Origin of the sequence: Bacteroides sp. BFG-606, assembly GCF_024788145.1 — a bacterium.
Classification (GTDB): Bacteria; Bacteroidota; Bacteroidia; order Bacteroidales; family Bacteroidaceae; genus Bacteroides; species Bacteroides vicugnae.
The window spans coordinates 5,537,416-5,595,086 of the sequence record NZ_JANUIL010000001.1 but is presented as its reverse complement, the minus strand read 5'-3'; the positions used below and the strand labels follow the sequence as shown (position 1 = coordinate 5,595,086).

Here is a 57,671-nt window from a genome sequence, read left to right as displayed (position 1 = left end):
GAGCATATGCTTGGTATCATGGCACCAAATTGTTTTTTAAGATGTTCGAAGATGCAGATGCCCGTAAATGGTGGAACTTTGCGGATTATAAATATGTGACGACGGATGGTAAAGTTAAAAAAGTGATGTTGTCAGACAGTGATAAAGCCAGTTATGTAGATGGTGATCCCGGAAAATGGAGAGCTGAATATGATCCGGTTCGTCCGTGGTCTTTGAATAGTTCCTCTATCAACTTTCCTGTAATGCGCTACTCGGATGTGTTATTGATGATTGCCGAGTGTGCTAATGAGGTGGCTGGTTCGCCGACAAAAGAAGCTGTGGATGCGATAAACGAAGTACGTAAAAGAGCGGGAATATCGGAGATCGGATTGACAGACTGTACTCAAAGTTCTTTCCGCGATTCCATCAAAGTAGAACGTACAAGGGAGCTATGCTTTGAAGTGCCTCGTCATATGGAGCTTCGCCGTTGGGGAAAACAATATTTCTTTGACCGTATCAATTTGTTGAAGGATCAGTCTATGGATAGTCAGAATAAAAAAATCGGATATGATCTGACCACTGTGAAAGCATTGCCTGCTATTAACCTGGCAGAAAAACATATCTATTATCCTATACCCCAGGCAGAACTGAATACTAATCCGACCTGTGGACAAAATGTGAATTGGTGATCTTAACTTTTAATGTAACGAAATTATGAAAAAGATATATTTTTATTCTTTCCTGATAATGACAGGCGTATGGCTTTCTTCTTGTGATGCTGACGAAGTGGATTGTGTTGATTTTGGCGTGACTTTATCCAATGATATACAGGAAATATTTGCAGGTGAGCCTGTTACCTTTGATTTTAGTGGAAATCCGGATTATATTGTTTTTTATTCCGGTGAGGATGGGAGTAAATATGCAAATAAAGACCGTTTGCGGGTGGAGATAGAATCGGCTGAATTGTCATATGAAATATTGCAGCAGTATACACGGGTACCTTATCGTAATAAAGAGACAATGTCTATTTTCATCTCAGAGAGTTTTAATGGAGATTATTCCACAATAAAAGAGGAGGACTGGCAATGTTTATCCGGAGCAAACGGACAGCTGCATCTGAAAGTTCCGCTTTGTGCAGATGCCAGTGGCAGGGAAACGGTTGCTGACGGAATGGATCTTACTGCTTATAAAGATAAGAAATTTTATCTGGCTTTCCATTATAATGCTGTTGCTGCGTCAGATGCGGATACATATCCTCGTGTGGATATCACCTCTTTAGTTGTGTCGAAGAAACTGAAAGATGGTTCTATCTCAACAATGAATGATCCGAAATCGCAATTCGGTTTTAATTATGCTTTTGAAGCAATTACGAAAAAGACTAATTTTAGTGCTAGCAATACTACGTTGTTGTTTCAGCCTACAACAGACAATTTGAAGTCGGATGTCGATGTCTGGGCGATTAGTCAGGCTATAGATCTGACTGCGGTATCACCGGATATGGGAACTCCTATCAAGTCTTTAAATATGAAAACACAGTCTTATACCTATACGTATAACGAACCGGGTGAATATACTGCTACATTCGTAGGCTCTAATTCGAATGCTTGGAACTCAAAGAGCATGGTAAAGGAGATTAAGATATTAGTGAAAGAAAATCCCGTGAATTGATCAGTAAATAGAGGATTAGTTATGAAAAAGAATTGTATATATGCGATTGTCCTTCTTTGGATAGGAGCTCTGGCTGTTCAGGCTCAGAATGAGGAGCGCCGGTTATCGTTTGATAATTTGTATCGGTATTCCAAGGATGCGCAACAAGTGAAAGATGATAAAAAAGAAAAGGCAATCAAGACATTTCGGAATCAGTATGCTACAGTTCCTTATCGTGCATATGATTTAACAAAGATAAAAATATCAGTACCTGAAATTCTTGCATTCCTGAACGATGATGGTACATTTACAGATTGGACAGGCAGGGAAAAAAAGGTGATTGAAGGGAAAGATGCACAAGAGATGGGATTGTTTATTACAGATGCAATGAATCGTCTATGGAAACTTTCGGAAGAGTTCCGCAACGACCGGATGGGAGTTTCATTGGATAAAGATGTGTTTCGTAAACTTCAGAAGTCTATACTTTATTATGGTAATCTTGAGGTGAGTCGCAGTAATAAGGTGAACCGCTTTCATGCTTCCTGTTTTGCTATTCCTACAGCTGCGGTGAATATATACTATTGTTTCCTGAAACAGATGGATGCGGTGGAAAACGGGAAAACAAAAGATCAACAGTTGGTTGATATGTGTGAAATGCTGAAAGCACTGGCACTTCAGTCGTGGACACAGCCCCTGCGGAATGACGAGACGGATAAAAATGTAGTACAGATAGAACGTTTTCGTAACCATGTATGGTGGGTAGGCGGTAATGCGCTGGCATATCGTCCGTTATTGCCGGTAGCTATGATGTATAGATCTATCCCGATGGTCGATCTGCTGGTTCAGGTAGCCCAGGGAGGGATAAGTTATACTTCACAGAATACATATAATACCGCTTTCTGGACAGAAGGTTGTACGGCGGATGGCGCAGGTTGGGGACACGGGATGCAGTGTCTTGTCTGGGGATATCCTATTGATGGAGGAATTAATGCGTTAAATATTTTGGGTGCGTTAAAGAACTCCCCGTGGGATAAGAAGTTGACCGATGAGAATATAGAAACCTTGCTTAATTTTATCCGGGGAAGTAACTGGTATTACTACAAAGGAAATATAACTCCTTATATTGACCGATTTACGGCCCGTTACACTCCGGCTAAAGTTGATATTCGTACACTGGCCATTGTTGATAAGTTGCTTAAAGATTGGTCGGATTCTTTCACGCCAGTGCAGAAAAATGAACTTCGTTGTTTTCTGCATGATGCCCGCAAACGGTTAATCAGTATGAATGGCTATTCCGACGGGATGTATAATGGTACGCGTTGGTTTTTCAATAATGATGACCTGATAAAGAAGAATGATCGTTATCATATGATTGTCAATATGGCATCTGTTCGTTGTGACGGACTGGAAAGCGCAGTGGCGGCCGCTGATGAGTATAATTTTTACCCTGCGGATGGCATGACTTTATTTCAGAAAAGTGGAAATGAATATCGTAAAGCTATTGGAGCGTGGGATATAACTATGACTCCGGGAGTAACCGCCCGTGAGGGAGCGGAAAAATTAATTCCGGTTACTAACTGGAGAGGATATTGCAGTAAACATAATTATGCGGCTGCTTCGACAAATGGCGGAGAGAATGCTGTTGCCGGATATATCTTTGAGAAGATGGATGCCACGGATAAGATTGAATCTGAAAGAAAGAAAAATATTCCGCTTAAGAATGAGATACTTTATGGAGTGAAAGCATACAAGTCTTATTTTATGTTGAAGGACTATATGGTAGCCTTGGGTGCCGGAATAACGAATCTGACTCCTCAGATGCAGGGAACTATCCGGACTACCATTGACCAGCCTGAAAAGGAATCGGAAGTTGTTGTTTGGAGCAATGGTAAAATATTGCCGGTGGGTGCCGGCATGCAAAGTTTTCCTAAAGACGGTACATCTTTCTGGGTGGTGCAGAAAGGTAAGTTTGCATATAGCATATTGCCTCAGTATACCAAGAATGCATCTTTTATATGCGAGACTCTGAAAACGGACTGGGTAAAACGTAATTCAGCCAATAAAAGCATAAAAGATCTTCCATCGCAAGTTGACATACTTCGTTTATGGATTGACCATACACAAAATCCGGTGAATGATACTTATGGGTATGTTGTATATGCGGGTGATGGAATGCCGGAAGCGGAATTACCCTTTGAAGTATTGCGTAATGATACATTAGTGCAGGCTGTAAAGTCTAAAGACGGCAAAGTGATCGAAGCTGTCTTCTATCAATCGGGGGAGGTATTAGATAAGGGTGATGTAAGATTGGAAGTTTCAGCCCCTTGTACGGTACTGATTGAGGATATTAACGGGAAAATTACCATTTCCGTGACAGATGCTGCCATGAATGCAGGGCTGAAAGAGATTGTGCTTCAGTGGAACGGCAGACATATTCCGGTGGCAATGCCGCAGGGTGCATTCTGTGGTAAGCCTGCAAATATTACGTTATGAGAAGATTTATAATGATTAATAATAAAATAAGATACAATATGAAAAACAATCTGTTTTATTCGATTCTAGTGATATTGTCGGCTGGCATCTTTTCGGGGTGTAGCGATGATGAGAAAGTGGAAGCGATCATAACTCCCGCAGTCATACAGGGCACAGTGTATACATTTGATGTGGATGAGTCGGGTGTACAATGGGAAAATAATCAGATGATCGGTGTTTCTATGCTGAAAGCCAATTCAACGGAGATCATCATGCCCTATCATAATATAAAGCATAAAGCCACTGTTTATCCTGTTGGATATTTTTCTCCTGTTTCCACAGATGAAGTACTGTATTATCCTGAAGATGGAAGTAAAGTCGATATAGTGGCTTACTACCCGTATAAAGATAATCTAAAGGATGACTTATACCCTTTGAATATTGCGGATCAGACAGTAGCGGATAATTTCAGCTTTGTGTATGCCAATAATAGTAAAGGATTGAATAGGGATAATAAGAAAACAATGATGGAACTTCGTCCGGTAGTTGCAGAGTTGAATGTAGAGTTGGAAGCCGGAGATGGAGTAAAGGATGAGTATTTGGTAAATGCTACCATTAAGTTGACGGGGCTGCCTACCAAAGCAAATTTTAATCTGTTGACAGGAAGTATTCAGGATATAACAAATGTGCAGGACATCCTGCTTCCTGCGTATGAGGAAAGTGAGGGAAATGGAGCGTCCGGACGTATCTTACCGTCGACAGCCACTAATGGATATTACGTCGAAATTGTTCTTCCCGGAATGGGGGGACGAACAGAAAAGATCAGTTTGGCGAGCTGGTTATCGGAGATTAAGAGTGGAATTCGTTATAGTGGAGTGGTTAAAGTCAGCTTGGATAAGATTGAATTTATCAGTATGGATGAAGAGCCTATTAAGGACTGGGAAGAAGATGATAATGTGATTCAAGGAAATGGCTCTAGTTTTTTGGTGAGACCTATCTCCAGTCTGTTATTGGGTGATTTGAAAGCCTCTGCTGGGAATAATCCGTTTGCTGCTAATAGTGGCATTCCTATGGATAGTTGGTTCAAAACGGTAAATGCTACATCTGTATGGTGGAATTCGACGATACAATTAGATGAGCAATTGAATCATAATGTGTTATATCTGTCTCACACCGGAGGTACAGCCGGATGGTATCAGTCTTTTGTTGGGTATCGAATGAGTAAGGCAGAGCTAGGCGAATATATTCTGAAGTTCAGAGTAAAGGGAACCGGAAAAATTAATTGCTTTGTGAGAACGTCAACAAGCAAATGTCCATTATTGACTGCACTTGTAGGCGGTAAATATCCGACTTACAAGGAAGTAACTGCAACATCAGAGTACGTGGAATATTCCGTCACTTATAATTTTGCGAGAATGGGAGTAAGCGGAAGAGCTTCTTATGCGGATGCTGACGCCACGGATGCTTCTGTAGCCGATTATGATGATTTCTACATTGGTTTCTATCCAACGGCTACCAATTCGAATTTCTATTTGGATCATGTATCTTTGACAAAGGTAAAAGAGAATTAAACAGTGAATAATATGAAAAGATTTAATATACTATTGGTAATGTCTGCATTTATAGGGAGTTTTACTTCTTGTAGTCAGGATGCAGAGAATGAATTGGTTCCATCTGCTAAGGTAGTCAACTTCGATGTGAATATATCAAAGACGCGAACCGTTACAGAGGGAAAAGTCACTTCTTTCGTTGAGGATGACCAGATAGGAGTTTTTGGTGTAAAACGCGGAGCATCAGAGGTGTTGAACCAGAATGTGATGTATGCTTACACTGGCAACGGAAAGTGGCTCGCGGATAAATCAATCACTTATCCATTGGATAATTCGCCTATCAATTTTTATGCTTATTATCCTTATGGGGATCATTCGACCACAAATTTTGATTTTACAGTTTTGTCTGATCAGTCAAAGGATAATGGTTACGCACAGAGTGATTTGTTAGTAGCTAAGAATGAAAAGGCTCTTCCGGGAGAGGGAGCTGTCAGTTTACAGTTTGGGCATATGATGGCGCGGATTGAAGTAAAACCGGCTTTGCCGGATGGTGTTACGTTGACTTCGGTTGCTCTGCTTAATGTGCTAACTGGTTCATCTGTAGATTTAATCAACCAGACTGCAACAACTAAAACCGACGCATCCGCTTCATTATCTACTATCACATTAATGAAAGCGGGAGATGTATATAGGGGAGTTCTTCCTAAACAGACTTTGGCTGGTAGAATCTTTGAATTTGTGGGAATAAATGAGGCCGGACAAAAGGTGATGTTTGATTATACATTGGAGAATGCTACTGCTCTGACTGCAAATAAGATAACTCTATTTGAAATTAACTTGCAATATTAGTTTTCGGAGTAGATAAAAGATAATACGGAATGAATCCTAAAAGCTGATTGTCCAGCTTTTAGGATTCATTTTTATCAGTATGTCAGCAGGATGATACATTTATTTTTGTTGAACGATATTATCAATGATATTCCCAAGCTTTATTTTCGCATCCTTATCTACTTTATCTAATAAATAAGAATAGAAAACTTTAGATTGGATCATTGTGTTGACATATTCAATATTAATCTCGGAGAGCTCTGACTCATCATTGGGACTTTCAACGAATGATTTCAACTGATTGATAGTTTCCGGTACAGTAACTTCTGACAGTATTTTCCAATCACACATACTCATCGTTTGTTTTATATCTTTTTCGAGAGCATTAACTGTCTTTTTGAGTTGCTTGATATTTTCTTCATCGCGGTTTATAGGTCGATTAAATTCTGCAATGAGTGCATTGATTTGATCGGTTAAAGGAATGTCGTATTGGTCTTTAAATTCTTTCACAAAGAAAATAGCATTATACAATGAATTGACTTTTTCTTTTAATGAAACATCGTCCATTACGCGGTATAATATATACTTATAAATATCATGGTCTATTTGTTTTATTTTCTCGAATAAGGAAAGTATATATGTCCGGTGCTTATCCATGGGAAGTTTGTCAATGGAGCATTTTTCTCCGAGATAAGAAATACTCTCTATTTCCAATTCTTTGTTGTAGACACTGCATAGTGTATTCCAATCGTCTGTGGCTATTGAGTATTCTTTTATTATCTCACTATTGGATAGAGAAAATGGATTTTCTGTTTCTTCGATGGTAACCAGACTTCTGTCAAATGTAGCTATATCCCTTTGCAGAAAGGTCTGATATTCTTCGGGGATTGTGTTTTTGCGATAATACTCCTTATACCATTGCGTAAAGTCTTCGTTGGAGATAATTTTCATTTCATCTTCCGGGGTTTGTGTGTTTTCTGCAATTTGTGCTTCTATGATTTGGGATATTTCTTCTTTATACTTGTCAGGTAATAAAGTCCAGGAAGATGATAAGTCATTTTCGGATATTTCTCCGCTCTGTATCGGTAAATGTGATATTCTGCTGCTTAATGATGGGTGGGTATCCCATACATTTTCAACAACAATCCTCGATTCCGGATATTGTGATGGAATATCTTTGTTCATTAAGCTTTGAGAGCGGAGGGGTATTTGATTTTTATAAGTAATGAAATCTGTGATAATCTGGTGCGATTCAAAAATGTTGCTGACTTTCTTTTTCTCTTCGGAAAGGTCAGTCAGTCCGTTTCGGGTGATTTCAAAAGTAGTTCCCAAAACCTCGATTTTTCGTAATGCGGATGCAAAAACCTGGTTGCCTACATAGCTGCATGCGATGGCATCTGCGTCATATTCCATCTGCCGGGACAAACGGAAATAGGAACGGTTGACCACTTTGTACATATTCTGTAGAATCTTTCTCACCAGATTAGTGAACCGTCTGGTTAACATTCCGAAAACGGCAAGAAGCTGAACCGGTAGCATACACCATTTATCTACCCATTGATCCCACTTGTCTTCTTGAAAAGCAAGATTGTATAAAACAGTATTCGTAATATAAACGCTGGAACCTATTTTCATACTTTTCTGTGAGAAATGTCCGAATTCATGAGCCAGAATGCCTTTCAGTTCCGAAGTATTGGTGGAAGTGAATAATCCCAAGCCAATTTCCAGATTCTTTTTTACAGGGAAAAAGATACTCCAGAAACTTGTGTCATAAAAGACACATGCATTGACGTCCGGTGATAAATACACCTTTTTAGGCATCGGACATTGGGTTGCAGAAGCCACCTCACGAATAGCATTGAACAATGCAGGGCACTCTGCTTCGGTAACGAGTCTTCTATTTGCATTGATATTCTGGGTTTTGGAGAATATGAACTTAACCAGATAAATACCGAACATGACAGAAAAACCGATTCCGCCTATCATTGCTCCTATCAATATCAAAATCAGCCTGAAACTGGAGATGGCTGTAAAATGCAGAAATCCCCAGACGGCAAACCGGTATGCTATCCATAACAGGAACACTCCCAATGCAATGAGTCCGATGTATACTAAGATAAATAAAGCTATTCTGAAAAGAACACTAATAGAATGTTTGCGGATGACGTCTTCAGATTCCATGATATTAGATATGAGATTGTTTTGATATACAAAAGTATCATTTAGTTTTCATATCTTCTATTATAAATGGTGGTTTTATTTGGTAAATTTTATTTTGTATGGATATACCTGTATAAAAAGCACTTTCTTAATAAGCGGATGAATTGTTTTGCTTATCAGTAAAGTGCCTTCTTTGAGAAATTAATAGAGAGTGCTATTCTGTCCGCTTACAAGCATTCGCCTGGAAAAACTCATTCAACGTATCTTCATAATTTCCATGAACCATAATATGATGATTTCCCAACGGATTTCTCAGGAAATACTCTGTTGGAGTATTCATGCGGATGCGTATTTGTGTACGGCACATATTAATATAATTGGTATTTTCAGTTAATGTTCCTGTAGATAAGTAATATTCATCCAGACATTCACCGCCGCATTTTATGATCGTTACATCCCCCGTCGGAAGTAACCCTTGTATGGCAATTCCTTTTTCTGTTTCAAAATGATTTCGGATAATATATCTCTCCGTTTGTTTGAGACCTACGGTGCAATGTGCCAATATCAGTTCATTAGTACGGGTATTGATCATGGAAGGATTTGCCATAAATCCGTCTTTACCCGTAAGTGCTTTAACTGCTAATAGCGTAAAAACAGACTGGAGATCTCCTTCACAACCTGCTATTATCCCGTCATCATTCAATAAAGATAATGCCACGCATCCGGTAGTGTCGATTTGTTCAATCAGTTTAAAACAGCTTAATGTCAGTGCTTCCAGATTTTCTTCCTGACATACCTTTTTTATCGCCCGGTATAGTCGCATTGATTTGATTAAATCTTCGGGAGTCCCTTCGCGACAGGCAAGAGCTTGAGATGCTACAGCCGCGCATGACGCTCCTACCTGGTCATCTGTGATTTGTTGAAAATGATCATAAATCCGTTCCAATGGAATATCTACATATTCAATTCCCCAACGGCGCTTAGCCAGCAAGTAGTCCACGTTACTGGCCACTAACCAGGAAGAAGGACTTCCGATGACTCCGATACGTTTGCCGAATAAGGAACGTTGTGCCCGGAAATTATTATAAAGTGTATGGATACGCAGGATAATGGCTGGTAGTTCACCGTGTAGAATCTCACTTTTCATTCCGCGTCCCCGCAGCCAGGTAGAGATTTCCAATGCAGCTGCAAGGGAGTTCTGCATGCCGTCCGCCAGTAAAATGGCAGGGCGGGGAAGGTTTTCGAAATGCTGTATGACCAGTCTTTCCACCCCGCCGGTAGCGATGAAAATGATTCTGAAATCATCACTATTAAGCTTGTCCATATCTTGATAGTCGACCAGCTTTACAGTATAATATTTTTCAATCTCGCTTAAAATAGCTTCGTGCGAGCCTCTTAGCGAGGATTGTTTGTGAAGGATTGAGGCGAATGAGATAAGGTGTATGGTCATTATGATATTGTTTTAAGTTTTCTGTATGACAAATGTATAGCTTTCTTTTCAAATTACCATAACGATTTTAACCTTGCTAAGGTTTTTAAAGTTTTTATGTCTCTGTATTCAAATTATTGCGTACATTTGCAGCTCCAAGTTAAATAGTAAATAGTAAATTGTAAAATAGTCAATAAAATTATGCCAACCATATCCATTCGCGGAAACGAGATGCCTGCATCTCCTATCAGAAAGCTGGCTCCTTTGGCAGATGCTGCCAAGCAACGCGGAGTCCATGTGTTTCACCTGAACATCGGACAGCCTGATCTGCCCACTCCTCAGGCCGCGATTGACGCGATACGCAATATTGATCGTAAAGTACTGGAATATAGTCCCAGTGCCGGTTATCGTAGTTATCGCGAGAAATTAGTGGGATATTATGCAAAGTTTAATATCAATCTGACTGCAGACGATATAATCATTACATCGGGAGGTTCGGAAGCCGTACTTTTTTCCTTTCTTTCTTGTCTGAATCCGGGAGATGAAATTATCGTTCCGGAACCTGCATACGCTAACTATATGGCATTTGCCATCTCTGCCGGAGCAAAGATTCGCACTATTGCTACGACCATTGAAGAAGGCTTTTCCCTTCCGAAAGTAGAGAAGTTTGAAGAACTGATTAATGAACGTACCAAAGCAATCCTGATTTGTAATCCGAATAATCCGACCGGTTATTTGTATACTCGTCGTGAAATGAATCAGATTCGTGACTTGGTGAAGAAGTATGATTTGTTTCTTTTCTCCGATGAAGTATATCGTGAGTTTATATATACAGGATCTCCTTATATCTCTGCCTGCCATCTGGAAGGAATTGAGAATAATGTCGTACTGATTGATTCCGTATCCAAACGTTATTCAGAATGTGGTATCCGCATCGGTGCGTTGATTACCAAAAACAAAGAAATACGTGATGCTGTCATGAAGTTCTGCCAGGCACGCCTAAGTCCTCCATTGATTGGACAGATTGCCGCAGAGGCTTCTTTAGACGCTCCGGAAGAATATTATCGTGAGACGTATGATGAATACGTTGAGCGTCGTAAATGCCTGATTGACGGTTTAAACCGTATTCCCGGTGTTTATTCACCCATTCCGATGGGAGCTTTCTATACAGTGGCCAAACTTCCGGTAGATGACTCCGATAAGTTCTGTGCGTGGTGTCTTTCTGATTTTGAGTATGAAGGTCAGACTGTATTCATGGCTCCGGCTTCCGGTTTTTACACCACCCCGGGTTCCGGAATCAATCAGGTTCGTATTGCTTACGTATTGAAGAAAGAAGATTTAACCCGTGCACTTTTTGTCTTGCAGAAGGCTTTGGAAGTGTATCCGGGAAGAACGGAATAAATTTAAGTATTAAGTATCAGGTATTAAGTATTTATACAAATTGTCTCTATCACTTTTCATAGCCCGGCGTATCTATCGTGAAAGCGATGGCGGAAAGCAGGTGTCACGTCCTGCGGTCCTCATTGCCATGGCGGGTATTGCTATTGGTTTGGCTGTAATGATTATTGCAGTGGCGGTAGTCATCGGGTTTAAAAGTGAAGTGAGAAATAAAGTTATAGGGTTCGGATCGCATATCCAGATTACCAATCTGGATGCGGTCAGTTCTTACGAAACTCATCCGATTGTGGTAGGAGACAGTATGATGACTGCTCTTGCTGATTATCCGGAAATAAGTCATGTACAGCGTTTTTCTACTAAACCGGGAATGATTAAGACGGATGATGCTTTTCAGGGAATGGTATTAAAAGGCGTAGGTCCGGAATTTGACCCTCATTTTATAAAGAAATATTTGGTGGAAGGCGAGATACCTGTTTTCAGTGATTCTGTTTCTTCCAATCAGGTGCTTATTTCCAAGGCGTTGGCCACTAAGATGAAGTTGAAACTGGGAGACAAGATATACACCTATTATATACAGGACGATATCCGTGCCCGGCGTCTGACAATTGCCGGAATTTATCAAACGAACTTTTCCGAATACGACAATCTCTTTTTATTGACGGATCTTAATCTGGTGAATCGGTTGAACGGCTGGCAACCGGAGCAGGTGACCGGTGTAGAGTTACAGGTGAAAGATTACGATAAACTGGAGGACATAACGTATGAAATCGCAACCGATATAGATAACCGGATGGATAAACTGGGCGGTGTGTATTATGTGCGTAATATCGAACAGTTGAATCCGCAGATATTTGCTTGGCTCGACTTATTGGATTTGAATGTATGGGTCATCCTGTTTCTGATGATAGGGGTGGCCGGTTTTACTATGATTTCTGGCCTGTTGATAATCATCATCGAACGTACCAATATGATTGGTATTTTAAAAGCATTGGGAGCCAACAATTTCACGATTCGTAGAACCTTTCTTTGGTTTGCAGTCTTTTTGATTGGTAAAGGCATGCTTTGGGGCAATGCCATTGGTTTGGCTTTCTGTATTCTTCAGTCACAGTTCGGACTGTTTAAACTTGATCCGGAGACTTACTATGTGGATACTGTTCCGGTTTCCTTTAATGTATTACTTTTCGTTTTGATTAATCTCGGCACTTTGTTTGCATCTGTATTGATGCTGATTGGTCCTTCATTTCTGATCACTAAGATCAATCCGGCAAGCTCCATGAGATACGAATAATCCTCTTTTTTCCTATCTGATTTTTACTGCAAAAATAATTTGGTCCATTGCGTGATGTGGAGTGAATAATATGTCTATATTTGCGCCCAATTTACTTAATATCCTCTTGTAGGTTTAATTTTTAACCATTATGAATAATGTGTTAATTCTGTTGGATAATCTGAATGACTGGAAACCGTATTATGAGACAAGTAGTGTCCTGACTGTTTCCGACTATCTGAAAAACAAGCCGGTGGAGAAAGACCGGAAGTTAGTTATTAATCTTAGCAATGATTACAGTTATAACTCTGAAGGGTATTACTGTTCGCTGCTAGCCCAAACGAGAGGACAGAAAGTCATTCCGGATGTTGATATCATCAACAAAATGGAGGCCGGAACGGGGGTGCGGATGGATCGTAGTCTGCAAGCCCTTTGCTATCAATGGATACAGAAGAATGACATCAAGGATGATATCTGGTATCTGAATATCTACTTTGGCAAATGCCGAGAAAAAGGTCTGGAACGGATTGCACGTTTTATTTTCGAGAATTACCCTTGTCCATTGTTGAGAGTGGCTTTGAATACTCATCCCAAAAATCAGATTGAGGGCATTCATTTTCTTCCCCTGAATCAGCTCAATGATGAAGAGCAGGATTTCTTTGCCAATACGCTGGATAACTTTAACAAGAAAATATGGCGTGCACCGAAGTCGGCAAAGGCTTCCCGCTATAGTCTGGCTGTATTGGTCGATCCACAGGAGAAATTTCCTCCCAGCAATAAAGGCGCTCTGCACAAATTGACGGAGGTAGCTAGGAAAATGAATATCCATGTGGAGATGATTACCGAAGATGACGCTATTCGTTTGCTCGAATTTGATGCCTTGTTTATTCGTACTACAACGTCGCTCAATCATTATACATTCCATTTGTCACAGTTGGCTGCACAAAACGGAATGGCTGTCATTGACGATCCGCTGTCTATCATCCGGTGCACGAATAAAGTGTATCTGAAAGAACTTTTTGAGAAAGAAAAGATACCTGCTCCCAAGTCTACATTGATTTTTCAATCCAACCATCATTCGTTCGAACAGATAAGCGAACAGGTAGGCGCTCCTTTTATCCTGAAGATACCGGATGGCTCTTATTCCATTGGTATGAAAAAAGTGTCGAACGAAGAAGAGTTGCAAGCCAGTCTGAAGATACTGTTTGAAAAATCGGCTATCTTGCTGGCACAGGCATTTACTCCAACGGAGTTTGACTGGCGTGTCGGTTTATTGAACGGTGTACCGCTCTATGTTTGCAAATATTATATGGCAAAAGGACACTGGCAGATTTACTGTCACTATGATTCGGGCAGAAGCCGTTGTGGATTGGTAGATACGATTCCTATTTATCAGGTGCCTCGTGTGGTATTGGATACAGCTGTTAAGGCTGCCAATCTGATAGGAAAAGGGTTGTATGGAGTCGATCTGAAAATGGTGGATGATAAGGCTTATGTAATTGAAATCAATGATAATCCGAGCATTGATCATGGACTGGAAGATGCCATTATCGGTGATGAAATGTATTACCGTTTGTTGAATCACTTTGAACAAGCGTTAGAAACGAAACATTATTGATTATGGAGCCGATAGTCGTCCGTAAAGCACAGCAGGCAGACATTCCCGCTATTTTGGAAATAGAGTGGGAGTGTTTTCGGGAAGACAGTTTCTCAAAGGAGCAGTTTGCCTATCTGATAAGTCGTTCGAAAGGAACTTTCTATGTGATGATGGAGGGAGATAGGGTGATTGCTTATGTTTCCCTGTTATTTCATGGGGGAACTCGTTATTTAAGAATCTATTCGATAGCTGTTCATCCGGATTATAGAGGAAGAGGACTGGGGCAGGTATTGATGGATCAGACGATTCAGACGGCCGGCGAATGTAAGGCTGCAAAGATTACGCTTGAAGTGAAAGTGACCAATACTTCCGCTATCGGACTATATATGAAAAATGGCTTTATTCCTGCAGGAATAAAGCCATGCTATTATCACGATGGTTCGGATGCTATTTATATGCAGCGATTGATTCAATAATAAGTCTACTTTCTCACGAAATCCGGTTTATCTTCTCATGAAATCCCCTTTTCCCCGGAAGAAACGGCAGAGTTTGAACTTCAATGACTGTACAGGTTGGATAAGGTCGAAAACAGGTAACGAGAAATAGTATTTCCGTCCTCCACCCATTTCTTTGGCCGTGCGGTTGATAACGACAGCTTGTATTGTAAAGCGCAGTAACCAGATCAGGAATGCGATGCCTGCTACCAGCCAGTGGAAATTAAGAATCCCGAATACGATACCTGCTATACAGGCAGCATAGAATAACAAACGGGAGAATGTCTCAAATCCCAGAAGATAACGCTGTATTCCATGGTAGAATCTGGCAGTAGCCATATAACTAACCTTTTCTTCTTTCCAATCTTTGTAGCGATATACGGGCTGTATTCGTGTGGTAGCGTTGAAGTCTGTTTCAACACGGGTGTTGGAGGAGGTAGCTAGCTCATTAATGAATAAATCATCTTCTCCACGTTGCAGATTCAGGTATTTGGAGAAACCTTTCTGTTGAAAGAATAGTTCTTTTCGGTAAGCCAGGTTGCGTCCGATACCGATATAAGGTTTTCCGGCTAGCGCGAATCCCAGATAGCGCAAGGACTGGAATAAAGCGTCGAATGCAGTACGTTTGTGCAACCATCCTTTTGTGCGGTCATATCCGCTATATCCCAACACAATTTGAGTCTGTGGAGTGAAATTACGTGCCATCAGTTTTAGCCATTGGTTGCTGGCGGGCATACAGTTTGTTTCCGTAAATACCAGCCAGTCATGTTTGCTGGCTTTGATGCCTAACGTCAGAGCCAGTTTCTTATGACTGATATAGCGTGCACTTTCGGGCGTAAAACTATGGTAAAGATGAGAATATTTTTCTTCCATCACTCCCAGTATATCCTCGGTATCATCTGTGGAAGCATCATTGATGACAATCACTTCAAATTGTGGATAGTCCTGTTCCAGAATGGCAGGTAGAATTTTACGAAGATTTTCAGCCTCATTGCGTGCGCAGAGAATCACGGAAAGTGGAGGCTGTTCTCGTGTGAAATGCGCCTCTTCTTTGTCCACAGCCTTATTATGGACATGTATTCGATTGTACAGGCCGAAATAATAAATGAGCTGAATGATAAAAAGAATACCTGCCGCCGATAAAAGAATCAGTTCGACAGTATTGAATGTAAATGTTTCCATCAAATTTTAGTGTCGTTTTTACAGCCGCAAAAGTACACAATTTTTCGGTAGTTCCGTCATCTCGATGGGAGGTTATTTCGCAAGTCGAGATATTCTTTCTTGAACATATCCACAAAAAGAAAGAATAATGAAAGCAACAGCGGACCGAAGATGACTCCCATAAACCCGAATATCGGCAGACCGATGACTACTCCGAAAATAGTGATAAGCGGATGTGTATCCGCCATCTTCTTTTGAAGGATGAACCGGATGAGGTTGTCCGATTGCGATACGACGATAGCCCCATAGCCAAAAAGCCCGATTGCGTTGAACCAGTCTCCACTGATGGCAAGATAAGCGGCTACGGGAAACCATACCAATGCCGTACCTACCATCGGAATGATGGTTGCAAAGCAGGTCAGGAATCCCAGCATCAGTATGTTGGGTGCTCCGAAAAGCAGATAGCCTATCATAGCCACGCCTCCCTGGATGATAGCCAGTAAGGGAATACCGATAGCATTGGAACGGACAATCATATTGATTTCGTGAATGACTTCCTGCGTATTGGTTTCATTAAATGGCAGAATGTCATTGACATAAGCTTCCATCTTTTTTCCTCCAATCAGCATGAAATAAAGCACAAATATCATGACGAACAGGTTGATGGCAAGGCTGCTGATGCTTTCCATTATAATTTGTCCGATACGGGGAAGTATGGACATGATGAATGACAGCGTATCTTTTCCCAATACATCGTATCCTGTTTTCTCTTTGATGAATTCTGCTACCTGTTGAATAGGTGCAATATAGGTCTGTGGATCCAGATTGATATCCTGTAACTTGTTTGCCACCATCCAGACAGTCAACCCCAAAGGGATAAGAAAGACGAAAATCGTTTCTGCGGTAATCAACAGTGCGCTGATGCTTCGTTTCAGCTTTCGTTTTTCTACCAGATGATTCATCTGTCCGCGTACAAGAATGTAGATGGTGAGTGCTCCCAGCAATCCCCCCAGAAAAGGAGTGATTTGGCGGAAGATGATGACTCCCATAAACAGGATGATGACAATGAGGGAATATTTCCAGTATTGTTCTTTGGTGCTCATATCGTGTAAAATTCGTTTATATGATAATAAACACTCGAAGACCGTGAAAGGTTTGTTTTACAGTGAAATGTCGATATGAAAAACTGTTTTACCGGGACGGCTTTCCAAAATAGACAGATGACCGTTGTGGTTACGGATGATTTGTCGGCAGAGACTTAACCCGATACCGGTTCCTTCAGATTTGGTGGTGAAGAACGGAATGAATACTTTTTCCTGCAGGATAGGTTTCAGCTGGTCGTATTGGGCTAATTGCTGGCATCCAAACAAGGTCAGTGCGGCACTGCGATCTCAAAGCATGGTTCTTTATAGTACCTGTATTGCTGATGCTGTTTATCTCATTTGTGACAGTGGCTTTCCAGACAATGAAAATAATAATGAGCAAACCTGCTCGTTCATTACGATATGAGTAATCTCTGAATCTACTCCATCGGATATTCGTTAATATCCGATGGATTTATGTTAAATGTTAACGAAACTGTTACTTCTATTAAACCATGTTATAAGATACGCTACTTGAGCCTGAAAATTTGGAGATATGCAGAAAGTCCGTATCTTTGCAATGTGTTTTTCATAGTATTAGATTTAAGGTTAACAAAAGATTGGCTGTCTGGGATAGATAGCCTTTTTTTTATGCTCTTTTCCAAGCAGAAAGATAGCGTCACTATCCGGTCGGGATGGTTACCCTATCCCATGAATATACCGTCACTATCATAAGTGGATACCGTCACCATGTTTAAAATGAGTTTTTTCTGTCTTTTCTATTATTCTATCATTCTCATCCTATCGTGAGTTGTCAATAAAATTCCAATATGCTTATTGGTTGGAATGGTAATTTGGTAAAGTGTTGATATTTAACGGCATTTATTGTTTGGATCTTATATGCTATGTTTTTGTACTTATAAGTATTCGTTGGCTATTCATTTGCTACCTTAAATGTACTTTACTGTTATAAAAGAATAATAATCAGAAGTTTATCGTATTACCGGAAATTAATACCGTAACTTGCAGAAAAGGAAATCCCGTCTATTTTATCCCCGAATATAAACTATCCTAAAAAAGAAATGAATTATGAAAGGTCAAGAGAAAAAAAGAGAAGCAAAGAAAGAAAAGTCGGACAAGAAGATTAAAGTACTGACTGATTATCAGAGAGAGAAGCAGAGTAAGAGTGACAAAGGAATGAGTATAATACCAAGGACATAATGGTACATGTAAAAAGGGAAGGTGTTATATTGGAAAGAACTTCGCTTGAGTTTGAGAACGAAGGTGTGATGAATCCGGCAGTGATTGCCGAAGGAAATACGGTGCATATGTTTTATCGTGCAGTCAAAAAAGGAAACTATTCATCCATCGGTTATTGCCGGCTTGAAGGTCCTTTGACGGTGGTAGAGAGGGATGTGGCTCCATTGCTGTTTTCCGAGTTTGAGTATGAGTGCCAAGGAGTGGAAGATCCCCGGATCGTAAAGATAGAGGATCTCTATTATCTCACTTATACAGCCTATGACGGATACAGTGCTGTCGGTGCTCTCGCCGTTTCTTCGGATTTGAGACATTTTGAGAAGAAAGGCATCATTACTTCCCAGATAACCTATCCGCAATTCCGGGAACAGCTTCGTACCCAGCAGGCCATTATCAGTAAATATTTCCGCTCCGGCAATAAACGTGAGGCAACTAACGAGAAAGGGCATCCGCTTTATATGATGGATAAGAACGTAGTGTTCTTTCCCCGGAAAATCAACGGGAAGTTTTATTTTATGCATCGTATTCGTCCTGACATCCAGTATGTGGCGGTAGAGCGTTTTGATATGCTGACGAAAGAGTTCTGGAAAAGATACTATCAGAATTTCGCCAAACGCATCCTGCTGGCGCCTTATCACGATCATGAATCAAGTTACATCGGAGCCGGATGTCCCCCGATAGAGACAAAAGCCGGTTGGCTGTTGATTTATCATAGTGTATATGATACTCCTTCCGGCTATGTTTATTCCGCCTGTGCGGCTTTGTTGGATATAGACAATCCGGCTATTGAAATAGCCCGTTTGCCTTATCCGTTGTTCACTCCCGAGGCAGAATATGAACTGTCCGGTGTAGTCAATAGAGTTTGTTTTCCAACGGGCACAGCCCTGTTTGGCGACACTCTCTATATCTATTATGGAGCAGCCGACAAATATGTGGCTTGCGTGTCAGTGCAACTGACAGAGTTGTTAGATGAATTAATAAAACAAATCAAATGAGAAAAATAATATGTATTACTACTTATCCTCCTCGTGAATGTGGCATAGCCACTTTTGCCCAGGACTTGATCCGGGCTATCCTTTCAAAGTTTGGAGAATCTTACTCCATAAAGATATGTGCAGTGGAGTCCGATACGGAAAAACAGACTTGTACGGAAGACGTCGAGTATGTTCTTGATACGTCGGATATTTCTGCATATGCTACTTTAACCAGACAGTTGAATGAAAATTCTGAAGTTAAAATGGTGCTGGTGCAGCATGAATTCGGATTATATGCAGCGCAGGAAGAAGCTTTTCTGCAAATGTTGCAACAACTTCTCAAACCCGTGATTCTTGTCTTTCATACAGTACTTGCGCAACCTTCACCCGCCCTTTACCGGAGTGTGGGAAGAATGATGGCTACCTGTGCGAATCTGGTAGTCATGACACAAAACTCCCGGGAGATTCTCCTGCGGGATTATCAGGCAGATGGAGATAAAATTACGGTGATTCCTCACGGTACCCATTTAGTATCGTTCAGAGATAAGAGCAAATTAAAAGATTTTTATCAGCTTTCGGGCAGGCGTGTGCTTTCTACCTTCGGGCTGCTCAGTCCCGGCAAAAGTATCGAAACCACATTGGATGCCTTACCGGCCATTGTGAAGACGAATCCTTCTGTGATATTCCTTATTATCGGCAAAACGCATCCGGGGGTACTGAAAGTAGAAGGAGAGAAATATCGTAATCTGTTGGAAGCGAAAATAAAGGAGTTGCATCTGGAAGAACATGTGCTCTTTATCAATCAATATCTTGAACTTCCCGTCTTATTGGAATATTTGCAGTTGACAGATGTGTATCTTTTTACTTCAAGTGACCCGAATCAGGCAGTGAGCGGGACATTTGTTTATGCGTTAAGCTGCGGATGCCCGATTATAGCTACCCCTATTCCCCATGCATTGGAATTGTTGAGTGATGATTCCGGTATCATCTTCGACTTTAAGAATTCGGAGCAGTTGTCCGAAGCTGCCAATCATCTGCTTGCTGATGAAAAGTTGCGGACTCAGATGAAACTGGTCGGTCTGCAGAAGACAGCGGCTACAGCTTGGGAAAATGTGGCTATTGCCTATGCGTCTCTTTTCCAGAAAACGGGCAGGGGGGGAAGAGGAACTGATTTACTCTCTGCCTCCCATAGACACTTACCATATCCGGCGCATGAGCCGCCAGTGGGGAATTATCCAGTTTTCGAAAGGAAATCGTCCGGACAGTTCCACCGGCTATACATTGGATGATACGGCACGTGCGTTAATGGCGATGTGTCAGGTGGTTGCTACGGGACAGGGAAAAGTGAAAGAGCGGTATGTCAAGACCTACTTGAATTTTATCCGTTACTGTCAGCAGCCGGACGGCTCTTTTTTGAATTACGTGGATAAAGATGGAATATTCACTTCGCAAAATGAGGAAGTGGGACTGGACGATAGTAATGGACGGGCTGTTTGCGCTTTGGGATATTTTATTTCTTGTGCCGGGCATTTTCCCGCTCCGTGGAAAGAGGAGGCGGAAGCTATTCTCAAGCGTACCTTCCAACGGTTCGACCGGATAGAGTCTCCCCGTAGCATTGCTTTTATGCTCAAGGGATTCTACTATTATAGCCGTGAATGTCCTTCGGCGCAGACCGATGCGTGCATCTGGCTGTTGGCCAATAAACTGGCGCAGATATATCGTCGAACGGCAGAAGTGCATTGGCGATGGTTTGAGGCATATCTCACTTATGATAATGCCATTTTGCCGGAAGCAATGTTGTTGGCCCATCTGGCTATTGGCAGAGAGGAGTATAAAGAAATAGCCCATGAATCTTTCGAATTCTTATTGAAAAAAGTATTTGTAGGCAATCGTATTCAGGTGGTTTCCAATCAGGGATGGATGCACAAAGGGAAGAGCAGTCATGGATTTGGAGAACAGCCCGTAGACGTGGCGGGCATGGTGATTGCTCTGAAGACCTTTTATCAAGTATTTAAGGACGAAAAATATCTTCGTATGCAAAAAGATGCTTTCAACTGGTTTCTGGGCAATAACCATTTACATCAGATTGTTTACAATCCTGCTACCGGTGGTTGCTATGACGGACTGGAAGAAAATAACATCAATTTGAATCAGGGAGCGGAATCTACCGTTTGCTATTTGATGGCACGACTGTCTCTTTTATCTGACTAATTCTGTATATTTGCAGGCATAAACTGCAATGTTATGAAATCGGTATTTATTAAGGTGCTTCGTGTACTGATGCTTTTTATAGTTATTATTTCGTGTGCTGTCGGTTACGTTGTTTATGAAGATACGTTGGCCAGTTGGTGGATACCTGTCGGAGTGGCTTTAGTGATTGCTATTCTTACACTTCCTCTTTATAAAAAGTGGACATGGTTGACGGCAGGAAGTGATAAAACCCTCAATCTGCTTTGCCATGTGGTTTGTGTGGGAGCTGTCAGCTATGCATTGTTTCTGGTGGGAAACTATTGTCTGGCGGATCCTGCTTCCACGCAGGATGAAAAAGTTATCGTGCAGAAGAAACTTCAGAAGACGTATAAGAAGACACGCCGGGTAGGTAAGCGGCGTTATGTGTCGGATGGTGTGCGTAAGGAATACTATCTACAGGTGGCCTTTGAGAATGGAACTGTGGAAACGTTGCACGTATCACTCTCTACCTATAATAAGACCCGGCAAGGCAAAACAAAGACACTGACTTTGCAGAAAGGATTCTTCGGGCTTCCAGTGATAACGAAAGGACTTTAAAATATAATTGCTGCAAGAACTTCCGGAACTGTTCTCTCTTGCAGTCTGTGAAGGGGAAAAGGGATTCCGGTGTGGAAACCGGATCGGAAAGGCTAGACAATAATATAATATATACTATAAATCTTTTCATTTATAGATATATTTTAAAAAGAGATCTATCATACTTATTCCTTTGATAATTAGAATAATATTAAAATGAATGGTGGTATGATAGATCTTTTTTTACTATGTAATATTTAGCTCATCCATACGGAAATGAACTGTTTAGGATATGGTTGTATTGAGTAGCTCATTCTTTTCAAACCAATAGTTTTTTATATCATATTAAAAATAGAACATTCAGATTGAAAAAGGTGTATGACTTTTCTGGTTGATTTTTATTCTTCATGTCAATAAAGTCTTGTATTTATTTTATATTTATCGATAGTTTTCTATCACGTTCGTTCTTTTGTAAGGCCAGAGAAATTAATTTCGTAATTAAGTCCGTATAAGAAACTCCGGAATGTTCCCATAGCTTAGGATACATACTGATTTCAGTAAAACCGGGTAATGTGTTTATTTCATTCAGTACGAATCTATTATCATTTGTAAGGAAGAAGTCGACTCTTGCCATACCTTCACAACAAATAACTTTGAAAGCCTTGACAGCACAACTCCTGATAGATTCCGCTATGTGACTATCTATCCGGGCTGGTATCTGTAAAGTTGCTCCGGTGGAACTGATATATTTGGCATCATAAGAATAAAAATCTTTTGTGGCGACAATCTCCCCAACGACCGATGCCCGTATGTCCTCATTACCCAGCACTCCACATTCTATTTCTTTTCCGATAACAGCTTCTTCTATAAGAATTTTATTGTCAAACAGGAATGCGGTTGATAGGGCTGTCTTATACTCGTCTTTGTCCGTCACTTTACTGACAACCACTGACGAACCGGCATTAGCGGGTTTTACAAAAAGGGGAAGCCCTAATGTTGACGATATTTCTTCAAAAGAGTACTCTATAGGATTCTGCTTATATAAGGTAAAAGAAGCTGCAACAGGAATATCGGCGGCTTTCAACAGTCGTTTCGTTACATCTTTGTCCATTGCAATGGCCGAACCTAGTATATCAGGACCGACAAAAGGTACATTCATAGATTTAAGAACTCCTTGCAATGTACCGTCTTCTCCATACGTGCCATGTATAATAGGAAATGCAGCATCAATACTTGCTAAAGTGCTGTTAGTTTCTTTGCTTATAATCTCAATCTTTTCTTTCGAATGAGATAGATAGACACTTGTTGCATGAGCGAAATAATCGTTCTTTGTTAAATTAATATCAAATTCATCATATTGCGGATTATAGAACCATTCTCCTGATTTGTCAATGCCAATTAAGAGAGGGATGAACTTCGTTCTGTCTATGGCATTGAAGATATTGGTTGCCGACTTTAATGAGACTTCGTATTCGGCAGATTTACCACCGAAAATAATAGCAATAGTTGTGTTCATAAGTTATTTGCGATAAAAATGGATGCGAATTTAGATGAAATAAATGAATTTGTATTCATAATACATCGTGATTTTGTCGTGTAAATATGAATTGATTGTTTATCCTTCTGTTCCGAAAGGAGAGAAAAAGTCGTAAAGAGAATAATAAAGTCTTGCTAATCCCGTATTTTGTCTACAAACAAGCTGTGTTCGTCTCATTGGAAAAATAAGTGATGTCCTATCCTTTATCTTCGTGTCGAAATAGAAAACAGAATAAGTCATGAAGATGAATAAAACTATGTTGCTGGAAGAAGTAGCACTCCGTTCGGGAGTATCAGTAGATGAATGCGGAGTAGTACTTAAAACCTTAGAAAGAGTTTTAAGTGAGGAGCTCACGCGGAAAATGTATCGTTATGGAGGATGGATATTGTTATTAATTGCTTTATTTGTGTCTGTAGCTGCTTTCGGGCAGACGGCAGAGCGTAAAGGACGTCCGGTGCAGACGATTCGCGGGATTGTAGTAGACGGAGATTCGAAATATCCTATACCGTATGCGACTGTGAAATTGTCAGATAAGGAAGGAGTAGGGACGACAACGGACAGTCTCGGACGTTTCACCCTTCCGCAGGTCCCTGTCGGAAGACATACGGTAGAAGCAGCGTTCATGGGGTATGAACCCGGCATTTTCAGAGAAATATTGGTGACTTCCGCTAAAGAAGTCTATCTGGAAATCCCTCTGAAAGAGAGCGTGAACGAACTGAATGAAGTAGTGATCCGGGCACGGACAAACAAAGAGGAAGCGATGAATAAAATGGCTACCACCGGGGCGCGTATGTTGAGCGTGGAAGAAGCGAGCCGTTACGCAGGCGGGTTTGACGACCCTGCACGTCTGGTTTCCGCTTTTGCCGGAGTGGCACCCAGTGTTTCATCCAATGGCATTTCCATTCATGGCAATGCGCCCCATCTGCTGCAATGGAGACTGGAAGATGTTGAAATCCCCAATCCGAATCATTTTGCCGATATCGCTACGTTGGGCGGAGGAATCCTTTCTTCCCTTAGTTCGCAAGTGCTCGGAAATTCCGATTTCTTCACCGGAGCTTTTCCGGCTGAATATGGAAATGCCGTATCCGGCGTGTTCGATATGAAGCTGCGCAACGGTAACAATCAAAAGAATGAAAACACGATTCAGGTGGGAATCATGGGGATTGATGTTGCTTCCGAAGGCCCGTTGAGCAAGAAGCATAAGGCATCTTATATCTTCAATTACCGTTACTCTACCACCGGACTGCTGAATCTTGACGGAGGGACAATGGATTATCAGGACTTGAACTTCAAGCTGAACTTCCCGACAAGGAAAGCCGGAATATTCTCCGTCTGGGGAACCAGCCTGATAGATAAGTTCAAAAGCGACATGGAACGTGACACAGAGAAATGGGAGTATCTGGGCGACCGTAGCGAATCGAAAGACAAACAGTATATGGCAGCCGGAGGTATCAGCCACCGTTATTTCTTCAATAATGATGCATCATTGAGAACGACCGTTGCCGCCACCTATTCGCAACTGGACGGAGGGGCATCTTTGTTCAATCATGCTTTGGAGTCCACTCCCTATATGGATCTCGAGTCGAAACATACGAACCTGATACTGACGACCACTTTCAACCGTAAATTCAGCAACCGGTTTACCAATAAGACAGGATTTACCTACACCGCTATGTTTTATGATATGAATCTGTCCATTGCTCCTTATGAAGCCCAATCACTGGAAACCGTATCTCAAGGCAACGGCACCACCAGCCTGATTTCCGCCTACAACAGCTCTTCCGTAGGATTGGGCGAACGGTGGACACTGAATGCCGGTATCTACGGGCAGTTGCTGACGTTGAACAACAAATGGTCTGTCGAACCCCGTGTGGGACTGAAATGGCAGACTGCTCCGAAAGCTACCTTTGCGCTTGCTTACGGTATGTACAGCCGCATGGAGAAAATGGATGTCTATTTCGTGAAAATGAAAAGGACGGAAAATAAGTCCGTCAACAAAGACCTGGATTTTACTAAGGCACAGCACCTCATGTTGTCCTTCGGTTACAAGATTTCCGACCGCATGAATCTGAAAATAGAACCTTATATCCAGTTCCTTCACGACGTACCTGTAATGGCAGACAGTTCGTACTCCGTACTCAACCGCTCCGACTTCTACGTAGAAGATGCATTGGTCAATAAAGGAAGAGGGCGTAATGTGGGAATTGACATCACCCTTGAACGTTTTTTGGAGAAAGGACTTTATTACATGATTTCAGGCTCTTGGTTCGACTCCCGTTACCGCGGTGGAGACGGTGTATGGTATAACACGAAGTTCAACCGTAATTATGTCATCAACGGACTGATTGGCAAGGAATGGATGCTGGGACGCAACAAGCAGAATATCCTTAGTGTCAACCTGAAACTGACTCTGCAAGGAGGCGACCGCTATTCTCCTTTCGATAGGGAAGCAACGATGAATCATCCGGACAAGGAAGTGCAGTATGATGAAACGAAAGCATTCTCCAAACAGTATTCGCCCATGTTTATCGGTAATTATACAGTCAGTTATCGCATTAACAAACGGAAAGTATCTCATGAATTTGCCGTGAAGGGACTAAACTTTACCGGAGCAAAAGAACACTACGGGCATGAATATAATGTGAAAACCGGGAAAATAGATGCGACTGATGGTTCTACGGTATTGACAAATGTGAGTTATAAACTTGAATTCTAACTGGAAAAGTTCTATCTTCGTCTTTTAAATATAAAATGAATGATAACTGAAACTGCTACGGCAAGTAAAGAATCCACCTTATTGTACCGATTTCTCACAAGCCCGGAGCTTCGATGGGGGCGTTATCTGCTGCTTATTGCCATATTAAGCGTGATTTCCTTAAATCAGGTCTTTATTATTTTTATAGACTACCGGGAGGTATTGGGGGAATGGGTTTATGTGTTTACCTTTTTGTACCTGCTCGCCTATCTTGCCGTGATCTATCTGAATCTTTTTCATTTATTCCCGCAATATTTGCTGAAAAGACGTTATCTGGCTTATCTGTCACTGCTCTCTGCGGCCATGATAGCTGCACTCGTAATGCAGATGGTAACGGAATATACTGTTTTCTCAAATTGGCCGGAGCTTCAGGTGCGGAAATATTACTTCTCGCTACCTATGATAATGGATTATATTTCTTCCTTCTTGCTGACCACGCTCTGCATGATAGGAGGGGCGGTGACGTTGCTTTTGAAAGAGTGGATGGTAGACCATCAGCGTGTCTCGCAAATGGAAAAAGCCCATGTGCTGTCGGAAGTGGAGCAGTTGAAGGAACAGGTGAGTCCCGAACTCCTTTTCAAGACACTGCATCGTGCGGGACAACTCACGCAGGACGATCCGGAAACAGCCTCGAAGATATTGATGAAATTAAGCCAGTTGCTCCGTTATCAACTTTATGATTGCAGTAGGGCCAAAGTTTTGCTTGGCAGTGAAATTACTTTCCTTACCAACTACCTGACATTGGAACTGAATTTTCAGCTCCGGTTCAGCTACTTGTTTACTTCGGAAGGAGACGTGAACCGGATGTTGGTTCCGCCCTTGCTTTTCGTTCCTTTTGTGAAACATATAGTGGAGCAGATAAAACAGCAGGTATCGGCTCCTGTTTCTTTGAATATCCATCTGAAAGCGGAACAGGGCACGATATGGTTTACTTGCCTTTGTCCGGAAGTCAATCTGTCGGCGGATAAAGGGCTGGAACGAATCAGACAGAGATTGAACTTGCTGTATGGCAATCGTTACGGGCTATTATTGACGGAATGTAGTATACAACTGGAACTGAAAGGAGGCGAATGATGGGATGGAAAGAAGATGATAAAGGCAGGACGGGCAGAAACCGGAATGATAAAAGCATAAAAGAGTTGACAGTCCCCTCTTTTCTGTTGAGTCCTCATTACAGGATATACAGGCATTTGCTGTTACAGGCGGTGCTCTTGTTGATTGCCATCAATGTTTTTGGGTATGAGCCTTTGCAGGGTGTTTCCCTCTGGCGTCGTTTGGGAGGATGCTTTGTGTATTTTGCATCAATGAACATAGTGATATATGTCAATTTGTATTTATTGGTTCCCTGTCTTTTGCTGAAGAATCGTTGGGGGGAGGTATGTGCTGGCGGCTTTAGCTACAAATATAGCAGTGATTATCTTTCTTTCGGTTACTCAAGGATTGCTTTTCGAGGTGATTCTGCCGGGTAATCCTGATCCGTATACAACTGCTATCAATGTGATTTCCGGGTTGCTCACTATCGGATTTCTCACGGCAGGTTCCACGACAATATCTTTGTTTACCCATTGGCTTCGCTACAATCTGCGCATTGACGAACTCGAGTCCACTACTTTGCAATCCGAACTGACATTTCTCAAGAATCAAATCAATCCGCATTTCCTTTTCAATATGCTGAATAATGCCAATGTCCTGATAAAGAAAAGTCCGGAAGAAGCTTCCAAAGTACTTTTCAAACTGGAAGATTTGCTACGGTATCAGATTAATGACAGTTCGCGTGAAAGAGTTTCGTTGGCTTCGGATATCCGTTTCCTGAATGACTATCTGAATTTGGAAAAGATACGCCGTGACAATTTCCAGTTTACGTTGAGGCAGGAGGGAGAAGTGGATTCCATTTGGATTCAGCCTTTATTATTCATTCCTTTTGTGGAAAATGCGGTGAAACATAGTTTTGATAGTGAGCATTCTTCGTATGTCCATGTCTTTTTTAAGGTGGAGGCTCACCGGCTGGAATTCCGGTGTGAGAATTCTAAACCGGCTGTTGCAGTCCAGCAGGGTAAAGTCGGTGGAATCGGACTTGCCAATATTCAGCGTAGATTAGGATTACTGTATCCTGAACATTATAAGTTGGAACAAAGAGAAGATGAAAATCTCTATTCTGTAATTTTAAGTATAACATTATGAATTGTATCATTGTAGATGATGAACCCTTGGCACGTGAGGCCATGAAATTATTGATAGAAGAATCCGATAATCTCCAGTTGATAGGCAGTTTTAACAGTGCTGCAACTGCTTCCGACTTTATGGAGCAACAGGGAGTCGATCTGGTTTTTCTGGATATTCAGATGCCTGGGATTACAGGAATAGAGTTTGCCCGTACGATTTCCAAAAAAACACTGGTTATTTTCACCACAGCCTATACAGAATATGCGCTGGATAGCTATGAAGTAGATGCAATCGACTATCTGATCAAGCCTGTCGAAGCGGAACGTTTTCAAAAGGCGGTGGATAAAGCGTTATCCTACCATTCTCTATTATTGAAAGAAGAGAAAGAAGCTATTGAAACGATTGTTGCCGCTGAATATTTCTTCGTAAAGGCAGAACGCCGGTATTTCAAAGTGAATTTCTCCGATATTCTCTTTATTGAGGGATTGAAAGATTACGTCATTCTGCAACTGAACGACCAGCGTATCATTACTCGCATGAGCTTGAAAGCTATATTCGATTTATTACCTAAATCTACTTTTTTGCGGGTGAATAAATCCTATATTGTTAATACCGATCACATCGAGTCATTTGATAATAATGATATATTTATAAAATCGTATGAAATTGCTATCGGTAATAGTTACCGGGACGACTTTTTTGAGGGTTTTGTAATGAAACAAAGATTGTGATTTTTCATTTTTGTTTGGTTACATAATTTTCAAATGGTATATTTGTAACCAAAATAAAGAATACGTGATTGGCACAACAGACTATATTAGTATTAAGTTAACTGATGAGACGCAGTTTCGTTCTATATTCGACAAATATTACATATCTCTATGTATGTTTGCTAATCAGTATGTCGAAAATGATGCATTAGCGGCTGATATTGTTCAAGAGTGCTTTGTGAAGTTGTGGCAGTTGCGTGATGATTTCATGTATGTGCATCAGATTAAATCATTCCTCTATACGTCGGTACGCAATAAATCTTTGAATGAATTGGAACATACCAAGGTCATGAACGAGTATGCACAGAAAGTTTTGGAAATGAGTAAAGATTCTTTTTTTCAAGACAAGGTCATAGCAGAAGAAAGTTACCGGATATTGGTGGAGGCCATTGAAAAACTGCCACCACAAATGAAAAGCATTATGCAACTGGCGCTTGAGGGAAAAAGCAATCCGGAAATTGCTGAAACACTGAATATTTCCGGCGAAACGGTACACTCCCAAAAAAAGATTGCCTACCGTAAATTACGTGTATATTTGAAAGACTATTATTACTTGGTTTTTTACTTTTTATAGTTTCTTTTAAAAAAAAACATTTTTAATACACCCTGATTTTCAATTCACCTGTTTTAGTATAAACAACGATTAAAACATGTGAATTATGATAAACCAACATTTCTATATTGCAAGACTCATTGCCAGATACTTATCTGATGAAATCGGGGAAGAGGAACAGGTGGTATTGACCCGGTGGAGAAATGAATCACTCGAAAACGAACGCCTTTTTCAGGAAATCTGCAAAGAAGAGAACATAAAGCAGAATATGCAGAAGCGGCAAACTTTCCATGCAGAGGATGGATGGGAGGGAGTGCAAAGAAAAATCCAACGCCATCGGTTCAGACATCGGATACTGAATATATGTAAATATGCTGCTATTTTCATCTTTCCGGTGGTTATTGCTACTGTTGCAATATATAAGAGCGGTAATGAACCCCAGCCGTTATCTCAAGCAGCGGAACAAATTGTTCCGGGTGGTAAGAAAGCCGTTCTTATTCTGGATAATGGAGAAGCAATTGATTTGAAGTCCACCTTCGGCGTGGAATTGAAAGAAAAAGACGGTACAGTCATTCAGGTGGATTCTACGGCATTGAATTATCACCATACTTCCGCCCGGACATCCGAAAAACTTGCATATAATAAGGTAAACGTTCCTCGTGGTGGTGAATATCAGCTGACGTTGAGCGATGGAAGTAAAGTACAGTTGAATTCTATGAGTTCCATCCGCTTCCCTGTTCAGTTTGCACAGGATTGCCGTTTGGTAGAACTGGAAGGAGAGGCCTATTTTGAAGTAAGCAAAACCGGACAGCCTTTTATCGTGCAAACCAAAGGGATGAAAATAGAAGTATTAGGAACTACTTTTAATATATCAGCTTACCCAAACGAAGAATATCAGACTACACTTGTCAGCGGTTCTGTAAAAGTACAGACTGAAAATGGAAGTAACCGGATTTTGAAACCATCGGAACAGGCTTGTATTACTCCGGGCAGCAACCAGATCAATGTACGCAATGTAGATACTGCATTTTATACTTCATGGATACATGGAAAGATCAATTTCAAAGATCAGCGATTGGATGACATCATGAAAACTCTTGCCAGATGGTATGATATGGATGTAGTCTATGAGAATGAAGCGACAAAAGAGTTACGCTTCGGCTGCTATGTTAACCGCTATAATGAGATTACCCCATTGGTGAAATTGTTGGAGCAAACGGGTAGAGTAACTGTCACAGTAGAAGGAAAAACTATCAAAATATTCACTAATCATTAATCCCTGTTTTATGGAAAAACTACGTAATGTTGCCAGATTTGGGAAATATGGAAAACGTCTTTGTATGATGTTCCTTTTTCTCTGTATTACGACTTCAGGGCTGATGCGCGCATCTGTATTCGCACAGACCACGGTTACAGCCAAATTCAGAAATGTAACACTGAATGAGGTTCTTTGGGAAATTCAGAAACAAACGGACTTTACTTTTATCTACAGCACAAATGATGCGAAGAAAGTCAGAGTGGAAAATCTGGATGTGAAGAATGAGCTGATTTCTGAAGTGCTAAACAAGTGCCTGCGAAATAGCGGACTGACTTATACGGTTCATGATGGAGTAATTGCCATCCGTAAGGCTGAACCCGTTAGGACGGAAACTGTTGCACGTGAGAAATATACGATTACAGGGAAAGTAATTGAAGATAGTGGAGAGCCGATAATCGGAGCTAATGTCATCGTGAAAGGTACAACTAATGGTATGATGACTGATATGGACGGTAATTTTCATCTGGAAGTTACAGACAAGAAAGTGACTCTGATAGTTTCTTATATCGGTTATACGTCACAAGAAGTCATTGCAACTCCCGGCAAGCCGATGAGTATAATCCTGAAAGTGGATAATAACCTGTTGGACGAAGTGATTGTAACGGGATATGGTACTTTCAAGAAATCGGCTTATGCAGGTTCTGCCAGTATCGTAAAGACAGATGCTGTGAAAGATGTGCCTAATGTATCTTTCCAACAGATGTTGGAGGGGGCGGCTCCCGGTGTCAGCGTAAATACCGGTTCGGGTATACCGGGTTCGTCAACGTCCATCCGTATCCGTGGTATGGGTTCGTTCAATGCCTCCAATTCTCCGCTGTATGTAGTGGATGGTGTTCCCGTATTGTCGGGTAATATTGGTGCATCCGGTAGTGATTCCGGTTTGGATGTAATGTCTACTTTGAATACATCGGATATTGAAAGCATCACTGTTATCAAGGATGCCGCTGCTGCTTCACTTTATGGTTCACGTGCAGCGAATGGCGTTGTCATTATTACTACGAAACAAGGAAAAGCAGGTAAACCGGTCTTTAAATTGAAATCGGATTGGGGATTCTCTAATTTTGCCATGCCTTTCCGCGAATTGATGGGCGGACAGGAACGTCGTAACCTGATCCACGAGGGGCTTCGAAATTATGCTTTAACTTATAGCGGTAAGACCGATGATGAGGTAGGACTTCATCAGGGGATGACCGAGAATGAAGCATGGGCTTATGCCGATTCAAATATTGACCAGTATGCACCGATCCCTTGGTGTGGTTTTGTGAATTGGGATGATTATCTGTTCCGTAACGGTAGCCACCAGAATTACGAGTTTTCAGCTTCCGGCGGACAGGAAAAGATTAAATACTATACATCTATCGGCTATATGAAGCAGGATGGTGTTACGATAAACTCCGGTCTGGAACGTATTTCTGCACGTTTGAATGTAGACTATCAGATGGCTAAATGGATGAATATCGGTGCAAAGATACAGTTCTCCAAAGTGAATCAGGATACTTATTCGGAGGGTACATCGTATACTTCTCCAATTTACGGTACGCGTAATGGAGCTACACCATCTGACCCTATATGGAATGAAGACGGCACCTGGAACCGTGCATTAATCAAATTGGATGACCGTAACCCGATGTTATCAAATTCTTATAATTTTAAGAGAGAATATGCGACTCGTTCTTTCAATACCGTATATGCATCATTCGACATTTGGAAAGGAATCAAGTTTGCGTCTACATTCAGTTATGATTTTGTGATGAACAAGTCTCGTGCATGGAAAGACCCGCGTACCAGTGACGGTGACGATGATAACGGACGTTTCAGCAAAGATTATAATGATATTACCAATATGACATGGTCTAATATTCTGACTTATCAGACAAAGATTAAGAAAAAACACAATCTGGACCTTTTGGCTGGTTATGAAATCAACAGTAAGGAGTCGGATGGATTGGGAACTACTATCTCTAATTTTGCACGCTGGGATAAACCGGAAGTCAACAATGGTGTAGTGTATCAGAGTATGGGAGGTTCTAACAGTACGACGCGTATTGTTTCTTATATTACGCGTGCCAACTATGATTATGACAACAAATACTATCTGGGAGCGAGTTGGAGAACAGACGGAAGTTCGCGATTGGCGAGAGAGAATCGTTGGGGAAATTTCTGGTCGTTGTCCGGTGCATGGAGAGTGAGTAGCGAGAGTTTTATGAAACCTCTTCAGAACTGGTTAAGTGACCTGAAACTTAGAGTCTCTTACGGTGTGAACGGAACATTGCCGTCTTCTTATTATGGCTATATGGGATTGAGCAGTCTGACCAGTAATTATAATGACAATCCGGGTATCACGCAGTCGCAACTGGAAAACAAGGAACTGACTTGGGAAACCAACTACAACTTCAACTCCGGTATCGACTTGGGATTCTTCGACAACAGGCTGAATGTTACATTTGAATATTATGTCCGTACAACGAAAAACCTGCTTTACAGCCGTCCATTATCTCTTGCAACAGGTTTCTCCAGTTATCTTGCCAATATTGGTAAATTACAAAACAAGGGATATGAATTGGAAATTCGTTCAACTAATATCGAGACAAAAGATTTTCGTTGGAGCACCAGTTTGAATCTGGGACATAATGCCAATAAAATCCTGAAGTTGGACGGAGATTTGAAACAAGTAACCAGCGGGACATCTATTCATAAGGTCGGTTTGCCCTATTCTACCTATTACATGATTGAATTTGCAGGCATCGACCCGGCAGACGGCGAACCGATGTTTTATAAGAATACGACGGATGAAAATGGAAACCTGAACAAAGAAACTACTAAAGATCCTCGTAGTGCGGAAAAAGTGATACTGCAATGTGCCGATCCTACTATCACCGGTGGACTGGGTAACAGCATCTCTTATAAGTGGTTTGATCTGAATTTTAACGTGAATTTCTCTTTTGGAGCATGGAACTATGACGGCTCGGCAAGCAAACTGGAACATGGTGGCAACGGAACACTGAACATTCCTATTTATTACCGGAAACGCTGGCAGAAGGAGGGCGATGAAACTAACATTGAACGTTTTGTGATCGGTAGATCTATATCAATGACAGACTATGCTACGACACGCCGTTTATATAGTGGAGATTATGTTCGTCTGAAGAATCTGACTTTCGGCTTTACACTGCCGAAGACATGGACCCGGAAAGTGGGTATAGACAATATACGTCTGTATGCATCGGGCAATAACCTGCTAACTTGGGCGGCATACGATTATATTGACCCCGAATCGGGTTCATCACCTAGTTGGGATACTCCTCCGATGAGAACCTATACATTCGGTTTGGAAGTGAAATTCTAAGTGCATTAATCTATAAATGAATAAGTATGAAAAAGATAAAATATATAGCTTTAGGTGTCTTTGCAACCTTATTGAGTAGTTGCGGAAATGACTGGTTAGATTTGCAATCTTCCACAGCTATAGAAACCGACGGTTCATTGACCGAATTAAGGGATTTTGAATTTGTGCTGAACGGTGCATACAGCAGTATGCAGTCATCCAGTTATTATGGAGCGGATATGTTCTGCTATGGTGATTTGAGGGGAGATGACATGAAATCTTATAAGTCTTCCAGCACCAATGTCAGTTTCTATACATTCAAGTATAATAAGACGAATGGACCTAGTGGCTTCTGGGGAATGTACTACGGTATTGGTAAGAACCTGAACATTTTATTCAGGGATATTGAAAAGATAAAGCTTGTTCCCGATCGGGAAATTACAACTCCGAAACTGGAGAAACTGACAGAGCAGGAGTATTATAATGATTTGAAAGGAGAGGCTTTGGCAATACGTGCTTTGTTGCTGTTCGATATGACACGTATTTACGGGTATCCTTATCTGAAAGATAACGGGGCATCATTGGCTGTGCCCATTATTGATAAAGTGGTAGAAGATAAGAATATCAAACCTTCCCGCAATACGACTGCCCAATGTTATAAGGCTATCACAGACGACCTGACAGATGCGGTGAAGCTGCTTCGTCCGGTAAAGAAAGAGGGTAAAATCAATAAATGGGCGGCAATGACATTATTGAGCCGGGTTTACCTCTACATGGGTAATGACGGTGAGGCGTATAATGTGGCTGCTGAAGCTGTCAAAGGTGCCGAAAAACAAGGCTATAAGTTGTGGACCAATGATGAATATGCCGAGATATGGGCTACTCCGTTCAATAGTGAACTGTTGTTCGAAATTGTGAATCTGACAACTGATAGTCCGGGAAAATCATCCATCGGTTATCTTAGCACGAAATATAATCTGATAGCTACCGAAAAGTATTGGAAAGACTACATGAAAGATAATTCCGATGACGTCCGTAGTCAGATGGTTTCTACGGCAAGTAGCAGTAAACCTTATTGTTTGAAATATCCGGCACAAGGTTCTAAATCGTATGAAGATGCCAATATCCCGGTTTTCCGTTTGTCGGAACTCTATCTGAATGCGGCTGAAGCTGCGGTTAAGAAGAATGATATACCTAATACGCGCAAGTATCTGAAACCGATTTATGCACGTACGGGCAAGGACCTGGATGCTGTGGCGGACGAAGACATAAATTTGGATCTGGTGCTTGAACAGCGTCGCATTGAATTCTGGGGCGAGGGACAACGTTTCTTTGATCTGCTTAGAAACAACAAGAAAGTGATACGTGAAGACTATTTGAGCGAAGTTCCCAATGAAGCAGTTGAGTTTGATTGGAGTTATTATAAAATCGTTCTTCCTGTTCCTAACCACGAAATGGAGTACAATGAGAATATGGTTCAGAATCCGGAATATGAATTGCATTAATTAACGCATTAACGTATAGAAATTATGAAAAAGATATATAGCATCTATTTCCTTTTGGGTTTGTTCATCACGGCCTTTTATTCGTGCGGGGAAGATCTGACTCCCGTGGGACCGGATATAGCTGAAATCACTCATTTCCGTAATGATGGTCCTTACCTTTTCTATGAAAACGGTAAACTTAAAATTCTGGAAGTGACTAAAGATAATGCATTGAACATTCGTGAAGAGTCCGGATTACCGGCCGGATTGAAACTGGATGTGTATTCGGATGATAATCAACTCCTTTTTCAGGTACCCATTAATAAGATTGAGAATTTTGAACGTCCGGCATGGGAAGACCGTACAGAGTATGCTAAAACATTTGCCGTATCCGACCTTCACGGGCGTTTCGACTTGTTTGCCGCTATTCTGAAAACAGGGGAAGTGATTAATGATAAATATGAATGGATATATGGCAGTAACCATTTGGTGATTGATGGTGATATTTTCGATCGTGGGGCAGACGTGCTTCCTATTTTATGGCTCATATACAAATTGGAATTTGAGGCGAAAGCCGTTGGTGGCAGAGTGACAACCATCTTGGGGGATCACGAAGAAATGATAATGCGTGATAATCTGAAATATACGTATGCCAAATACAACACTCTTTCGCAAAGAGCGATGAACATGACCTATGGAAAAATGTGGGGACTGACGAATGTGATGGGTAACTGGCTGCGTTCTAAAAACACCATTCAGATTGTAGGTGAAAACCTTTATGTTCATGCAGGATTGAGTAAGGCGTTTATGGAACGCGAAGAGACGATTCCCGAAATCAATGAACTGGTGAGCAAGAGCATTTACCTTTCAAAAGAGGAACGGAAAAAACAATATCCGGAGATTGCCGATTTCCTTTATAGTGATAGTTATAACGGTCCGTTGTGGTATCGCGGAATGGTTAAGACTGGCAGTGAGTACAGTCCGATAAAAGAAGCGGATGTAGATAAACTTCTGGCTCAATATGATGTCAAACGTATTATTATTGGTCATACGGAAAATAGTCGTGTGAAGTATACCTATGATAAAAAGGTATATGATATTTGTGTCAATCATCCCAAGGCTTTTGAAAAAGAAACTCGTGCCGTAGTTATTGAAGGAGATGATATTAAAGCCATCAATGACGAAGGAGAATTAGTAACGATTAAAAAATAAACTTCAAGAAAGAAAAGAATATGAGTACTCGTTTTTTGAGATTATTTCTTTCCACTCTTGTTCTCGTTTTAATAAGTTCCGGCATTCAGGCCGGAACTTATCATTCAGGAGATAAGAAGAAAGAGAAAAAAGAGAAATTGTCTGGTGACGGACCCTATATACTCTATCAGGCAGACGGTAGTACACGGGTTATTAATGTCAATAAGAAAGGACGGATTACAGACAAGACTTATGCGACATTACCTAAAGATTTCAGTTTCCGTGTGACGGATCATGAGGGACGGTATCCGTTTGATGTAAAACTCCATCCATTAAAAAGACCGGAGTGGCAATATACCCGTCCGGAAAAAGTTTTTGTGATGTCCGATCCTCATGGGCGGCTGGATTGTGTGATTAGTCTGTTGCAAGGAAATGGAGTGATTAATGATAACTATCAATGGAATTTCGGTAGCAATCATTTGGTGATTATCGGAGATATTTTTGACCGTGGCAAGGATGTACTGCAGATTTTTTGGCTGTTCTATAAATTGGAAGACGAAGCGGCTAAAGCAGGAGGTCATGTCTCTTTCCTTTTGGGAAACCATGAGGCTCTGGTGTTGTCCAACGATCTTCGCTATACAAAAGATAAATATAAATTGCTGGCAGAAAAACTGGGAGTGGAATATTCTTCATTATTCGGCACAAATACCGAATTGGGGCGTTGGCTTGCAACACGTAATACAATGCAAATCATTGGAACCGATTTATATGTACATGCCGGATTAGGAAAATTATTCTATGATAAGGACTTGAATATCCCCACTGTAAATGAGGAAATGAGCCGGGCACTTTTCATGAGCAAAAAAGAGCGTAAGGCACTTTCTCCATTGACTGATTTTCTGTATGGCAATGACGGTCCGATCTGGTATCGCGGCCTGGTGAGAGAAGATCCCAAGTATAAACCGTTGGTACAGGACTCTTTACAAATGATGTTGGATCGTTATATGGTAAAACACATCCTTGTGGGGCACACTATCTTCAAGGATATTTCAACCTTTTATAATGGTAAAGTCATCGCTGTCAATGTTGACAATAAGGAGAATCGGAAGAAAAAACGTGGACGGGCTGTATTGATAGACAATGGGGTTTATTACGTTGTTGGTGACGACGGTGTTCAGAGAAAACTATAATGAGCCTAATTAGAACTAGCCCTCTATCCATCTTCAAAAGACGAATAGAGGGCAGTCACCATGACGAGAAAAAAGTCGAAGTCTATTACTTTGCTTCGTTATTTTGTTTCAGAAGAAATTCATCAATTGCTTTTTTAAGCTGGTCTTTGGGCATAGCTCCCTGCATGATTCTAGGTTCCTCTTTCATCGGAATCATCAATAGGGTAGGGATGCTGCGGATACCGAATGCCGCTGCCAGATCTTGTTCTTTGTCCACATCAATCTGATAGATATCTACTTTACCGCTATATTCTTTACTCAGTTCTTCCAGAATCGGGTGCATCACCTTACATGGACCACACCAGGTAGCATAGAAATCTACGATCGCAGGACGGCTGCCCTCAAATTCCCAATCGTTCGGATTGGCTTCATAATTATATACTTTCTTTAAAAAATCTGCTTTATTTAATGCTACTACTTCCATTTTATTGTCCTCCTTAGTTGATTCATTACTCTTTTTATTTTCTCCGCTGTTGCCTGCGCAAGCTGTGGTTGCCAATACAACGGCAAAAGCACTCAATAAACCTTTCATTAGTTTCATATACTATTCTTTCTTTTTGTTTTCTCTGTTGCAAAGATAGGGGATATAAAGGGAGTAAAAAATAGCAATTTGACAGAAACTCTTGGCAAAACTTCCCTCGGATAGTTACTGAACGCTAAAATTTGTCTATTATTCTTTGGAGGAAATAAAAATAAGCACTACTTTTGCCGCGATAAAATGAGTATTCACCCTTTAAAAACAGATGGAAAGGGTATTAATTATGTTGGAGCTATAATATTTTCAAATTAGGACTAAGTTGTCTCGTCGGGAGGATGAGGCTTTGCAACTTATTGTTTTTACACTGAACCTATGGTTCTTATATTGACCGCAATTCTACAAATAAGCGGCAATCGTTGATTAGTCCTGCAATCACTTTTTATATTTTAAATTAATCACTTCAATGCGATGGTGGGGTATTTCATATCCATATCCAAAGCATTGGTATCACGTGTATTGCATTGTTGTCTGCCGGTGAGGCCGACAGGGAATGCTGTATGCGAACGAAAAAAGAGTATGGGAATACGATTAAAAGATTTAAGCAAACTGGGATACCGGGATAATGTTGCCCGTAGTCTGGTAGTGAACATTGTGAGCAAACATTGCAAATACGACACTAAAGAACAGATTGAAATGACATTGAGCGATATACTCGAGCATCCCGAATCTTACAAAAATAATGAAATTTGGAATAAGCTGGCCGAACGCCTTTCGCCTACTATCATAGCGAAAGAGTTTATAGCTTATGATTTATTGGATGAGCCGCTGATGTATAAAACCTATGGAGGTAAATTTATCGAAACGCTTGCCAAACAACAGATGAACCTGGCTATGCGCTTACCTGTAACGGTGGCCGGAGCATTGATGCCTGACGCTCATGCCGGATACGGGTTACCTATCGGTGGAGTGCTTGCTACGGATAATGTAGTGATTCCGTATGCCGTAGGTGTTGATATCGGTTGTCGGATGAGCCTGACGATATTTGATGCCAGCGCCGACTTCCTGAAACGATATACCTATCAGATGAAAGAAGCCTTGAAAGATTTCACCCATTTCGGTATGGATGGCGGATTGGTTTTTGAGCAGGAACATGAGGTGTTGGATAGGGAAGAATTTCGTTTGACGCCTTTGTTGAGAGATTTGCATGGAAAGGCAGTACGTCAACTGGGGAGTTCCGGTGGTGGCAATCATTTTGTGGAGTTCGGCGAGATCGCTCTGCAAGAAAATAACGTGTTGAATCTTCCGGAAGGAAATTATCTGGCATTGTTGTCACATTCCGGTTCACGAGGATTGGGAGCTGCCATTGCCAAACATTACAGCCTGTTGGCACGTGAAGTGCTTCCCCGTGAAGCACAGCATTTTGCCTGGCTGGATTTAAACACTGAAGCGGGGCAGGAGTATTGGATGAGTATGAATCTGGCAGGCGATTATGCTCGTGCCTGTCATGAGCGGATTCATTTGAATTTGGCGAAAGCATTAGGGTTGAAGCCGCTCGCTAATGTCAACAACCATCATAACTTCGCTTGGAGAGAGGAAATAGCACCGGGGCGTATGGCAATCGTGCATCGCAAAGGAGCTACTCCGGCACAGAAAGGACAAGCGGGATTGATTCCCGGTAGCATGGCTACTGCAGGTTATCTGGTTTGTGGCAAAGGGATGGAAGCTGCTTTAAATTCGGCTTCTCATGGAGCCGGCAGGGCGATGTCCCGCCAGAAGGCAAAAGATAGTTTTACGCAATCGTCTTTGAAGAAACTACTGTCGCAGGCGGGAGTGACTTTGATTGGTGGGAGCGTGGAAGAAATGCCACTGGCATATAAGGATATTGACAGAGTGATGTATACGCAGGAAACGCTGGTGGAAGTGCAGGGTAAATTTATGCCTCGCATCGTTCGAATGAATAAGGAGTGATACGATGAAAGAAATTAGTATTTAATTAAAAAAAGAAAGAAATGATATCAGAGAAATATGGTCGCACTTATCACTATCCGTTCTCTCCCGGAACGACTAGTGACGATCGGATTAACCATACGTATTGGGAGGACATCCAACGGATTCGGACATTGGTGCATACCGAGAAGCTGGATGGAGAGAATAATTGTTTAAGTCAGTGGGGCGTCTTTGCCCGTTCGCATGCGGCTCCTACTACTTCACCCTGGACGAGGCAACTGCGTGAGCGTTGGGAATTGATAAAGAATGATTTGGGTGATATAGAAATCTTTGGAGAGAATCTATATGCCGTACATTCCATAGAATATCAGCGATTAGAAACGCATTTTTATGTCTTTGCAGTCCGTTGTATGGATCAGTGGCTGTCATGGGAAGAAGTAAAGTTTTATGCAGCTTTATTCGACTTTCCTACTGTTCCGGAGTTGAAGATAGAGTCTGTTTCCGGTTTGACACCGGAACTATTAAAACAGGAAATCATCCGTATGTCACAAGAACCGGCTATCTTCGGCTCTTGTGATCCGTGGACGAAAGAGGTTTGTACCCGTGAGGGAGTAGTCAGCCGCAATGTCGGAGAATATCCGGTAAGCGAATTTGCACATAATGTATTTAAGTATGTGCGGAAAGGACATGTTAAAACAGACGAGCATTGGACACGTAACTGGAAGCGTGCCCCGCTTGTTTGGGAATTTAATAATGAAAAGGAGGAATAAAGATGAATTGGAAATTGATAGAAGATAAATCGTGGTGCTCACTCGAACAACAGTTCGAGTGGGTGTACGAAATGAATACTGTTCAGCAGGATATTCGTTATCATGCCGAGGGAAGTGTAGCCGAACATACCCGTATGGTGTTGAAGGCATTGCAACAGTCTTCCGCTTATCATTCTCTTTCTACTTTGGAGAAAGAACTTATTTGGACATCTGCCTTGTTGCATGATGTTGAAAAACGTTCAACTTCCGTGGATGAAGGAGAGGGGCGGGTATCTGCTAAAGGACATGCCAGAAAAGGAGAGTACACTGTACGCACTATATTATACCGGGATTGTCCTGCTCCATTCCATATCCGGGAACAGATTGCATCTTTAGTCCGGTACCATGGATTACCTGTTTGGCTGATGGAGAAGCCTGACTCTGTGAAGAAACTCTGTGAAGCTTCTTTACGGGTAGATACTTCATTGCTAAAGATGTTGGCCGATGCTGATATCAGAGGACGCATTTGTGAAGATAAGAATGAACTGCTGGAAGCACTGGAACTGTTTGAGATTTTCTGCCGTGAACAGGATTGTTGGAAGAAACCAAGAGAATTTGCCACTGATTATGCACGTTTTCATTACTTCCATACTGAAGACAGTTATATTGATTATGTCCCTCACGAACAGTTTAAATGTGAAGTGACGATGTTGTCAGGACTTCCGGGAATGGGGAAGGATTATTATATTCAATCTGCTGGCATAGATGTTCCGGTGGTGAGTTTGGACGTCATTCGTCGAAAACACAAATTGAGTCCCACGGATAAGTCTGCGAATGGATGGGTAGTGCAAACAGCGAAAGAGGAAGCCAGAACGTATCTCCGCAAAGGTCAGGACTTTGTTTGGAATGCTACTAACATAACTCGTCAGATGCGTACTCAATTGATTGATTTGTTTGTTGATTATGGTGCAAAAGTAAAGATAGTCTATCTGGAACAACCATACCACATTTGGCGTCAACAAAATAAAAGCAGGGAATATGCACTTCCTGAATCTGTTTTAGATAAAATGTTGGATAAACTGGAGGTTCCTCAACTGGCGGAAGCGCATGAAGTGGTATATCATGTGGTATAAGCAACTAGAAGAATGGGACAAACATAAAAAAGCCTGCCACATTGATACAGCAGGTTCTCCTACTGTGGACTTTGATAAAGAGCAAGAATATAAATCAAAAAGAAGAAAGAAAATCTGGATAATTTAGAGCTTATAGCAATAAACTCAACACTAAACTTCTGAAAATGTCTTTCATATAGATTATTGGATATATGCGCAGCGTGTTGGATATATATGTCCAATGTGTTGGGTATATATACCCAACAATTCAGGTATTAATATCCTAGCGATAGAGTATTAATACTTTTCCACCTTTGCAACTTATCACGAACGACTAGATGTTTTAGTTATATTATGCAGAAGATATAATAAGTTCTATTGCATCTATTACTAATTTCTCCTTGTCTTTTAGCTAATTCATCCGCATAAGTTAATCTGTTGCACTTGAGTAACTACTCATCTACACTTGTGTAACAGTTACGTAGCACTTGTCCATTCGGTAAATTACTCAACTGCAAGCAAACAGTGATTATCTAAAAGATATCTTTACCGACAACAAAGAAATAGATGCGTTGAGGCCGAAGTGTGATGAAAAGGATAAAAACAAGACATCCAAAATATTAAAACTCAAATGATTAAAAAGAAAGTGCATTTTATCTTCTCCCAAAAGCAAAAACTCTATATACGTTTTCTGTAAACTTCTCTTATTTCTACGCTTTTTTAGAACCAAGTCATTGATTATAAGCACTGCCACATTTTTGTTTTCCCCCGTATAATACTTGAATAAAAGACAAAAATGTGGCAGAGAGTTATAGTTTTTATTGGTGTTCAAATCAGTACGAAAATGAGCTGAATGCTTTGCCATCTAATGGCTAAGCGGAAATATTTATCGCGCTTTGTTAACGGTACTATTATCTTCTTCTATTTTTGGGGAATTAACTGAAAATATAAACAATAATTCCGGTAATCGCTACATATACTAATGCATACGGAATAGCCGCTTTCAGTATTTCACCTTCTTTTCCCTGTTGGTTTCCGGCAGAAGTGGCAATAGCAATACTTTGCGGAGAGATAATCTTACCACCTGTAGCGCCTACTGTATTTGCCGCAGACAACCAATCCGGACTGACATGAATCTGTCCTGCCACACTTGCTTGCAACTTGCCGAAGAGGATGTTGGAAGATGTATCGCTTCCGGTGATAAATGTTCCCAGACAACCGATGACCGGAGCAAATAACGGATACAAACTTCCGGTAGCCGTAGCCAGTGCTGTGGCAATCACAGCGATCATTCCAGAACTATCCATAATAGTAGATAACCCCACGAGGCAGATAACCGTAATGAATGTTTTCTTCAACTGCTTCACGGTATTCCAAAGAACGATGAACAGATCTTTTACTTTAGCCCCCTGAATCAATCCACCGATAAAAGTACCGATGAAAAGCAATACTCCGGCATGAGTCAGCCAGGAAATAGTATAATTGACGGTGGACGCATTGATAGGCAGACTGATTCTCGTAATCCAATTGTTCTCTAAAGTATGACGCAATCCCGGAAAGAGCGGACTGGTCAGGATAATCAGAAACAGAATCAGTAAATAAATGCTCCATGCATTTAATATATCTTTCGTTTTCAGATGGCTTTTTCGTGCTTTCTCTTCTTTAGATGCAGTAAGTTTTCCATAAATAACGATTACGATAATAGAAAGAATACTGCCGATTATGGCCGGAGATTCAGCACCCATATATTTTGCTGCCAGATATTGACTGACTAAAGAAACTCCGCCTACCAATAAAGCCAGGAATATATTTTTCGGGAGCGATTTAAGTTTGGAGTCAGTAAGGAAAAGTAGAACCAGCGGAATCAGGAACATTAAAACGGATAATTGCAATACGACATTTGTACTAAGATGCAATACGTCCAAATTCGTTTCTTTGGCCAATACCAATACCGGAGTTCCGATTGCTCCGAAAGCAGTGGCTACACTATTGGCAATCAGACTCACCGTTGCCGAAAAGATAGGCTTGAATCCCAGACTGATAAGAATTGCCGCCGGAATAGCTACTGCTGTTCCGAAACCGGCCATAGCTTCCAATAGACCTCCGAATCCCCAAGTCAGTAATAACACCTGAATACTTTTATCGGTAGAAATAGAAGCGAATTGCTGTTTAATAATCTCCATCTTTTCAGTTTTCAACAATACATTATAACTGAAAATAGCCATCAGAATAATGATTAAGATAGGAGAGACCGCTTTTAATGCTCCATATAAAAAGGAGTAAAACAGATTGTCTACCGAGAAAGCGAAGCCGAAAAGAGCAATCAGCATCGTCACAATCAGAGAAATGATACTACTTTTATCACCTGACATTTTAAAAAATGCCATCAGTATAATCAACAGTAACACAGGAATAACGGCAAGGATCAAGGTCATAATTATCAGATTTAAAAAGTGGAACGTCGTTTATTATTGATATAACAAACGAACGCCCCACTTTGGTCGGTTGAATAAATAGATTTTTCTGTTTATTTCATCTTCACACTTAAAATTTGTTGTAATTGTTTTAAGTTGGCAAGGGCAGCTTCGTTACCTAGCTTTGCTGCCTGCTCGAATGCAGCCATGGCACGGTTGATGTCTCCGTTAAGGAAATTGTAGACTCCGGTATTGTTTATAAACTCGGCAGTATTATGATCGGCTTTCTCCATAAACTTCACTGCTGCATTCAAATCCTTTTGTGATAATGCGACGGCTCCTGCGTTCAGGTTAGCTACGGCGTCAGTAGGATACATACGTACGGCAATATCGAATACATTCACAAAATCTTTGCTGCCTTTCGGATAACTGTTGGCCACCTGATACATTTCGTTCAGACTAAGATATTTCGGATTTTCCCGGATAATGATACGCCCTTGTTCAACATCGAAATTGACAACGGTATAGTCGATCTTGCAGTTTACTTTACGCAATCCCGGATAAATCTCTTTCAGCATGCTACGGTAAGGAGCTCCGCCGCCTACACGCATGATTTCCTGTTTACGTTTGGCATCGTCAGTCGTATTCTTGATGATGTTCAGGAATGTTTCCTTCTCCTTCATCGAAGAAGATTGGAGTGCTTTTACTAATCCATCCCAGTTTTCTCCACCGAAAGTCACTTTATATAGTTTGGAAGACACTTTTTCGTTCTTGACCAGATAATCCTTCAAAGCTTCCGCACGTTTTTTGGAAAGCTGTTCATTGAAGGCAAGAGGTCCTTCCGGCGAGGCGAAACCTTCGATACTAATACCTTTCACAGTCAGGTTCCGGTCATTCTGTATTTTGTCAAACATGGCATGGATATTCACCAATTCAGCATGATTGTTCATGAAGTCGGTCTGAATTACCGATTTGTTGACCGGGAAATCCAGATGAGCTTCATATTGTTCGCTACGGTTTTTGACCACTTCTACGGTTGGCTGGATATAGGCAATGATAGGAGACATAGCACTTAAGCGTTTGGCTTCGGTAGATACATCATTGGTAATCAGTTCCTGTGCATTCATTTCCTGATAATTGCCGCATCCGCATAAATTCTCTACAAGTTGCAAACTGGCATTAGCCATCCAGGGTTTGTAAGGAATCACCTGCGTATAATTAAAAGTTTCCCTTTTATTATAAGGAACGATAATGGCGGTTGGTTCTTGCTTGGTTATTGCCAGACCGCGGATATATGCTTTTTCGCGTCTTTTACCATTGACGATGATTTCTTGCAAAGGTACATTATGCTGTCCGTCCGTCAGCAGGGGGATAAGGCTTAAACTTCGGGCGGAACCTATTGTCAGATTCTTCATGTCGAAAGTCATGCCGACATAAAGAGAGTTACCTTGTTGCCATAAAGATACGTTTGAGAGAGTGAGCGCATCGTTCAGGAATTTTTGTGCATGAGCCGGCAGAATAGTGGCTGCAAGAGCTATAAATAGATAAATAAGTTTTCTTTTCATCATTATAAGTTTTAGAAAGTTCGATTATTTGATGACATAAATGAAGCTAAGACCGATTTTAGTCGGGCCGAAATAATTACGGGTGTTGTGTCCCAGCTTTTCACATTTACAATCACGGGCATATTTATCATATTCCAGACGGGCATATCCCACGCCGATGGTTGCTTCCATACTCCAGCGCTTGCTTATGAGCCATTGGTATCCATAGGAAATGCCGGCTCCGTACAGATTGCCGTCGTAACGGTCATGTCCCATTCCGAATATATTCAGATTGCTGACATTCATTTCTCCGTAATGTCCGTGCAAACCGAAGAAACTTTCGTTGAAACGTTCGCAGAGCCAATAGCGTAATTCCGGCTGAACGAGCCAATGCTTGATTTGACGGTCGTCACCAAACTTCCACGGATTGTAATTACCGGATATGTCGAGAGTCAGTTTCTTTGCCAGTCCCACTTCGATTCCTAAGTTGGGTGTAGTAGTGGCCCAATAGAGAGCATTGGTCTTGATGGCAAATTTGGGTAGATAGGTTTCATTCCGTTGTACCTGTGCATGAATACTTGTACCGAACACGAGCAGGAAACCGGCTGCTAATAAGATTTTAATTGTTCTCATTTTGTTAGGGTATAGGTTTTATTAAAAATGATAAGCGATAAACAGAAAAGCATGGACATTTGTTGTCGCAACCTGCAAAAAAAGCTTCCTGAATAAATAGAAAAAGATGTTTTAAGGCATAAATGCTAACAAATTCCGTACACGATGCGTTCATTATATAAAAGTATCTTTGTGTAATCAATATGACAATGATTTCATTTATTACTATTTATTTTTACACACATACAATTTTAATAACTACAGCCTATGAAAGAGCTTATTAACAATCTGGAAGAACTGAACAGGAAAGCAGAAAAAGGCGGCGGAGACGCTCGCATTGAAAAACAACATTCTGTGGGCAAACTGACCGCCCGTGAACGCATCGATTTATTATTGGAGAAAGGTTCGTTTATCGAACTGGATAAGTTGGTAACCCATCGGTGTACCGATTTCGGTATGGAAAAGCAGAAATTTGCCGGAGACGGGGTGGTGACGGGATATGGTATGATTGGCAAGCGCTTGGTTTATGTATTCGCACAGGATTTCACCGTATTTGGAGGAGCTCTTTCAGAAACGCACGCTAAGAAGATCTGCAAAGTGATGGACATGGCTATGCAGATGGGAGCGCCTATCATCGGATTGAATGATTCGGGAGGCGCGCGAATTCAGGAAGGGGTACGTTCTTTGGCCGGATATGCCGAGATATTCCTGCGTAATTCTATGGCATCCGGAGTGATTCCACAGATTAGCGCGATCATGGGACCTTGTGCCGGTGGTGCGGTTTATTCTCCTGCATTGACCGATTTTATTCTGATGGTGAAAAACTCCGGTTATATGTTTATTACAGGACCGGATGTGGTGAGAAGCGTGACACAGGAAGAAGTGACTAAAGAAGAACTCGGCGGAGTAGGCGTGCACATGACAAAGTCCGGTGTAGCCCATCTTTCTGCGGAGAATGATATTGAGTGCATCAATTATATTCGCGAATTGATCTCCTATCTGCCGGGGAATAATATGGAAGAGCCTCCGTTTGTAGCGACCAGCGATTCGCCGACTCGCCTGACTCCGGAACTGGCAGATTTGATTCCGGCCAATCCGAATCAGCCATATAATATAAAAGAGATGATAGAAGCGGTGGCTGATGATAATAGTTTCTTCGAACTTCAGGCAGAATATGCTGCGAATATTGTGACGGGTTATATCCGCCTGAATGGAAAAACGGTGGGAGTGGTGGCTAATCAGCCATTGGTGCTTGCTGGTACACTGGATATCAATGCGTCTGTCAAAGCCGCCCGTTTTGTCCGCTTCTGTGATGCTTTTAATATTCCTTTACTGACATTGGTAGATGTGCCGGGATTCCTTCCGGGAGTCGATCAGGAATATGGTGGAATTATCCGTAACGGGGCAAAACTGCTTTATGCTTATTGCGAGGCTACGGTGCCGAAAGTGACGGTTATTACCCGCAAGGCATACGGTGGTGCTTACGATGTGATGAGTTCCAAGCATATCCGTGGAGATGTAAATCTTGCTTTCCCTACTGCCGAAATCGCGGTGATGGGACCGGATGGAGCTGTGAATATCCTTTTCCGTAAGGAAATAGATAAAGCCGAGAAACCCGAAGAGAAACGGAAAGAACTTCAGGATGATTATCGCGGAAAGTTTGCCAATCCTTACCGGGCGGCGGAACTGGGATATGTGGATGAAGTGATCGATCCCGCGGTAACCCGTTTGAGATTGATTCGAAGTTTCGAGATGCTTGCCAACAAACGGCAATCGAATCCTCCTAAGAAACATTCCAACCTACCGCTTTAGGCTTGTTTATGGATTGAATTTAGGCACGGATTACGCGGATTTCACGGTTGCTTTATGTGGTAACCTTTATTCTGCAAGCAGTGTAATCCGCGTAATCCGTGCCTAATATTATTTGATTGCTCTTTTAAGTTTTTATTTCTAAAAAGAAAAAGATTATGATAAAGAAAATATTAGTAGCCAACCGGGGTGAGATAGCGATGCGTATCTTCCGCACTTGCCGGGTGATGAATATCTCGACAGTGGCTGTTTATACCCATGTAGATCGCGGGGCTTTGCACGTCCGTTATGCAGAAGAAGCCTATTGCATTTCCAATTCGCCGGAAGATACCTCTTACTTGAAGCCGGAATTGATATTGTCCATTGCCAAAAAGACCGGAGCCGCTATTCATCCGGGATACGGTTTCCTGTCAGAGAATGCGGATTTTGCCCGTCGTTGTGAAGAAGAGGGAGTGATTTTTATCGGACCGAGTGCGGATATTATTTCCAAAATGGGAATCAAGACGGAAGCCCGTAAGATTATGCGTGAAGCAGGATTACCCATTGTGCCCGGAACCGAAACGCCCGTACAGGGCATTGATGAGGTGAAGAAGGTCGCTAATGAAGTCGGCTACCCCATTATGTTGAAAGCACTTGCGGGAGGTGGAGGCAAGGGGATGCGTCTGGTACGTACGGAAGAAGAGGTGGAAACAGCTCTCCGTTTGTCACAATCCGAAGCAGGGACCTCCTTTGGCAATGATGCGGTTTATATTGAAAAATATATTGAGAATCCGCATCATATCGAAGTTCAGATCATGGGAGACAAGTATGGAAATGTCGTTCATCTGTATGAACGTGAATGTTCCATTCAGCGTCGTAACCAAAAGGTGATAGAAGAAAGTCCTTCTCCTTTTGTGAAAGAAGAGACGAGAAAGAAGATGTTGAAGGTAGCTGTGGAAGCCTGTAAGAAAATAGGTTATTACAGTGCCGGGACATTGGAGTTTATGATGGATAAAGATCAGAATTTCTACTTCCTTGAGATGAATACCCGTTTGCAGGTGGAGCATCCTGTGACGGAGGAGTGCACAGGCGTTGACCTGGTACGGGATATGATCACTGTTGCTGCCGGAAATCCGTTGCCTTATAAACAGGATGATATACAGTTTAGCGGAGCAGCGATCGAATGTCGTATTTACGCCGAAGATCCGGAGAATAACTTCATGCCTTCTCCCGGTGTGATTACTGTCCGTGAAGCTCCCGAAGGCCGTAACCTGCGTCTTGACAGTGCCGCTTATGCGGGATTTGAGGTCTCTTTGCATTATGACCCGATGATTGCAAAGCTTTGTTGTTGGGGACGTACCCGTGCTTCGGCCATTTCCAATATGGCACGTGCTTTACGAGAGTATAAGATTCTGGGAATTAAAACGACAATTCCTTTCCATCAACGTGTATTGAAGAATGCGGCTTTCCTGAAAGGTGAATACGATACGACATTTATCGATACGCGTTTTGATAAGGAAGATCTGAAACGTCGTCAGAATACTGATCCGACTGTGGCTGTCATTGCTGCCGCAGTGAGACACTACGAGAGGGAGAAAGAAGCGGCTTCCCGTGCCACTACACTTCCCGTAGTGGGCGAATCGCTCTGGAAGTATTACGGTAAATTGCAGATGACTGCTAATAATTATTAAATTGAAAATTGAGAATTGAAAATTAAAAAATAACGGAATTGGTTATGGGTACAACATTAGCTACATATTACGCCAAGCTTCAGGATATGCCGGATAGTGAATATAAGGTAGAAATTCTAGAGGACGGGCCAATCAAGAAGATTGCGGTCAATGGTAAGATATATGAGGTCGATTATAATATGGGTGGCGACTCCATTCATTCGATCATCATCGATCATCACTCGCATGGAGTGCAGATTTCTCCTTCTTCCAATAATTCATATACGATTATGAATAAAGGGGAGCTTTATCAGATTGAATTGCAAGGAGAAATGGAGAAAATACATAATGCCCGCACTGCTGCTGAATCCGTGGGGCGTCAGGTGGTACAAGCACCGATGCCGGGAGTCATCCTGAAGACGTATGTAAAGAAGGGGGGCCTCGTGAAACGGGGTGATCCGCTTTGTGTATTGGTGGCGATGAAAATGGAGAATGAGATACGTTCGGTGACGGATGGAGTCGTGAAAGAAGTATTCGTGGAAAATGGCATGAAGGTGGGATTAAACGACCGGATTATGGTTATTGAGTAATTCTTTGAAAAAAACAGGGTAAATACGTGCTTTTATTCAAAAAAATATTTACTTTTGGCAGATAAGTACGTATTTACCCCGTTACATCATGAGCATCGAACAAAGCAAAGAAGCATTAGTAGAACAGTTAGAAGCACTTAAAAAAGAAAATGAGCAGCTTAGAAAAGAGCTTTCTGTTCTTAGGGATGAGAAGCGTAGCAATCATCCTGTTAGTTTTAAAGAGAAATACGCTGTTAGGATACTAGATTCTCTTCCCGATATGCTGACTGTCTTCAATCAGAGTGAGGTAGGCATTGAAGTTGTTTCTAATGAAGAAACCAACCATGTAGGAATATCAAACAAGGATTTTAAAGGGATGCGCATGCAGGATATGGTTCCACCGAAAGCGTATCAGAATGTTCACTCCAATATGCAGCAGGCTGTTACTACCGGAACTGTTTCAACTGCACATCACGAACTGGATTTTAATGGTGAACGCCATTATTACGAGAACCGTATTTTTCCGCTGGATGAGGAATACGTGCTGATTATGTGTCGTGATATAACGGAACGGGTAGCTACCCAAAGGCAACTGGAAGTTTTTAAAAGTGTGCTTGATAAGGTGAGTGACAGTATTCTTGCTGTGGCGGAAGATGGAACGCTGGTTTATGCGAATAAGCAATTTATAGAAGAATACGGTGTAACGCAGGAGTTGGGTACACAAAAAATATATGATTTGCGTGTCTCTATGACAACAAAGGAAGCATGGGAACAAAAGCTGCAGGATATTCGTGATAATGATGGTAGCTTTGCTTATCGTGCTGCTTATGTACGTCAGGGAGAAACTAAGGAGAGAGTACATCAGGTATCAACTTTCCTGATTCGTGAGAATAATCAGGAACTCACCTGGTTCTTTACGCAGGATATCACTGATGTTATCAAGAAACGGGATGAACTCCGCGAACTGAATCTGTTGTTGGATGGTATTTTGAATAATATTCCGGTCTATCTGTTTGTGAAGGACCCGGAAGATGATCTTAGATATTTATATTGGAATAAGGCATTTGCCGATCATTCAGGCATTCCGGCGTCTAAAGCTATCGGGCATACGGATTATGAGATATTTCCGGTGCACGGAGATGCGGAGAAATTCCGTAAGGATGATTTGGAATTACTCCAGACTCATAAGCGTATTGATATGCAGGAAACTTATCTGTCGGCTAATGGAGAAGCGCGTATTGTGCAGACTTTGAAAGCGCTTGTACCGATGGAGGGACGTAAACCGTTGTTGATTGGCATTTCGTGGGATATTACTAATCTTCAGAATATTGAGCAGGAACTGATCAAGGCAAGGATTAAAGCGGAGCAATCCGACAGATTGAAAAGTGCTTTCCTCGCTAACATGAGCCATGAGATCCGGACTCCGCTGAATGCTATTGTAGGATTCTCCCAATTATTGCCTTCTGCCGAAACTGCTGAAGAGAAAAAGCTTTATTCGGGTATTATCAATCAGAACTCGGATATTTTGTTGCAATTGATTAATGATATTCTGGATTTATCGAAGATAGAGGCCGGAACACTCGAATATATCAAGCGTCCAATGAATCTGGGAGAGGTCTGCCGGACAATTTATACAGTTCATAAAGAACGTGTGAAAGAAGGGGTAACTCTCGTTTTGGACAATGAAGAGGAGGATTTGCTCATTGAGGGAGACCAGAACCGCATCATGCAAGTGATAACGAATTTCCTGACTAATGCAAGTAAGTTTACCTATGAAGGAGAGATCCGTTTTGGTTTTGAGCGAATGGATAAAGATATCCGTGTGTACGTGAAAGATACAGGAATAGGGATAGAGCCGGAAAAGGTGGATCATATCTTCGAGCGTTTTGTCAAACTGAACTCTTTTGCGCAAGGGACGGGATTAGGACTCTCTATCTGTCAGATGATTATCGAAAAGATCGGTGGAGAAATCGGGGTGACTTCCGAATTGGGTAAAGGCTCTACCTTCTACTTCACAATTCCTTATGAAGAAACCGGAGAACTCGGTAATTTCTTCAAAGAGACAAAGGTGGAATCTAAAGGGAATACTGTCAATCGTGTACAACAAATTAAGAAGATTCTGGTGGCAGAAGATGTGGAGAGTAATTTCATCCTATTGAAGAATCTGATTGGCAGGGAATATACATTGCTTTGGGCTAAAGACGGAGTGGAAGCTGTCGAAATGTATAAGCAGTACCAACCGGACTTAATCCTGATGGATGTGAAAATGCCGCGTATGGATGGACTGGAAGCAACCCACATTATCCGCTCTTATTCTAAAGAGATTCCTATCATTGCCTTGACGGCTTATGCTTTCGGGACTGATAAGGAACAGGCCTTAGAGATGGGGTGTAACGATTATGTGACTAAACCAATTTCGGAAAGATCATTGAGAAAGGCTTTGGATAAATATTCGACTACTGTTTAAAAAATAAAGGATTATGGCTATATGTATCCGGTGAAAGTTACTTATGATAGCCATAATCCACAAAAGAGTACGATTGTTGTCGAGTGAAAGTAGTCGGTGATTGCTTTTCTATAGATTCTTTTTTATTTCCGGAACCAGTATAAATTTCGTTTCCGGAAAATACTTTTTCAGCCAGGTCCGGATAAATTCCATAGTATCATTCTGAATTGTCTTGTCTTCTACCGTAGGATATAAATTATATAATACGGTATCTAGTACAATGCCGCGTTTTTGTATTGCTTCGAGACTAAGTAGGGTATGATTGATGCTCCCCAGTTTGCCTGAAGTAACAAAGATAAGCGGATATTTCTCTTGAGCGATGTAGTCAATGGTCAAAAGTTCGGTAGTGAGGGGAACCATAAGGCCGCCTGCTCCTTCGAGTAAAACAGAGTCATACCGTTCACTCAATTCTTCAGTTGCACGTTTTATTTTATCAAAGTCGATGGGACGGTTATCCAGTTGGGAAGCAAGATGCGGAGAGGCGGGATAAGAGAAAATCTCCGGCATGGTTAGTCCCTCTTGGTCTTCTTTGGTGAAAGGGATTCCCATGATTTGCCGGTGTAGGTCAATATCTTCGGAATGACCTACATTTCCCGTTTGAATAAATTTCTGGGTGATGGTACGATGCCCGTTCTTGTTCCATTCACGAGCTAGAAAGCCGGTGGCATAGCTCTTTCCGGCATCTGTATCGATACCGCTTACGAAATATACATTCTGTTTCATACTTTTTTCTTTTTTGCGATGATATAAATAGGGTGATATGTTAAGGACACAGAAGTGCCCTGAGTAAATTCCTGCGTGTAACGTTCACAGAAGAGTTGCAAGTCACGACGAGTCCACTGCTGTTGGGGAAGATTGTTCTTAGATTTATTTTTTGAATTGTCGTCTGATGAACACAAATCGTTCTCTTGTTTTCCGGCAGTAGAGGATTGCGTTGATAAACCATTGACTCCGGTTTGCTTCAAATGATATAGTACTTTTATCGGGTCTTCGAACGAAAGGGGGATAAGCTCTTCTTCTGAATACAGGATGTCAAAATGGGGTGATAAAGCTGCTTCAAGCTCTTCCCGTGAACGATAAGGAAGTCCGTTGCCGGTAAGTTCGCGTATTTCTTTCATGTTTTCTTTTCCGAAAGTGCTAAAAGCGAAATAACCCTGATTATTGAGCAAGGTATTACACCTTTCGAAGAAGTTTTCCGGTGACTCGAACCATTGCAGGGCCGAACAGGAAGTTATCAGTGTGCTTTCGGCGGGGAAAGAGACTGTCTCGGCATCTCCCGGAAGAAAAGAAACTTGCTTTTTCTTTAATAAGTCTTCGCAGCAATATTTCATATCGGGGCAAAGGTCATTGAGTAATAACTCTTCCGGACGGAGGGTTTGGAGCAGCATACGGGAGTAAATACCGGTTCCGCAGCCAAATTCAATCACCTTCGAGCAGGGAGAAGATATATGTTCTGTAAGCAGATGGATCATTTTATCTGCTATTTGCCGTTGCACGTTTGCTTCCCTCGGATAGGTAGTGATAGCTTTTGAAAAACGTTCTGCGATTAGTTGTTTATTCATAATCAATATTTATTTAATAGGCTGATTTCCTGATGGTAATTGTACGTCACTAATTAATTGCTAGCATCTTTTAGGCACGGATTACACGGATTTCACGGTTGCCCTAAATTATTATATGAACCAATAATGAACACATCAGTATCCGGCTACATGAGTATTGTATTAAAAAGCTTCTGTTGGTAATGTGCCGCTTCCACTTGTTCAAGAGAGTCCACTTGGTTTTCCCATGCCAAATATTGGTTATCCGGGAGGAAAATGCGGTCGCCTTTTCCTATGATAGCTTTTTGCCATTTAAAATCAGAGGGAGACAATGATAAATATTGTTGTTGTATGGCGGCAAGCTCTTCTTTGAGTTCTTCAACCGGACGCTGGGGGGATATGGTTTGAAAAGCTTTATAGTCAGCTATTGAACCACACATCCTTCTTTGAAATTTCTGCAAGGTTTGTTCGTTCAATCCTTGGAGTGTACCATCGAAAATAGAGGGAGCAATACCTTTGGTTTCGTGTATGGGATAGAGGGTACCGTTGATGGCGATACTTTGGGAAACAGGCAAATGTGGATACTGCTTTATGAGTTGAGAAGCTGCCCAGACTCCCATCGACCAGGCGATGAGTGTAATCTGGGAATAGGTTTCCAATAAACCGACATCAAATGTTAATGAACGGTAGTCATAGCAAATCATCCAGTCCTTGTCAACAGGATGAATGGTCAGGAAAGGAGTTTCGTCCATCCCCCAACCGGCGAAGAAAAGCAATAGATGCTTCTGATTATTCTTTATGATAAAATGCTGTTTCATTCGTTTATCAGTTTGATGAGTTGGTCAATTTCATGTTCTGTGATGTCCGCTGTCAGTGAGAAGCGGATCCGTGAGGTTCCGTCGGGTACGGTAGGCGGGCGGACGGGCAATGCATAGAATCCTTTGCGTTGGAGTTCTTCTGCTTTCATTATGGTATCTTCACTGGTTCCTATAATCATAGGTACAATATGGCTCACCGATGGGCAATTATATCCTTTGGCTGTAAGGGCTACCTTTAGCTTTTCGCTGATTTGTAGCAGGTGAGCCCTCTTATGTTGTAAAGCTGAAAGGTGTTCTAACACCCATGAAGTCCACTGAATATTGATAGGAGGGAGTGCGGTGGTGAATATAAACGTACGCATTTTATTGATAAGATATTCCCGAATGAGTTGTCGGCAGACGATATAAGCTCCTGCCGAAGCAATGGCTTTTCCAAATGTTCCTACCAGAAAGTCTATATCGTTGATACAGTCCTGTTCTTCAGCACATCCTAATCCCTTTTCCCCTCGTACACCAAAAGCATGAGCCTCATCTACATAAAGAAGAACATTGGAATAACTCTTTTTGAGCAGAATGAGAGCGCGAAGATCAGCTTCATCGCCATCCATGCTGAAGATACTTTCGGTAACAATAATAATCTGCTCATAAGCGTTATGATTTTCAGCAATCAGTCGTTGCAACTGGGAAATATCATTGTGACGATACCGGATACATTTAGCTGATGATAATTTAATTCCGTCTATCAGGCTTGCATGTACTAGCTTGTCAGCAAGAATCAGTGTATGAGTATTGCAAATGGCAGGAAGTATTCCTGTATTGGCATGATAACCACTGTTGAATATGAGTGCACTTTCCGTTCCGAACATGGTGGCTAGCTGTTGTTCCAGCTTCTGATAGTCACTAAAATTACCGGTCAATAACCGGGAAGAAGAGGAGGTAGGCAGGAATGTTTCGGGAGTGAGTGTCTTTAAGAATTCCTCCCTCAATGAGATGTCATTGGCCAGTCCGAGATAATCATTAGAAGATAGGTTCAACATTCGTTGTCCGTTCAGCAGAACATCTCGACCCTCGTGGATTAGCGGTGGGAGAGAACGGTAGTTCTTTTTCTCTTTCAAGGTCTGTAGTTCCTGGTTTATATACTCTAATGTCATGAATTGTTATTTTAAGTAATCAGTATTCGATATATGAATGATTGAAAGTGTAATTAGTTGCCTATAAGATGTTTATCATCAAAAGAACTATTCTGAAAGTTTCTCACCGACCAAGGCATCCTTCCTCGGTGAGGAAAGGCCCGTTCCTCACCGAGGAACACCCTTTTGCTCACCGAGGAACAGATTCTTGGGTGAAAATCCGGTAATATTCTTCTTGTCTGTCATCTTTTTTGGATAACTTTAAGTAACCCGGAAGTCAGTTTACTTAATTGTTCCGAAGTGATGATGAAAGGTGGCATCAGATATACCAGTTTGCCAAAGGGACGTACCCAGATTTTTTCTTCCACAAATCGTCGTTGCATATAGCCCATATTTACCGGACGCTT

The 57,671-nt window shown here is 41.5% G+C and carries 44 protein-coding genes and 2 pseudogenes (2 of these 46 only partly in view); 31 read left to right on the top strand and 15 right to left on the bottom strand.

What is annotated here, in order from left to right; genetic code table 11:
- The 5 genes in view from NXV01_RS21665 to NXV01_RS21645 are tightly spaced (at most 38 nt apart) and all read left to right on the top strand, a layout consistent with a single transcriptional unit that may run on beyond the window.
- Positions 1–668, top strand: partial view of a RagB/SusD family nutrient uptake outer membrane protein gene (locus NXV01_RS21665; RefSeq protein ID WP_229126990.1) — the 3' portion only. Its footprint begins 958 nt before the window's first position; only the last 668 of its 1,626 coding nucleotides appear in the window; its start codon lies off the left edge, out of view; its stop codon occupies positions 666–668.
- A 25-nt stretch (positions 669–693) separates the two neighbouring features.
- Positions 694–1,647: a DUF5017 domain-containing protein gene (locus NXV01_RS21660; protein ID WP_259023217.1), complete on the top strand. Its 954-nt coding sequence runs from the start codon at positions 694–696 to the stop codon at positions 1,645–1,647.
- 21 nt (positions 1,648–1,668) lie between these two features.
- A complete protein-coding gene (locus NXV01_RS21655) occupies positions 1,669–4,119 on the top strand; it encodes a polysaccharide lyase family 8 super-sandwich domain-containing protein (protein WP_195649453.1) in 2,451 nt (816 codons plus the stop codon).
- A gap of 38 nt (positions 4,120–4,157) precedes the next feature.
- Positions 4,158–5,669: a fimbrillin family protein gene (locus NXV01_RS21650; protein ID WP_195649454.1), complete on the top strand. Its 1,512-nt coding sequence runs from the start codon at positions 4,158–4,160 to the stop codon at positions 5,667–5,669.
- A gap of 12 nt (positions 5,670–5,681) precedes the next feature.
- Positions 5,682–6,497: a fimbrillin family protein gene (locus NXV01_RS21645; protein ID WP_258981274.1), complete on the top strand. Its 816-nt coding sequence runs from the start codon at positions 5,682–5,684 to the stop codon at positions 6,495–6,497.
- Positions 6,498–6,596: 99 nt separating this feature from the next.
- Here NXV01_RS21645 and NXV01_RS21640 read toward each other — a convergent pair whose 3' ends face one another.
- The gene (locus NXV01_RS21640) at positions 6,597–8,657 is read right to left on the bottom strand and encodes a M48 family metallopeptidase (RefSeq protein WP_148364870.1); all 2,061 of its coding nucleotides are present in this window, start codon (positions 8,655–8,657) and stop codon (positions 6,597–6,599) included.
- Positions 8,658–8,850: 193 nt separating this feature from the next.
- Positions 8,851–10,086, bottom strand: coding sequence for a fucose isomerase (locus tag NXV01_RS21635; RefSeq protein ID WP_217721106.1), 1,236 nt, complete (start codon positions 10,084–10,086; stop codon positions 8,851–8,853).
- A gap of 180 nt (positions 10,087–10,266) precedes the next feature.
- Between NXV01_RS21635 and NXV01_RS21630 the strand changes: the two genes are divergently transcribed.
- The 4 genes from NXV01_RS21630 (at position 10,267) to rimI (ending at position 14,803) form a co-directional block, all read left to right on the top strand.
- The gene (locus NXV01_RS21630) at positions 10,267–11,466 is read left to right on the top strand and encodes a pyridoxal phosphate-dependent aminotransferase (protein ID WP_148364872.1); all 1,200 of its coding nucleotides are present in this window, start codon (positions 10,267–10,269) and stop codon (positions 11,464–11,466) included.
- Positions 11,467–11,506: 40 nt separating this feature from the next.
- A complete protein-coding gene (locus tag NXV01_RS21625; protein ID WP_259023216.1) occupies positions 11,507–12,751 on the top strand; it encodes an ABC transporter permease in 1,245 nt (414 codons plus the stop codon).
- A 130-nt stretch (positions 12,752–12,881) separates the two neighbouring features.
- Complete coding sequence (locus tag NXV01_RS21620) at positions 12,882–14,348, top strand: RimK family protein (protein ID WP_259023215.1); 1,467 nt, start codon at positions 12,882–12,884, stop codon at positions 14,346–14,348.
- Positions 14,349–14,350: 2 nt separating this feature from the next.
- A complete protein-coding gene (gene rimI, locus NXV01_RS21615) occupies positions 14,351–14,803 on the top strand; it encodes a ribosomal protein S18-alanine N-acetyltransferase (RefSeq protein WP_167511765.1) in 453 nt (150 codons plus the stop codon).
- A gap of 27 nt (positions 14,804–14,830) precedes the next feature.
- Here rimI and NXV01_RS21610 read toward each other — a convergent pair whose 3' ends face one another.
- The 3 genes and pseudogenes from NXV01_RS21610 to NXV01_RS21600 all read right to left on the bottom strand — a co-directional run.
- Entirely contained in the window at positions 14,831–16,003 is a 1,173-nt protein-coding gene (locus tag NXV01_RS21610; protein WP_195649459.1) for a glycosyltransferase, read from the bottom strand.
- Between the two features lie 56 nt (positions 16,004–16,059).
- Entirely contained in the window at positions 16,060–17,085 is a 1,026-nt protein-coding gene (locus NXV01_RS21605) for an AI-2E family transporter (RefSeq protein WP_004300618.1), read from the bottom strand.
- A gap of 57 nt (positions 17,086–17,142) precedes the next feature.
- Positions 17,143–17,304 (bottom strand): annotated as a pseudogene (locus NXV01_RS21600) (ATP-binding protein); the annotation flags it as partial.
- An 849-nt stretch (positions 17,305–18,153) separates the two neighbouring features.
- On the opposite strand from NXV01_RS21600, the gene NXV01_RS21595 reads away from it, so the two are divergent.
- The 5 genes from NXV01_RS21595 to NXV01_RS21575 are packed head-to-tail and all read left to right on the top strand — an operon-like array spanning position 18,154 to position 22,082.
- A complete protein-coding gene (locus tag NXV01_RS21595) occupies positions 18,154–18,285 on the top strand; it encodes a hypothetical protein (RefSeq protein ID WP_255299422.1) in 132 nt (43 codons plus the stop codon).
- On the top strand, positions 18,285–19,316 hold the full coding sequence (locus NXV01_RS21590) for a pesticidal protein Cry7Aa (RefSeq protein WP_148364874.1): 1,032 nt from the start codon (positions 18,285–18,287) through the stop codon (positions 19,314–19,316). The genes NXV01_RS21595 and NXV01_RS21590 overlap by 1 nt, the downstream gene beginning before the upstream one ends.
- Positions 19,313–20,584, top strand: a complete 1,272-nt coding sequence (locus NXV01_RS21585; protein ID WP_259023214.1) for a glycosyltransferase — start codon at positions 19,313–19,315, stop codon at positions 20,582–20,584. Before NXV01_RS21590 ends, NXV01_RS21585 begins: the two co-directional genes overlap by 4 nt.
- Positions 20,508–21,506 (top strand): hypothetical protein, encoded by a 999-nt coding sequence (locus NXV01_RS21580; protein WP_259023213.1) that lies wholly within the window; start codon positions 20,508–20,510, stop codon positions 21,504–21,506. The genes NXV01_RS21585 and NXV01_RS21580 overlap by 77 nt, the downstream gene beginning before the upstream one ends.
- A gap of 33 nt (positions 21,507–21,539) precedes the next feature.
- Positions 21,540–22,082, top strand: coding sequence for a DUF2500 family protein (locus NXV01_RS21575; RefSeq protein WP_148364876.1), 543 nt, complete (start codon positions 21,540–21,542; stop codon positions 22,080–22,082).
- A gap of 406 nt (positions 22,083–22,488) precedes the next feature.
- Here NXV01_RS21575 and ddlA read toward each other — a convergent pair whose 3' ends face one another.
- Positions 22,489–23,577, bottom strand: a complete 1,089-nt coding sequence (gene ddlA / locus NXV01_RS21570) for a D-alanine--D-alanine ligase (RefSeq protein ID WP_259023212.1) — start codon at positions 23,575–23,577, stop codon at positions 22,489–22,491.
- Positions 23,578–23,836: 259 nt separating this feature from the next.
- Between ddlA and NXV01_RS21565 the strand changes: the two genes are divergently transcribed.
- From NXV01_RS21565 to NXV01_RS21520, 10 genes and pseudogenes are all read left to right on the top strand, one after another.
- Positions 23,837–26,314, top strand: coding sequence for a carboxypeptidase-like regulatory domain-containing protein (locus NXV01_RS21565; RefSeq protein WP_259023211.1), 2,478 nt, complete (start codon positions 23,837–23,839; stop codon positions 26,312–26,314).
- A 39-nt stretch (positions 26,315–26,353) separates the two neighbouring features.
- The gene (locus NXV01_RS21560) at positions 26,354–27,427 is read left to right on the top strand and encodes a sensor histidine kinase (protein WP_259023210.1); all 1,074 of its coding nucleotides are present in this window, start codon (positions 26,354–26,356) and stop codon (positions 27,425–27,427) included.
- A pseudogene (locus NXV01_RS21555) lies at positions 27,424–28,534 on the top strand (sensor histidine kinase). The gene NXV01_RS21560 and the pseudogene NXV01_RS21555 overlap by 4 nt, the downstream one beginning before the upstream one ends.
- A complete protein-coding gene (locus tag NXV01_RS21550; RefSeq protein ID WP_259023209.1) occupies positions 28,531–29,247 on the top strand; it encodes a LytTR family DNA-binding domain-containing protein in 717 nt (238 codons plus the stop codon). The pseudogene NXV01_RS21555 and the gene NXV01_RS21550 overlap by 4 nt, the downstream one beginning before the upstream one ends.
- 64 nt (positions 29,248–29,311) lie before the next feature.
- On the top strand, positions 29,312–29,860 hold the full coding sequence (locus NXV01_RS21545) for an RNA polymerase sigma-70 factor (RefSeq protein ID WP_148364879.1): 549 nt from the start codon (positions 29,312–29,314) through the stop codon (positions 29,858–29,860).
- 85 nt (positions 29,861–29,945) lie between these two features.
- Positions 29,946–31,115: a FecR family protein gene (locus tag NXV01_RS21540; protein ID WP_259023208.1), complete on the top strand. Its 1,170-nt coding sequence runs from the start codon at positions 29,946–29,948 to the stop codon at positions 31,113–31,115.
- A 10-nt stretch (positions 31,116–31,125) separates the two neighbouring features.
- Positions 31,126–34,503 (top strand): TonB-dependent receptor, encoded by a 3,378-nt coding sequence (locus tag NXV01_RS21535; RefSeq protein ID WP_259023207.1) that lies wholly within the window; start codon positions 31,126–31,128, stop codon positions 34,501–34,503.
- Between the two features lie 26 nt (positions 34,504–34,529).
- Positions 34,530–35,987 (top strand): RagB/SusD family nutrient uptake outer membrane protein, encoded by a 1,458-nt coding sequence (locus tag NXV01_RS21530; protein WP_195649466.1) that lies wholly within the window; start codon positions 34,530–34,532, stop codon positions 35,985–35,987.
- 24 nt (positions 35,988–36,011) lie between these two features.
- Entirely contained in the window at positions 36,012–37,178 is a 1,167-nt protein-coding gene (locus NXV01_RS21525; RefSeq protein WP_217721084.1) for a metallophosphoesterase, read from the top strand.
- Between the two features lie 20 nt (positions 37,179–37,198).
- Positions 37,199–38,347: a metallophosphoesterase gene (locus NXV01_RS21520; RefSeq protein WP_217721083.1), complete on the top strand. Its 1,149-nt coding sequence runs from the start codon at positions 37,199–37,201 to the stop codon at positions 38,345–38,347.
- An 85-nt stretch (positions 38,348–38,432) separates the two neighbouring features.
- Here NXV01_RS21520 and trxA read toward each other — a convergent pair whose 3' ends face one another.
- Positions 38,433–38,927 (bottom strand): thioredoxin, encoded by a 495-nt coding sequence (gene trxA, locus NXV01_RS21515; RefSeq protein WP_259023206.1) that lies wholly within the window; start codon positions 38,925–38,927, stop codon positions 38,433–38,435.
- A 513-nt stretch (positions 38,928–39,440) separates the two neighbouring features.
- On the opposite strand from trxA, the gene NXV01_RS21510 reads away from it, so the two are divergent.
- Genes NXV01_RS21510 through NXV01_RS21500 form a run of 3 tightly spaced genes read left to right on the top strand, consistent with a single transcriptional unit; the run spans position 39,441 to position 42,693 of the window.
- Positions 39,441–40,832 carry an RtcB family protein gene (locus NXV01_RS21510; RefSeq protein WP_259023205.1) on the top strand — a complete coding sequence of 464 codons (1,392 nt, stop codon included), beginning with the start codon at positions 39,441–39,443 and terminating at the stop codon, positions 40,830–40,832.
- 41 nt (positions 40,833–40,873) lie between these two features.
- On the top strand, positions 40,874–41,581 hold the full coding sequence (locus tag NXV01_RS21505) for an RNA ligase family protein (protein WP_004304139.1): 708 nt from the start codon (positions 40,874–40,876) through the stop codon (positions 41,579–41,581).
- Between the two features lie 2 nt (positions 41,582–41,583).
- Complete coding sequence (locus tag NXV01_RS21500) at positions 41,584–42,693, top strand: AAA family ATPase (RefSeq protein WP_217721080.1); 1,110 nt, start codon at positions 41,584–41,586, stop codon at positions 42,691–42,693.
- A 914-nt stretch (positions 42,694–43,607) separates the two neighbouring features.
- Here the strand turns inward: NXV01_RS21500 and NXV01_RS21495 are convergent.
- The 3 genes from NXV01_RS21495 to NXV01_RS21485 form a co-directional block, all read right to left on the bottom strand.
- Entirely contained in the window at positions 43,608–45,107 is a 1,500-nt protein-coding gene (locus NXV01_RS21495) for an L-lactate permease (RefSeq protein ID WP_148364885.1), read from the bottom strand.
- 92 nt (positions 45,108–45,199) lie between these two features.
- A complete protein-coding gene (locus tag NXV01_RS21490) occupies positions 45,200–46,651 on the bottom strand; it encodes a DUF3868 domain-containing protein (protein WP_148364886.1) in 1,452 nt (483 codons plus the stop codon).
- 24 nt (positions 46,652–46,675) lie between these two features.
- Positions 46,676–47,263 carry a DUF3575 domain-containing protein gene (locus NXV01_RS21485; RefSeq protein WP_259023204.1) on the bottom strand — a complete coding sequence of 196 codons (588 nt, stop codon included), beginning with the start codon at positions 47,261–47,263 and terminating at the stop codon, positions 46,676–46,678.
- Positions 47,264–47,509: 246 nt separating this feature from the next.
- Between NXV01_RS21485 and NXV01_RS21480 the strand changes: the two genes are divergently transcribed.
- From NXV01_RS21480 to NXV01_RS21465, 4 genes are all read left to right on the top strand, one after another.
- The gene (locus NXV01_RS21480; RefSeq protein WP_099147610.1) at positions 47,510–49,054 is read left to right on the top strand and encodes an acyl-CoA carboxylase subunit beta; all 1,545 of its coding nucleotides are present in this window, start codon (positions 47,510–47,512) and stop codon (positions 49,052–49,054) included.
- A gap of 155 nt (positions 49,055–49,209) precedes the next feature.
- Positions 49,210–50,721 (top strand): acetyl-CoA carboxylase biotin carboxylase subunit, encoded by a 1,512-nt coding sequence (accC, locus tag NXV01_RS21475; RefSeq protein ID WP_148364887.1) that lies wholly within the window; start codon positions 49,210–49,212, stop codon positions 50,719–50,721.
- Positions 50,722–50,765: 44 nt separating this feature from the next.
- Positions 50,766–51,290, top strand: coding sequence for a biotin/lipoyl-containing protein (locus NXV01_RS21470; protein ID WP_259023203.1), 525 nt, complete (start codon positions 50,766–50,768; stop codon positions 51,288–51,290).
- An 88-nt stretch (positions 51,291–51,378) separates the two neighbouring features.
- On the top strand, positions 51,379–53,736 hold the full coding sequence (locus NXV01_RS21465) for a PAS domain-containing protein (protein WP_195649471.1): 2,358 nt from the start codon (positions 51,379–51,381) through the stop codon (positions 53,734–53,736).
- A gap of 108 nt (positions 53,737–53,844) precedes the next feature.
- Here NXV01_RS21465 and bioD read toward each other — a convergent pair whose 3' ends face one another.
- The 5 genes from bioD to bioA form a co-directional block, all read right to left on the bottom strand.
- The gene (bioD, locus tag NXV01_RS21460) at positions 53,845–54,498 is read right to left on the bottom strand and encodes a dethiobiotin synthase (protein WP_195649472.1); all 654 of its coding nucleotides are present in this window, start codon (positions 54,496–54,498) and stop codon (positions 53,845–53,847) included.
- On the bottom strand, positions 54,495–55,337 hold the full coding sequence (gene bioC / locus NXV01_RS21455; protein WP_234132876.1) for a malonyl-ACP O-methyltransferase BioC: 843 nt from the start codon (positions 55,335–55,337) through the stop codon (positions 54,495–54,497). The genes bioD and bioC overlap by 4 nt, the downstream gene beginning before the upstream one ends.
- 146 nt (positions 55,338–55,483) lie before the next feature.
- Positions 55,484–56,134 carry a DUF452 family protein gene (locus NXV01_RS21450; protein ID WP_217721076.1) on the bottom strand — a complete coding sequence of 217 codons (651 nt, stop codon included), beginning with the start codon at positions 56,132–56,134 and terminating at the stop codon, positions 55,484–55,486.
- Positions 56,131–57,285: an 8-amino-7-oxononanoate synthase gene (locus tag NXV01_RS21445; RefSeq protein ID WP_259023202.1), complete on the bottom strand. Its 1,155-nt coding sequence runs from the start codon at positions 57,283–57,285 to the stop codon at positions 56,131–56,133. The genes NXV01_RS21450 and NXV01_RS21445 overlap by 4 nt, the downstream gene beginning before the upstream one ends.
- Positions 57,286–57,506: 221 nt before the next feature.
- Positions 57,507–57,671: the final stretch of an adenosylmethionine--8-amino-7-oxononanoate transaminase gene (bioA, locus tag NXV01_RS21440; RefSeq protein WP_217721075.1), read on the bottom strand. It continues 2,250 nt past the right edge of the window; 165 of the gene's 2,415 nt are visible here — the last part of the coding sequence; its start codon lies beyond the right edge, outside the window; the stop codon is at positions 57,507–57,509.

What these genes read in the sequence shown, in the direction of transcription:
- NXV01_RS21660 (WP_259023217.1), top strand. Translation starts at nt 694, where the DNA reads ATGAAAAAGATATATTTTTATTCTTTCCTGATAATGACAGGCGTATGG.
- NXV01_RS21655 (WP_195649453.1), top strand. Translation starts at nt 1,669, where the DNA reads ATGAAAAAGAATTGTATATATGCGATTGTCCTTCTTTGGATAGGAGCT.
- NXV01_RS21650 (WP_195649454.1), top strand. Translation starts at nt 4,158, where the DNA reads ATGAAAAACAATCTGTTTTATTCGATTCTAGTGATATTGTCGGCTGGC.
- NXV01_RS21645 (WP_258981274.1), top strand. Translation starts at nt 5,682, where the DNA reads ATGAAAAGATTTAATATACTATTGGTAATGTCTGCATTTATAGGGAGT.
- NXV01_RS21640 (WP_148364870.1), bottom strand. Translation starts at nt 8,657, where the DNA reads ATGGAATCTGAAGACGTCATCCGCAAACATTCTATTAGTGTTCTTTTC.
- NXV01_RS21635 (WP_217721106.1), bottom strand. Translation starts at nt 10,086, where the DNA reads ATGACCATACACCTTATCTCATTCGCCTCAATCCTTCACAAACAATCC.
- NXV01_RS21630 (WP_148364872.1), top strand. Translation starts at nt 10,267, where the DNA reads ATGCCAACCATATCCATTCGCGGAAACGAGATGCCTGCATCTCCTATC.
- NXV01_RS21620 (WP_259023215.1), top strand. Translation starts at nt 12,882, where the DNA reads ATGAATAATGTGTTAATTCTGTTGGATAATCTGAATGACTGGAAACCG.
- rimI (WP_167511765.1), top strand. Translation starts at nt 14,351, where the DNA reads ATGGAGCCGATAGTCGTCCGTAAAGCACAGCAGGCAGACATTCCCGCT.
- NXV01_RS21610 (WP_195649459.1), bottom strand. Translation starts at nt 16,003, where the DNA reads ATGGAAACATTTACATTCAATACTGTCGAACTGATTCTTTTATCGGCG.
- NXV01_RS21605 (WP_004300618.1), bottom strand. Translation starts at nt 17,085, where the DNA reads ATGAGCACCAAAGAACAATACTGGAAATATTCCCTCATTGTCATCATC.
- NXV01_RS21595 (WP_255299422.1), top strand. Translation starts at nt 18,154, where the DNA reads ATGAAAGGTCAAGAGAAAAAAAGAGAAGCAAAGAAAGAAAAGTCGGAC.
- NXV01_RS21590 (WP_148364874.1), top strand. Translation starts at nt 18,285, where the DNA reads ATGGTACATGTAAAAAGGGAAGGTGTTATATTGGAAAGAACTTCGCTT.
- NXV01_RS21585 (WP_259023214.1), top strand. Translation starts at nt 19,313, where the DNA reads ATGAGAAAAATAATATGTATTACTACTTATCCTCCTCGTGAATGTGGC.
- NXV01_RS21580 (WP_259023213.1), top strand. Translation starts at nt 20,508, where the DNA reads ATGAGCCGCCAGTGGGGAATTATCCAGTTTTCGAAAGGAAATCGTCCG.
- NXV01_RS21575 (WP_148364876.1), top strand. Translation starts at nt 21,540, where the DNA reads ATGAAATCGGTATTTATTAAGGTGCTTCGTGTACTGATGCTTTTTATA.
- ddlA (WP_259023212.1), bottom strand. Translation starts at nt 23,577, where the DNA reads ATGAACACAACTATTGCTATTATTTTCGGTGGTAAATCTGCCGAATAC.
- NXV01_RS21565 (WP_259023211.1), top strand. Translation starts at nt 23,837, where the DNA reads ATGAAGATGAATAAAACTATGTTGCTGGAAGAAGTAGCACTCCGTTCG.
- NXV01_RS21560 (WP_259023210.1), top strand. Translation starts at nt 26,354, where the DNA reads ATGATAACTGAAACTGCTACGGCAAGTAAAGAATCCACCTTATTGTAC.
- NXV01_RS21550 (WP_259023209.1), top strand. Translation starts at nt 28,531, where the DNA reads ATGAATTGTATCATTGTAGATGATGAACCCTTGGCACGTGAGGCCATG.
- NXV01_RS21540 (WP_259023208.1), top strand. Translation starts at nt 29,946, where the DNA reads ATGATAAACCAACATTTCTATATTGCAAGACTCATTGCCAGATACTTA.
- NXV01_RS21535 (WP_259023207.1), top strand. Translation starts at nt 31,126, where the DNA reads ATGGAAAAACTACGTAATGTTGCCAGATTTGGGAAATATGGAAAACGT.
- NXV01_RS21530 (WP_195649466.1), top strand. Translation starts at nt 34,530, where the DNA reads ATGAAAAAGATAAAATATATAGCTTTAGGTGTCTTTGCAACCTTATTG.
- NXV01_RS21525 (WP_217721084.1), top strand. Translation starts at nt 36,012, where the DNA reads ATGAAAAAGATATATAGCATCTATTTCCTTTTGGGTTTGTTCATCACG.
- NXV01_RS21520 (WP_217721083.1), top strand. Translation starts at nt 37,199, where the DNA reads ATGAGTACTCGTTTTTTGAGATTATTTCTTTCCACTCTTGTTCTCGTT.
- trxA (WP_259023206.1), bottom strand. Translation starts at nt 38,927, where the DNA reads ATGAAACTAATGAAAGGTTTATTGAGTGCTTTTGCCGTTGTATTGGCA.
- NXV01_RS21510 (WP_259023205.1), top strand. Translation starts at nt 39,441, where the DNA reads ATGGGAATACGATTAAAAGATTTAAGCAAACTGGGATACCGGGATAAT.
- NXV01_RS21505 (WP_004304139.1), top strand. Translation starts at nt 40,874, where the DNA reads ATGATATCAGAGAAATATGGTCGCACTTATCACTATCCGTTCTCTCCC.
- NXV01_RS21500 (WP_217721080.1), top strand. Translation starts at nt 41,584, where the DNA reads ATGAATTGGAAATTGATAGAAGATAAATCGTGGTGCTCACTCGAACAA.
- NXV01_RS21495 (WP_148364885.1), bottom strand. Translation starts at nt 45,107, where the DNA reads ATGACCTTGATCCTTGCCGTTATTCCTGTGTTACTGTTGATTATACTG.
- NXV01_RS21490 (WP_148364886.1), bottom strand. Translation starts at nt 46,651, where the DNA reads ATGAAAAGAAAACTTATTTATCTATTTATAGCTCTTGCAGCCACTATT.
- NXV01_RS21485 (WP_259023204.1), bottom strand. Translation starts at nt 47,263, where the DNA reads ATGAGAACAATTAAAATCTTATTAGCAGCCGGTTTCCTGCTCGTGTTC.
- NXV01_RS21480 (WP_099147610.1), top strand. Translation starts at nt 47,510, where the DNA reads ATGAAAGAGCTTATTAACAATCTGGAAGAACTGAACAGGAAAGCAGAA.
- accC (WP_148364887.1), top strand. Translation starts at nt 49,210, where the DNA reads ATGATAAAGAAAATATTAGTAGCCAACCGGGGTGAGATAGCGATGCGT.
- NXV01_RS21470 (WP_259023203.1), top strand. Translation starts at nt 50,766, where the DNA reads ATGGGTACAACATTAGCTACATATTACGCCAAGCTTCAGGATATGCCG.
- NXV01_RS21465 (WP_195649471.1), top strand. Translation starts at nt 51,379, where the DNA reads ATGAGCATCGAACAAAGCAAAGAAGCATTAGTAGAACAGTTAGAAGCA.
- bioD (WP_195649472.1), bottom strand. Translation starts at nt 54,498, where the DNA reads ATGAAACAGAATGTATATTTCGTAAGCGGTATCGATACAGATGCCGGA.
- bioC (WP_234132876.1), bottom strand. Translation starts at nt 55,337, where the DNA reads ATGAATAAACAACTAATCGCAGAACGTTTTTCAAAAGCTATCACTACC.
- NXV01_RS21450 (WP_217721076.1), bottom strand. Translation starts at nt 56,134, where the DNA reads ATGAAACAGCATTTTATCATAAAGAATAATCAGAAGCATCTATTGCTT.
- NXV01_RS21445 (WP_259023202.1), bottom strand. Translation starts at nt 57,285, where the DNA reads ATGACATTAGAGTATATAAACCAGGAACTACAGACCTTGAAAGAGAAA.